General features: G+C 47.9%; 70 protein-coding genes and 2 other annotated features (1 of these 72 only partly in view). Of the genes, 2 read left to right on the top strand and 68 right to left on the bottom strand.

What is annotated here, in order from left to right:
- Window positions 1–230: 230 nt before the first annotated feature.
- The 34 genes from truA to rpsJ all read right to left on the bottom strand — a co-directional run bounded on the left by truA (window position 231) and on the right by rpsJ (window position 18,496).
- Entirely contained in the window at window positions 231–965 is a 735-nt protein-coding gene (gene truA / locus HP399_RS01550) for a tRNA pseudouridine(38-40) synthase TruA (RefSeq protein ID WP_173621079.1), read from the bottom strand.
- Entirely contained in the window at window positions 962–1,759 is a 798-nt protein-coding gene (locus HP399_RS01545; protein WP_173621078.1) for an energy-coupling factor transporter transmembrane component T family protein, read from the bottom strand. Before HP399_RS01545 ends, truA begins: the two co-directional genes overlap by 4 nt.
- A 2-nt stretch (window positions 1,760–1,761) precedes the next feature.
- On the bottom strand, window positions 1,762–2,634 hold the full coding sequence (locus HP399_RS01540) for an energy-coupling factor transporter ATPase (RefSeq protein ID WP_173621077.1): 873 nt from the start codon (window positions 2,632–2,634) through the stop codon (window positions 1,762–1,764).
- Window positions 2,610–3,461 (bottom strand): energy-coupling factor transporter ATPase, encoded by an 852-nt coding sequence (locus HP399_RS01535; RefSeq protein ID WP_173621076.1) that lies wholly within the window; start codon window positions 3,459–3,461, stop codon window positions 2,610–2,612. The genes HP399_RS01540 and HP399_RS01535 overlap by 25 nt, the downstream gene beginning before the upstream one ends.
- 168 nt (window positions 3,462–3,629) lie before the next feature.
- The gene (gene rplQ, locus HP399_RS01530) at window positions 3,630–3,989 is read right to left on the bottom strand and encodes a 50S ribosomal protein L17 (RefSeq protein ID WP_007716290.1); all 360 of its coding nucleotides are present in this window, start codon (window positions 3,987–3,989) and stop codon (window positions 3,630–3,632) included.
- Between the two features lie 56 nt (window positions 3,990–4,045).
- Window positions 4,046–4,990 (bottom strand): DNA-directed RNA polymerase subunit alpha, encoded by a 945-nt coding sequence (locus HP399_RS01525; protein WP_017247057.1) that lies wholly within the window; start codon window positions 4,988–4,990, stop codon window positions 4,046–4,048.
- A gap of 156 nt (window positions 4,991–5,146) precedes the next feature.
- A complete protein-coding gene (rpsK, locus tag HP399_RS01520; RefSeq protein ID WP_005828803.1) occupies window positions 5,147–5,548 on the bottom strand; it encodes a 30S ribosomal protein S11 in 402 nt (133 codons plus the stop codon).
- Window positions 5,549–5,564: 16 nt separating this feature from the next.
- Entirely contained in the window at window positions 5,565–5,933 is a 369-nt protein-coding gene (gene rpsM, locus HP399_RS01515) for a 30S ribosomal protein S13 (RefSeq protein WP_007716287.1), read from the bottom strand.
- 21 nt (window positions 5,934–5,954) lie between these two features.
- Window positions 5,955–6,068 carry a 50S ribosomal protein L36 gene (gene rpmJ, locus HP399_RS01510; RefSeq protein WP_003333770.1) on the bottom strand — a complete coding sequence of 38 codons (114 nt, stop codon included), beginning with the start codon at window positions 6,066–6,068 and terminating at the stop codon, window positions 5,955–5,957.
- Between the two features lie 34 nt (window positions 6,069–6,102).
- Entirely contained in the window at window positions 6,103–6,321 is a 219-nt protein-coding gene (infA, locus tag HP399_RS01505) for a translation initiation factor IF-1 (protein WP_003333772.1), read from the bottom strand.
- A 118-nt stretch (window positions 6,322–6,439) separates the two neighbouring features.
- Entirely contained in the window at window positions 6,440–7,186 is a 747-nt protein-coding gene (gene map / locus HP399_RS01500) for a type I methionyl aminopeptidase (RefSeq protein ID WP_173621075.1), read from the bottom strand.
- Between the two features lie 6 nt (window positions 7,187–7,192).
- Window positions 7,193–7,837, bottom strand: coding sequence for an adenylate kinase (locus HP399_RS01495; protein WP_007716278.1), 645 nt, complete (start codon window positions 7,835–7,837; stop codon window positions 7,193–7,195).
- Between the two features lie 60 nt (window positions 7,838–7,897).
- The gene (gene secY / locus HP399_RS01490) at window positions 7,898–9,193 is read right to left on the bottom strand and encodes a preprotein translocase subunit SecY (protein WP_173621074.1); all 1,296 of its coding nucleotides are present in this window, start codon (window positions 9,191–9,193) and stop codon (window positions 7,898–7,900) included.
- Window positions 9,193–9,633, bottom strand: a complete 441-nt coding sequence (rplO, locus tag HP399_RS01485) for a 50S ribosomal protein L15 (protein ID WP_007716272.1) — start codon at window positions 9,631–9,633, stop codon at window positions 9,193–9,195. The genes secY and rplO overlap by 1 nt, the downstream gene beginning before the upstream one ends.
- A gap of 33 nt (window positions 9,634–9,666) precedes the next feature.
- Window positions 9,667–9,852, bottom strand: a complete 186-nt coding sequence (gene rpmD / locus HP399_RS01480; RefSeq protein ID WP_007716270.1) for a 50S ribosomal protein L30 — start codon at window positions 9,850–9,852, stop codon at window positions 9,667–9,669.
- A gap of 16 nt (window positions 9,853–9,868) precedes the next feature.
- The gene (gene rpsE / locus HP399_RS01475; RefSeq protein ID WP_007716268.1) at window positions 9,869–10,366 is read right to left on the bottom strand and encodes a 30S ribosomal protein S5; all 498 of its coding nucleotides are present in this window, start codon (window positions 10,364–10,366) and stop codon (window positions 9,869–9,871) included.
- Between the two features lie 18 nt (window positions 10,367–10,384).
- Window positions 10,385–10,747, bottom strand: a complete 363-nt coding sequence (rplR, locus tag HP399_RS01470) for a 50S ribosomal protein L18 (protein ID WP_007716266.1) — start codon at window positions 10,745–10,747, stop codon at window positions 10,385–10,387.
- Between the two features lie 32 nt (window positions 10,748–10,779).
- Entirely contained in the window at window positions 10,780–11,316 is a 537-nt protein-coding gene (gene rplF / locus HP399_RS01465; protein WP_173621073.1) for a 50S ribosomal protein L6, read from the bottom strand.
- A gap of 35 nt (window positions 11,317–11,351) precedes the next feature.
- Window positions 11,352–11,750 carry a 30S ribosomal protein S8 gene (rpsH, locus tag HP399_RS01460; RefSeq protein ID WP_007716262.1) on the bottom strand — a complete coding sequence of 133 codons (399 nt, stop codon included), beginning with the start codon at window positions 11,748–11,750 and terminating at the stop codon, window positions 11,352–11,354.
- 27 nt (window positions 11,751–11,777) lie between these two features.
- Window positions 11,778–11,963 carry a type Z 30S ribosomal protein S14 gene (locus HP399_RS01455; protein WP_007716256.1) on the bottom strand — a complete coding sequence of 62 codons (186 nt, stop codon included), beginning with the start codon at window positions 11,961–11,963 and terminating at the stop codon, window positions 11,778–11,780.
- 24 nt (window positions 11,964–11,987) lie between these two features.
- Complete coding sequence (rplE, locus tag HP399_RS01450) at window positions 11,988–12,530, bottom strand: 50S ribosomal protein L5 (RefSeq protein WP_007716254.1); 543 nt, start codon at window positions 12,528–12,530, stop codon at window positions 11,988–11,990.
- 26 nt (window positions 12,531–12,556) lie between these two features.
- Window positions 12,557–12,871: a 50S ribosomal protein L24 gene (rplX, locus tag HP399_RS01445; protein WP_007716253.1), complete on the bottom strand. Its 315-nt coding sequence runs from the start codon at window positions 12,869–12,871 to the stop codon at window positions 12,557–12,559.
- A 49-nt stretch (window positions 12,872–12,920) separates the two neighbouring features.
- Complete coding sequence (rplN, locus tag HP399_RS01440) at window positions 12,921–13,289, bottom strand: 50S ribosomal protein L14 (protein WP_017247050.1); 369 nt, start codon at window positions 13,287–13,289, stop codon at window positions 12,921–12,923.
- A 42-nt stretch (window positions 13,290–13,331) separates the two neighbouring features.
- Complete coding sequence (gene rpsQ / locus HP399_RS01435) at window positions 13,332–13,598, bottom strand: 30S ribosomal protein S17 (protein WP_007716251.1); 267 nt, start codon at window positions 13,596–13,598, stop codon at window positions 13,332–13,334.
- A gap of 22 nt (window positions 13,599–13,620) precedes the next feature.
- On the bottom strand, window positions 13,621–13,818 hold the full coding sequence (rpmC, locus tag HP399_RS01430) for a 50S ribosomal protein L29 (protein ID WP_007716250.1): 198 nt from the start codon (window positions 13,816–13,818) through the stop codon (window positions 13,621–13,623).
- Window positions 13,808–14,242 carry a 50S ribosomal protein L16 gene (gene rplP / locus HP399_RS01425; RefSeq protein ID WP_007716249.1) on the bottom strand — a complete coding sequence of 145 codons (435 nt, stop codon included), beginning with the start codon at window positions 14,240–14,242 and terminating at the stop codon, window positions 13,808–13,810. Before rplP ends, rpmC begins: the two co-directional genes overlap by 11 nt.
- A 2-nt stretch (window positions 14,243–14,244) precedes the next feature.
- Window positions 14,245–14,907 (bottom strand): 30S ribosomal protein S3, encoded by a 663-nt coding sequence (gene rpsC / locus HP399_RS01420; protein WP_007716248.1) that lies wholly within the window; start codon window positions 14,905–14,907, stop codon window positions 14,245–14,247.
- 13 nt (window positions 14,908–14,920) lie between these two features.
- Window positions 14,921–15,253, bottom strand: a complete 333-nt coding sequence (gene rplV / locus HP399_RS01415) for a 50S ribosomal protein L22 (RefSeq protein WP_144618199.1) — start codon at window positions 15,251–15,253, stop codon at window positions 14,921–14,923.
- A 29-nt stretch (window positions 15,254–15,282) separates the two neighbouring features.
- Window positions 15,283–15,564 carry a 30S ribosomal protein S19 gene (gene rpsS, locus HP399_RS01410; protein ID WP_007716246.1) on the bottom strand — a complete coding sequence of 94 codons (282 nt, stop codon included), beginning with the start codon at window positions 15,562–15,564 and terminating at the stop codon, window positions 15,283–15,285.
- 49 nt (window positions 15,565–15,613) lie between these two features.
- Window positions 15,614–16,444, bottom strand: a complete 831-nt coding sequence (gene rplB, locus HP399_RS01405) for a 50S ribosomal protein L2 (protein WP_007716245.1) — start codon at window positions 16,442–16,444, stop codon at window positions 15,614–15,616.
- Window positions 16,445–16,476: 32 nt separating this feature from the next.
- The gene (gene rplW, locus HP399_RS01400; RefSeq protein ID WP_007716243.1) at window positions 16,477–16,767 is read right to left on the bottom strand and encodes a 50S ribosomal protein L23; all 291 of its coding nucleotides are present in this window, start codon (window positions 16,765–16,767) and stop codon (window positions 16,477–16,479) included.
- Window positions 16,767–17,390, bottom strand: a complete 624-nt coding sequence (rplD, locus tag HP399_RS01395) for a 50S ribosomal protein L4 (RefSeq protein ID WP_173621072.1) — start codon at window positions 17,388–17,390, stop codon at window positions 16,767–16,769. The genes rplW and rplD overlap by 1 nt, the downstream gene beginning before the upstream one ends.
- A gap of 20 nt (window positions 17,391–17,410) precedes the next feature.
- Window positions 17,411–18,040 (bottom strand): 50S ribosomal protein L3, encoded by a 630-nt coding sequence (gene rplC, locus HP399_RS01390; protein WP_064202927.1) that lies wholly within the window; start codon window positions 18,038–18,040, stop codon window positions 17,411–17,413.
- Window positions 18,041–18,187: 147 nt separating this feature from the next.
- Window positions 18,188–18,496: a 30S ribosomal protein S10 gene (gene rpsJ / locus HP399_RS01385; protein ID WP_007716236.1), complete on the bottom strand. Its 309-nt coding sequence runs from the start codon at window positions 18,494–18,496 to the stop codon at window positions 18,188–18,190.
- 356 nt (window positions 18,497–18,852) lie between these two features.
- On the opposite strand from rpsJ, the gene HP399_RS01380 reads away from it, so the two are divergent.
- Entirely contained in the window at window positions 18,853–19,239 is a 387-nt protein-coding gene (locus tag HP399_RS01380) for a globin domain-containing protein (protein WP_173621071.1), read from the top strand.
- Between the two features lie 26 nt (window positions 19,240–19,265).
- Here HP399_RS01380 and HP399_RS01375 read toward each other — a convergent pair whose 3' ends face one another.
- From HP399_RS01375 to HP399_RS01250, 26 genes are all read right to left on the bottom strand, one after another.
- The gene (locus tag HP399_RS01375; protein WP_173621070.1) at window positions 19,266–20,201 is read right to left on the bottom strand and encodes a DMT family transporter; all 936 of its coding nucleotides are present in this window, start codon (window positions 20,199–20,201) and stop codon (window positions 19,266–19,268) included.
- A 154-nt stretch (window positions 20,202–20,355) separates the two neighbouring features.
- Window positions 20,356–21,546: an elongation factor Tu gene (gene tuf / locus HP399_RS01370; protein ID WP_106841287.1), complete on the bottom strand. Its 1,191-nt coding sequence runs from the start codon at window positions 21,544–21,546 to the stop codon at window positions 20,356–20,358.
- A gap of 120 nt (window positions 21,547–21,666) precedes the next feature.
- Window positions 21,667–23,745: an elongation factor G gene (fusA, locus tag HP399_RS01365; RefSeq protein ID WP_007716231.1), complete on the bottom strand. Its 2,079-nt coding sequence runs from the start codon at window positions 23,743–23,745 to the stop codon at window positions 21,667–21,669.
- A 69-nt stretch (window positions 23,746–23,814) separates the two neighbouring features.
- On the bottom strand, window positions 23,815–24,285 hold the full coding sequence (rpsG, locus tag HP399_RS01360; protein ID WP_007716226.1) for a 30S ribosomal protein S7: 471 nt from the start codon (window positions 24,283–24,285) through the stop codon (window positions 23,815–23,817).
- A gap of 53 nt (window positions 24,286–24,338) precedes the next feature.
- On the bottom strand, window positions 24,339–24,782 hold the full coding sequence (gene rpsL, locus HP399_RS01355) for a 30S ribosomal protein S12 (RefSeq protein WP_005828873.1): 444 nt from the start codon (window positions 24,780–24,782) through the stop codon (window positions 24,339–24,341).
- 123 nt (window positions 24,783–24,905) lie between these two features.
- A complete protein-coding gene (locus HP399_RS01350; protein WP_007716222.1) occupies window positions 24,906–25,160 on the bottom strand; it encodes a 50S ribosomal protein L7ae-like protein in 255 nt (84 codons plus the stop codon).
- A gap of 137 nt (window positions 25,161–25,297) precedes the next feature.
- The gene (gene rpoC, locus HP399_RS01345; RefSeq protein ID WP_173621069.1) at window positions 25,298–28,924 is read right to left on the bottom strand and encodes a DNA-directed RNA polymerase subunit beta'; all 3,627 of its coding nucleotides are present in this window, start codon (window positions 28,922–28,924) and stop codon (window positions 25,298–25,300) included.
- 29 nt (window positions 28,925–28,953) lie between these two features.
- Entirely contained in the window at window positions 28,954–32,493 is a 3,540-nt protein-coding gene (rpoB, locus tag HP399_RS01340; protein WP_173621068.1) for a DNA-directed RNA polymerase subunit beta, read from the bottom strand.
- Between the two features lie 307 nt (window positions 32,494–32,800).
- Window positions 32,801–33,397, bottom strand: a complete 597-nt coding sequence (locus HP399_RS01335; protein WP_173621067.1) for a class I SAM-dependent methyltransferase — start codon at window positions 33,395–33,397, stop codon at window positions 32,801–32,803.
- Between the two features lie 99 nt (window positions 33,398–33,496).
- A complete protein-coding gene (gene rplL, locus HP399_RS01330) occupies window positions 33,497–33,859 on the bottom strand; it encodes a 50S ribosomal protein L7/L12 (RefSeq protein WP_106841291.1) in 363 nt (120 codons plus the stop codon).
- 55 nt (window positions 33,860–33,914) lie between these two features.
- Entirely contained in the window at window positions 33,915–34,430 is a 516-nt protein-coding gene (gene rplJ / locus HP399_RS01325) for a 50S ribosomal protein L10 (protein WP_144618209.1), read from the bottom strand.
- Between the two features lie 25 nt (window positions 34,431–34,455).
- Window positions 34,456–34,618: a sequence feature (ribosomal protein L10 leader region), on the bottom strand.
- Window positions 34,619–34,660: 42 nt separating this feature from the next.
- Window positions 34,661–35,344, bottom strand: coding sequence for a 50S ribosomal protein L1 (rplA, locus tag HP399_RS01320; RefSeq protein ID WP_173621066.1), 684 nt, complete (start codon window positions 35,342–35,344; stop codon window positions 34,661–34,663).
- 89 nt (window positions 35,345–35,433) lie between these two features.
- Entirely contained in the window at window positions 35,434–35,859 is a 426-nt protein-coding gene (gene rplK / locus HP399_RS01315; protein ID WP_007716214.1) for a 50S ribosomal protein L11, read from the bottom strand.
- A 183-nt stretch (window positions 35,860–36,042) separates the two neighbouring features.
- On the bottom strand, window positions 36,043–36,579 hold the full coding sequence (gene nusG, locus HP399_RS01310; RefSeq protein WP_012683971.1) for a transcription termination/antitermination protein NusG: 537 nt from the start codon (window positions 36,577–36,579) through the stop codon (window positions 36,043–36,045).
- 45 nt (window positions 36,580–36,624) lie between these two features.
- The gene (secE, locus tag HP399_RS01305) at window positions 36,625–36,873 is read right to left on the bottom strand and encodes a preprotein translocase subunit SecE (protein ID WP_007716212.1); all 249 of its coding nucleotides are present in this window, start codon (window positions 36,871–36,873) and stop codon (window positions 36,625–36,627) included.
- Window positions 36,873–37,022, bottom strand: a complete 150-nt coding sequence (gene rpmG, locus HP399_RS01300) for a 50S ribosomal protein L33 (RefSeq protein ID WP_003392018.1) — start codon at window positions 37,020–37,022, stop codon at window positions 36,873–36,875. The genes secE and rpmG overlap by 1 nt, the downstream gene beginning before the upstream one ends.
- Window positions 37,023–37,262: 240 nt before the next feature.
- Complete coding sequence (gene sigH / locus HP399_RS01295) at window positions 37,263–37,913, bottom strand: RNA polymerase sporulation sigma factor SigH (RefSeq protein ID WP_005828894.1); 651 nt, start codon at window positions 37,911–37,913, stop codon at window positions 37,263–37,265.
- 83 nt (window positions 37,914–37,996) lie between these two features.
- Window positions 37,997–38,521, bottom strand: coding sequence for an NYN domain-containing protein (locus tag HP399_RS01290; protein WP_173621065.1), 525 nt, complete (start codon window positions 38,519–38,521; stop codon window positions 37,997–37,999).
- Window position 38,522: 1 nt separating this feature from the next.
- Window positions 38,523–39,278 (bottom strand): 23S rRNA (guanosine(2251)-2'-O)-methyltransferase RlmB, encoded by a 756-nt coding sequence (rlmB, locus tag HP399_RS01285; protein ID WP_173621064.1) that lies wholly within the window; start codon window positions 39,276–39,278, stop codon window positions 38,523–38,525.
- A 1-nt stretch (window position 39,279) separates the two neighbouring features.
- Entirely contained in the window at window positions 39,280–39,684 is a 405-nt protein-coding gene (locus tag HP399_RS01280; protein ID WP_137031409.1) for a Mini-ribonuclease 3, read from the bottom strand.
- Between the two features lie 17 nt (window positions 39,685–39,701).
- The gene (gene cysS / locus HP399_RS01275) at window positions 39,702–41,108 is read right to left on the bottom strand and encodes a cysteine--tRNA ligase (protein ID WP_173621063.1); all 1,407 of its coding nucleotides are present in this window, start codon (window positions 41,106–41,108) and stop codon (window positions 39,702–39,704) included.
- Window positions 41,089–41,754, bottom strand: coding sequence for a serine O-acetyltransferase (gene cysE, locus HP399_RS01270; RefSeq protein WP_173621062.1), 666 nt, complete (start codon window positions 41,752–41,754; stop codon window positions 41,089–41,091). Before cysE ends, cysS begins: the two co-directional genes overlap by 20 nt.
- A 159-nt stretch (window positions 41,755–41,913) precedes the next feature.
- Window positions 41,914–42,176 (bottom strand) — a binding site (T-box leader).
- Between the two features lie 27 nt (window positions 42,177–42,203).
- Entirely contained in the window at window positions 42,204–43,670 is a 1,467-nt protein-coding gene (gene gltX, locus HP399_RS01265; RefSeq protein WP_173621061.1) for a glutamate--tRNA ligase, read from the bottom strand.
- Window positions 43,671–43,757: 87 nt separating this feature from the next.
- On the bottom strand, window positions 43,758–44,231 hold the full coding sequence (gene ispF / locus HP399_RS01260) for a 2-C-methyl-D-erythritol 2,4-cyclodiphosphate synthase (protein WP_048035642.1): 474 nt from the start codon (window positions 44,229–44,231) through the stop codon (window positions 43,758–43,760).
- A 3-nt stretch (window positions 44,232–44,234) separates the two neighbouring features.
- Window positions 44,235–44,921, bottom strand: a complete 687-nt coding sequence (gene ispD, locus HP399_RS01255) for a 2-C-methyl-D-erythritol 4-phosphate cytidylyltransferase (protein ID WP_173621060.1) — start codon at window positions 44,919–44,921, stop codon at window positions 44,235–44,237.
- Between the two features lie 26 nt (window positions 44,922–44,947).
- Window positions 44,948–46,036, bottom strand: a complete 1,089-nt coding sequence (locus tag HP399_RS01250; protein ID WP_173621059.1) for a PIN/TRAM domain-containing protein — start codon at window positions 46,034–46,036, stop codon at window positions 44,948–44,950.
- Window positions 46,037–46,323: 287 nt separating this feature from the next.
- Between HP399_RS01250 and HP399_RS01245 the strand changes: the two genes are divergently transcribed.
- Window positions 46,324–46,719: a nucleoside triphosphate pyrophosphohydrolase family protein gene (locus tag HP399_RS01245; RefSeq protein WP_007716195.1), complete on the top strand. Its 396-nt coding sequence runs from the start codon at window positions 46,324–46,326 to the stop codon at window positions 46,717–46,719.
- A 95-nt stretch (window positions 46,720–46,814) separates the two neighbouring features.
- Here the strand turns inward: HP399_RS01245 and pssA are convergent, their stop codons facing one another.
- The 8 genes from pssA to HP399_RS01205 all read right to left on the bottom strand — a co-directional run.
- Window positions 46,815–47,543, bottom strand: a complete 729-nt coding sequence (pssA, locus tag HP399_RS01240) for a CDP-diacylglycerol--serine O-phosphatidyltransferase (protein ID WP_017247027.1) — start codon at window positions 47,541–47,543, stop codon at window positions 46,815–46,817.
- A gap of 114 nt (window positions 47,544–47,657) precedes the next feature.
- On the bottom strand, window positions 47,658–48,734 hold the full coding sequence (gene disA / locus HP399_RS01235) for a DNA integrity scanning diadenylate cyclase DisA (RefSeq protein WP_048036021.1): 1,077 nt from the start codon (window positions 48,732–48,734) through the stop codon (window positions 47,658–47,660).
- A gap of 8 nt (window positions 48,735–48,742) precedes the next feature.
- Window positions 48,743–50,110: a DNA repair protein RadA gene (radA, locus tag HP399_RS01230; RefSeq protein ID WP_173621058.1), complete on the bottom strand. Its 1,368-nt coding sequence runs from the start codon at window positions 50,108–50,110 to the stop codon at window positions 48,743–48,745.
- A gap of 106 nt (window positions 50,111–50,216) precedes the next feature.
- Window positions 50,217–52,667, bottom strand: coding sequence for an ATP-dependent Clp protease ATP-binding subunit (locus tag HP399_RS01225; RefSeq protein ID WP_106841303.1), 2,451 nt, complete (start codon window positions 52,665–52,667; stop codon window positions 50,217–50,219).
- Between the two features lie 66 nt (window positions 52,668–52,733).
- Window positions 52,734–53,807: a protein-arginine kinase McsB gene (locus HP399_RS01220; protein WP_172143232.1), complete on the bottom strand. Its 1,074-nt coding sequence runs from the start codon at window positions 53,805–53,807 to the stop codon at window positions 52,734–52,736.
- A gap of 19 nt (window positions 53,808–53,826) precedes the next feature.
- Complete coding sequence (locus HP399_RS01215) at window positions 53,827–54,345, bottom strand: protein-arginine kinase activator protein McsA (RefSeq protein WP_007716182.1); 519 nt, start codon at window positions 54,343–54,345, stop codon at window positions 53,827–53,829.
- Between the two features lie 16 nt (window positions 54,346–54,361).
- The gene (locus HP399_RS01210; RefSeq protein ID WP_173621057.1) at window positions 54,362–54,826 is read right to left on the bottom strand and encodes a CtsR family transcriptional regulator; all 465 of its coding nucleotides are present in this window, start codon (window positions 54,824–54,826) and stop codon (window positions 54,362–54,364) included.
- A gap of 188 nt (window positions 54,827–55,014) precedes the next feature.
- Window positions 55,015–55,307 carry the end of an HAD hydrolase-like protein gene (locus HP399_RS01205; protein ID WP_173621056.1) on the bottom strand. The gene runs 394 nt beyond the window's last position, so only the last 293 of its 687 coding nucleotides appear in the window; the start codon falls outside the window, past its right edge; it ends in the stop codon at window positions 55,015–55,017.

The raw sequence follows: 55,307 nt of genomic DNA, 5'->3' as shown, positions 1-55,307 counted from the left end.
AATATCTTACCTAACACACTTATAACCAAAACAACCGAAACTTGCAATGGAAGATAATTGCTGTTACGGGTGAGCAACTCTTCCAGGTGTTCCATGTAATCACGATCTTGTCTTTCAATCCCGGGGCTAGAGTGGGGCTAGGCGGGGTTAAAATACCAAGGAATATCGTACTACATAGAAGCCCTATAGTCAAGTGCTGCTCGTTCGTCTAATAGTTGGAAATCAGAAAACTAGTAGACAACTTCCCACATGGTCAGACCCTTGGCTGGTGCTGTCTTACCTGCCTTTTCCCGATCGCATGCGGCGAGGATTTCCCTCAGTTCAGCAGGGTTTCTTTTTCCTTGCCCTACTTCAACCAAAGTCCCCACAATAATTCGAACCATGTTGTACAAAAAACCGTTGCCTTGGCATGTCACCCATACCTCGTCTCCGATTTTTTCCACGGTGAGCCCGTACACAGTCCGAACCTTGTCCTCGACGAAAGTCTTTGCCGAGCAAAAGGAAGTAAAATCATGTTCACCCACCAAATAATGAGCAGCCTGCTGCATCGCGTCCACATCTAACGGAAACCGGATATGGTCGGCGTAACGATGTCGAAATACATCTGCCACCTGATTATTGTCGATGCAATATCGATATTCTTTTACTTGCACGTCAAAACGCGCATGAAAAGAGGCATCGACCTCTTCGACTGTCCGAATGACAATAGAATCAGGCAACTGATTGTTCAACACAAACCGCCATTTATCCATCGGAATGTTACTCGACGTGTCAAAGTGAATCACTTGACCGCGCGCATGAACACCCGCATCTGTCCGGCCTGAACCGAAGACTTGGATATCCTCTCCGGTAACCCGATTCAAAGCGGCTTCAATTTCACCCTGGACCGTTACTTGATCTGGCTGTACCTGAAAACCGCTGAAGTCAGTCCCGTCATATGCTAATACACATCGCAGTCGCTTCATGTACGCCACCATCCAATCACAATTACCAAGATCACACTCACAACAGCTACGATTCCATCACGCCAAGTGAACGTCAGCTTATTCAGCCGTGTTCTACCCACTCCCCCGCGATAGCCACGCGCTTCCATCGCCAAAGCCAGCTCTTCAGCACGCCGAAACGCACTAACGAACAATGGAATAGCGATCGGAATCAGGTTCTTGGCTCTGCGTACGAGACTTCCACTGGTGAAATTGGCTCCTCTGGCGGTCTGCGCCTTGATGATCTTATCCGTTTCTTCCATCAGGGTCGGAATGAACCGGAGTGCAATTGACATCATCAGGGCTATATCATGAACCGGTATGCCGATCTTCCCTAGTGGTCCTAGTAAACGCTCCAAACCTTCCGTCAAATCGATTGGAGAGGTGGTCAGTGTTAGCAAGGAACTAATGAGAATCAAAAGTCCCAAGCGTAAAGAAATGAAGATCGCCTGGCGAACTCCTTGTTCTTCTACTGTAAACCATCCCCACTGAAAGTAGACCGTTCCGCCTTTCGTGATAAAAATATGCAAGACGACGGTAAATAAAATCAGGATCCAGACTGGCTTTAAGCTGTTTAATATATAGGACAATGAAAGCCTAGAAAGAAGTGCAGCATACAAGGTAAAACCAATGAGTATGGCGTACGTTATCGTATTGTTAGCCAAAAAAATCAAGGTAGCAAAAAGGATAATGAAGAGAAGCTTGCTTCGTGGATCTGCACGATGTAAAAAAGATTGCCCTGGTACGTATTGACCAATTGCGATATTCTGCAGCATGCCTAGCCCTCCTTTGGTACGGACAGTCGTTCCAGCAGATGGGCAATCAGCTCTTCCTCCCGATAAAGGGAGCTCGGCAGACTAGCCTTGTCCGGCAGCATTTGATTCATTTGCGATACGAGAGCCACCGTTTCCGGTACATCCAAAGACAGCTCTCGGAGACGATCCACTTGCATGAATACTTCCTCCGGCTTCCCTTGCAAAGCTACTTGTCCTTGTGCCATCACAAGCAAATAGTCTGCGTAGCGGGCTGCCTCTTCCATGCTGTGCGTTACCAATAGTGTCGTGAGGTTTTGTTCCCGATGAATCCGGTAGATCCCTTCCAGAATCGTTACTCGTCCCGCAGGATCAAGACCCGCAGTTGGTTCATCCAATACCAAAACCTTGGGCTGCATGGCAAGAACACCAGCCAAAGCAACACGTCGCATTTGCCCGCCACTCAAATGAAACGGCGAACGATCCTTGATCGTGGCATAATCCAAGCCGACAATTTCAAGGGACTCCTTTACGCGCGCTTCCACCATTTCCGTTGGCAAGTCAAAATTGAGCGGTCCAAAAGCAACATCCTTCGCAACCGTTTCTTCAAACAACTGATGTTCAGGATATTGAAAGACGAGCCCAATATCGCGCCTTTGAGCATGAGATAATCGCCGCTTTGGAGTAATGACCGCATCGCCCAGGGTAATCTGCCCTGTACTAGGCATCAGCAACCCGTTCAAGTGCTGAATCAGCGTTGACTTACCCGAGCCCGTGTGGCCAATAATTCCGACAAACGAACCGGATGGAATCGTCAGCGAAATATTGTGTAAGGCAACTCGTTCGAACGGTGTTCCCTTTGCGTAGATATGGCTTACTTGGTCAAAAGTAATTTGCATACGTGCTCCACCAGCTCCTCTTGATGCAGGACAAACGGTAAATCAATCCCGTTGGAATGAAGTGCGTGTCGCAGTCGAACGGCAAATGGCACATCCAGCCCCACCTGTTTCAATCGATCTACCTCATTAAACACTTCACTCGGCTTACCTTCCATCAGGACTTCACCGGCATTCATGACGATGACCTTATCCGAATAGATGGCTTCTTCCGGAAAATGGGTAATGTTAATGATCGTGAGTCCCTCGTCACGGTTCAGTTGACGAGCCAGATTCAGCACTTCCATTCTCCCTTGTGGATCAAGCATCGCTGTCGCTTCATCCAAGATGATGACAGAAGGACGCATCGCCATAATCCCCGCGATCGCCACTCGTTGCTTTTGACCTCCAGACAGACGATGTGGTTGTGCCTGTAAATAAGACTGCATCCCTACAGAAACGAGCGCCTCATCAATACGATCTCGCATCTCTTTGGGGTCCACACCCATGTTTTCTAGGCCAAAGGCGACATCATCTTCCACTGTAGCCCCAACAATCTGATTGTCCGGGTTCTGAAAGACCATGCCCACATGTCGTCGAATTTCCCAAAGCTGCTCCCCATCTTTCGTATCCATTCCACCGATAAGTACTGTGCCGCCTTCTGGAAGCAACAGGGCATTCATCAGCTTTGCCATCGTTGATTTGCCGGAACCGTTGTGACCCAGTACGGATACAAAGGAACCTTTTTGAATGGTAAGGTCAACACCTTGTAATACCGGAACCCGTTGGCCATCCTCACCATCGTAGATATAAGAAACATCTCGCAATGCCAGCAGGTTATCTTCATTCATAAGGCATTCACAACCTCCCCAGCCTTCACAGGGAACTGACTAGCAGGATTTCGATGAGAAAGGAAAAAAGGGTTGAATCAGAGTCCAGCCTATGACCAGATCTGCCCCCACCCTTTTCGCGGTAATCTACCAGGCTTAAAACCTGAGTAAACGACCAGCTTACATGTATTAAACGAATTCGATGTACGCCATTGGAGCAGCGTCGCCACGGCGAGGGCCGGTTTTCAGGATACGAGTGTATCCACCGTTGCGCTCTTTGAAGCGAGGTGCGATTTCATCGAACAGTTTTTGAACAGCATCGCGGCCTTCAGTATTCGCAACTTCTTTACGAACGAAAGCAGCAACTTGACGGCGAGCATGCAGATCGCCACGTTTCGCGAGCGTGATCATTTTTTCAGCGATTGGGCGCAGTTCTTTCGCCTTCATCTCTGTAGTTTCGATGCGCTCGTTGATGATCAGGTCTGTTACCAAGTCGCGGAACAGCGCTTTACGAGCTGAGCTACGACGACCCAATTTACGTTGTGCCATGTGGTTTACCTCCCTCTTAATCGAGAGAACAAAAGTTTGCTTCTTGGTTTGCGATTCTAGTCGTCGCTGCGCAGGGACAGGCCCAGCTCAGCTAACTTTTCTTGAACTTCTTCAAGAGATTTGCGCCCCAGATTGCGTACTTTCATCATGTCCTCTTCGGTCTTCTGCGTCAGCTCTTGCACGGTATTAATACCGGCACGCTTCAAGCAGTTGTAGGAACGAACAGAAAGGTCAAGCTCTTCGATAGTCATCTCCAAGACTTTCTCTTTCTTGTCCTCTTCCTTCTCTACCATGATTTCTGCATCCTTCGCCTCGTCAGTCAAACCGACAAACAGGTTCAGGTGCTCCGTCATGATTTTAGCGCCGAGACTTACGGCTTCTTCCGGACTGATGCTACCGTTAGTCCAAACCTCAAGTGTCAACTTATCATAGTTGGTCATTTGCCCTACACGGGTATTTTCCACTTGATAGTTAACGCGCTTGATCGGCGTGTAGATCGAATCAATCGGAATCACACCAATAGGCAGATCCTCAGATTTGTTTCCATCAGATTGAACATAACCACGACCACGTCCAGCTGTCATGCGGATATGCAGACGACCGCCATTGGCCAACGTTGCAATATGAAGATCAGGGTTTAAGACCTCCACATCACTGTCAGCACGGATATCTCCCGCTTTGACAACGCCTTCGCCTTCTGCATCGATCTCGATTACTTTTTCTTCATCGGAATGGATCTTCAGCGCCAAGCCTTTGATGTTCAGGATGATCTCGGTTACATCTTCAACGACGCCTTCAATCGTGGAGAATTCGTGAAGAACCCCATCGATTTGAACAGTACGAACTGCCGCGCCTGGCAAGGACGAAAGAAGAATTCGTCTCAGCGAGTTGCCAAGGGTAGTTCCGTATCCGCGCTCTAGAGGTTCTACAACAAACTTTCCATACGAGTTGTCGTCGCTAACTTCCACAACCTCGATTTTTGGTTTTTCTATTTCTATCATTAAACAAACCCTCCTTCAAAACGTCGAAATCCTTGGGTGGGCCGCATACGTGCCCACTCAGGAATTTCCCCGGCGGTTTACCGTTTGCGTGCATGACAAGCTATAAATCAGAATTTACCATTCTAGTATGGACATGTTCTGAACGATATAAACCAGTTACACGCGGCGACGTTTTGGTGGACGGCAACCGTTGTGCGGAATTGGCGTCACGTCTTTAATCATGTTCACTTCAAGACCAGTTGCTTGCAGGGAACGGATCGCAGCTTCACGACCAGCGCCTGGGCCTTTTACTGATACTTCAAGGGAACGCATACCGTGTTCCATAGCAACGCGTGCAGCCGCTTCAGCAGCCATTTGCGCAGCAAATGGCGTGCTTTTACGGGAGCCTTTGAAGCCGAGGGAACCAGCACTGGACCAAGAGATCGCGTTACCGTGTGGATCCGTGATAGTGACGATCGTATTGTTGAAAGTTGAGCGGATGTGTGCTACGCCGACTTCAACATTCTTACGGTCACGACGACGGGTACGAGTTGCTGTAGCTTGTTTTCTTTTCGCCATGTCAGATTACCCTCCTTTACTTCTTCTTGTTTGCTACTGTACGGCGTGGACCTTTACGCGTACGAGCATTTGTTTTAGAACGTTGACCGCGAACTGGAAGTCCACGACGATGACGGATGCCACGGAAGCAACCGATTTCCATCAGACGCTTGATGTTGAGGGAGATCTCACGACGGAGGTCACCTTCCACCTTCACAGTTTTGTCGATGTACTCACGAAGTTTGTTTACTTCGTCTTCTGTCAGATCGCGAACACGAGTGTTAGCGTCTACGCCAGTGGCGGACAGAACTTTTTGAGACGTGGGGCGGCCAATACCAAAAATGTAGGTAAGAGCAACTTCAACGCGTTTTTCGCGCGGCAAGTCTACGCCTGCAATACGTGCCATGTGTCAAAAGCACCTCCTTGTTTACCCTTGTTTTTGCTTATGCTTCGGATTTTCACAAATAACCATTACGTTACCTTTGCGACGGATAACCTTGCATTTCTCGCAGATCGGTTTAACCGAAGGTCTCACTTTCATGGTTCTTGCCTCCCTTTTCTAGGGGTTTTGCTTACTATTTATAGCGGTACGTAATACGTCCGCGGGTTAAGTCGTACGGCGACAGTTCAACAGTTACTTTATCCCCCGGCAGGATACGGATAAAGTGCATGCGGATTTTTCCAGAGACGTGAGCAAGGACTTTATGTCCATTCTCTAATTCTACTCGAAACATAGCATTTGGCAAAGGTTCGATTACCGTACCTTCCACCTCAATTACATCATCTTTTGCCATGGTAAACTCTCCTTTCTTCTGCTCTTCAGTCGGCCCATGAGTTTTGCGAAATGATCACACAACGAACTTATCGTCGACACGTTGGACGACAATCCCGAATCATTCGGAACTACCGTTTTTATATCCGTGTAAAAATCTCATAGCCATCTTCCGTAATCGCGATGGTGTGTTCAAAATGAGCACAAGTTTTCCGATCCACTGTTACTACCGTCCAATTGTCCTCCAATGTGCGGACATAACGTTCGCCGGCATTTACCATTGGCTCAATTGCCAACACCATGCCTGGTTTTAACCGCGGTCCTCGATCAGGAGGGCCGTAGTTAGGAACCTGCGGATCTTCGTGCAAGTTTTGCCCGATCCCATGCCCCACATACTCGCGAACGAGTGTGAAGTCGGCAGCTTCTGCATGAACCTGAATCGCATGAGAGATATCGGATAAGCGTCCACCCGGAATAGCTTTTTCAAGCCCCTTGTACAACGACTCTTCCGTTACTCTGAGCAGATTCTGGTTTTCTGTTGAAATCTTACCGACCGGATACGTCCAAGCGGAGTCGCCATGGTAACCCTGAAACTGGGCACCAATGTCGATACTGATAATGTCTCCTTCTTGCAACGCCCGTTTACCTGGGATCCCGTGTACGAGTTCTTCATTGACTGAAGCACAGATACTTCCTGGAAAGCCACCATAGCCTTTAAACGATGGAATTGCTCCCATGCTTCGAATAAAGGTCTCGGCAATTTCGTCTAGCTGCTTCGTCGTGACACCAGGCTTGATCGCCTTGGCCAGTTCTTGATGGGTGAGTGCGACGATACGACCAGCTTCGCGCATAACCTCAAGTTCTGCTTTCGACTTTAGGATAATCATTCGCAATTACCCTCGCAACAAAGACTTAATTTCCGCAAACACTACCTGGATATCTTGTTCTCCATCGATATCTCGCAGAAGTTCCTGTGCGGAGTAGTAGTCGATAAGTGGCTGTGTTTGAGCGATATTTACGTCAAGGCGTTGTGTTACCACTTCGATCTTGTCGTCATCACGCTGATACAGCTTACCACCATCTTTATCACATACGCCAGCCTCTTTTGGAGGATTGAACATCGTGTGATAGCTAGCACCGCAAACAGGGCAGATCCAGCGACCGGTCAGACGTTCAATCAATTGCTCGCGTTGAACGTTGATGTTAATTACATGGTCAATTTCGCGTCCCAGCTCTTTTACTGTAGCTGTCAACGCTTCCGCCTGAGGAACTGTGCGCGGAAAACCATCTAAGAGGAATCCCTTTTCGCAGTCATCCATCGAAAGGCGCTCCCGCACAATACCAATGACGACCTCGTCTGGGACGAGATGACCTTTATCCATGTAGGATTTAGCCTCTAGTCCGAGCGGCGTTTCGTTTTTGACCGCAGCTCGGAACATGTCGCCAGTCGAAATGTGCGGGATGTCAAACTCTTTTACGATACGTTCTGCCTGTGTCCCTTTACCGGCTCCAGGCAGCCCCATCAGAATTATATTCACGTCCATTCCCTCCGTCCCATCAAAAAAGCTACAGAAGCTTCTCTGTAAACATCTAAGTCATTACTTGATAAACCCTTGGTAGTGGCGTTTGATCATCTGACTTTCAATCTGCTTCATTGTATCCAAGCATACCCCAACCACGATCAACAGCGATGTACCGCCGATGTAAATGGATTGCGGCAAGTTTGCAATACTACCGAAGAAGAATGGCAAAATCGCAATCAGCATCAAGAACAAAGCGCCCGCCAATGTTAACCGGTTTAATGTACGAGTAATGAATACCTCAGTGTTTTTACCAGGTCGGATACCAGGAATGTAACCACCATTTTTTCTCATGTTTTCTGCCATTTGTACAGGGTTGATCTGTACGAATGTGTAGAAGTAGGTGAATCCGAGAATCAAGATAGCGTAAAGCGTCATTCCTAATGGTTGGTTGACTTGGAAGTTCTGATAAATCCAGTTAGCAAATCCTTGTCCGGATGCATCCACCCAGAACTGAGCAAGTGTTGACGGGAACATTACCAGCGATACCGCAAAGATAACAGGAATAACACCAGCAGAGTTGATTTTCAGCGGAATGTGGGTAGATTGACCACCGTACATTTTGCGTCCAACCACTCGTTTCGCATATTGCACTGGAATCTTACGAAGACCTTGCTGCATAAAGATAACCCCGACAATAATGGCGAGGACCACCAATAGGATAAGCAGAACTTTGACGATGCTGAAAAAGATATTTACAGATGGATCACCAAACATCGTGGTGTAAATCGTTGAAGCTGCATTAGGCAATCCAGCAACGATCCCGGCAACGATCAGGATCGAAATCCCGTTACCGATACCCTTCTCCGTAATCTGTTCCCCCATCCACATCATGAATGCGGTCCCAGCTGTCAAAGTCAACGCAATGAGTGCATAGCTACTAACCGACGTGTCGTTTAGCAATCCAGGCGCCATATTGTTGAATCCAATCGTCATCCCTACAGACTGAATCAAACCAAGGATGATGGTAGCGTAACGGGTAACGGTGGCAATCTTGCGACGGCCAACTTCCCCTTCACGAGCCCATTGCGTAAGCTTAGGCACAACATCCATGGACATCAGCTGCATGATAATCGATGCCGTAATGTACGGCATGATACCCATGGCAAAAATCGAGAAGTTTTGCAGTGCTCCACCCGAGAAGGTGTTCAACAAGCCCAGTAATTGGTTTGTGTTCTGCTGAAACAACTCGACGTTTACGTTAGGAACTGGCACGAAGCTTCCGATCCGGAAAACAACCAGCATCATGAGCGTAAAAAGGATCTTACTACGCAAGTCGCTAATCTTAAAAATGTTAGTTAAGGACGCTAACATTAGATCACCTCGGTTGTTCCACCGACTTGAGCGATCTTCTCAGCAGCAGCTCCGGAGAACTTGTGAGCTTTTACAGTCAGCTTCACAGTCAGTTCACCGTTAGCAAGAACCTTAACACCATCGCGCAGCGCACTGATAACACCAGTTTCTTTCAACAGTTCAGGTGTTACTACAGTGCCCTCTTCGAAACGGTTCAGCGCGTCCAAGCTAACAATCGCAAATTCTTTGCGGCTGATGTTAGTGAAACCACGCTTAGGCAGACGACGGTACAATGGGTTTTGACCACCCTCGAAACCAGGGCGAACACCGCCACCAGAACGAGCGTTTTGACCTTTGTGACCTTTACCAGCAGTTTTGCCAGTACCGCTACCAATACCGCGACCGATGCGCTTACGAGTGTGACGGGATCCTTCTGCAGGTTGCAGTTCATGCAATTTCATACGTTGCACCTCCTAACTAATTGAGATGATCAATTAAGCTTCTACTTCTTTCACTTCAACCAAGTGCTTCACTTTGAAAACCATTCCACGGATTGCAGCGTTATCTTCCTTCACTACAGTGGAGTTGATTTTGCGAAGACCCAGAGCTTTTACAGTGTCTTGTTGGTCAACAGTGCGACCAATCAAGCTGCGTTTGAGGGTGATTTGCAATTTTGCCATGTTCATTCCCTCCTTATTAACCCAACAACTCGTCAACAGTCTTACCGCGCAATTTCGCGACATCTTCCGCTGTTTTCAGACGGCCGAGGCCTTCCAGCGTAGCGTTGACCATGTTGATAGGATTGTTGGAACCAAGAGACTTACTCAAAATATCGCCTACACCAGCCAGTTCGAGTACGGCACGAACAGGTCCACCAGCGATAACACCTGTACCAGGGGCAGCAGGCTTGATGAGAACCTTACCTGCGCCGAATTGGCACAGTACTTGGTGCGGAACTGTTGTTCCTCTCATCGGTACACGGATCAATTTTTTCTTAGCATCGTCAATCGCTTTGCGAATGGCGTCTGGAACTTCTTGAGCTTTACCCATACCAGCACCTACGTGGCCGTTACGGTCTCCCACAACAACCAAGGCGCTGAAGCTCATACGACGTCCACCTTTAACCGTTTTTGCTACACGGTTAACTGCGACTACTTTTTCTTCGAGCTCTAATTTGCTAGGGTCGATACGCATTCCTTACCCTCCTTGTTGTTAGAATTGCAGACCAGCTTCACGAGCTGCTTCTGCCAGTGCTTTAATACGTCCATGATAGATGTAACCACCGCGGTCAAAAATCACTTCAGTCGCACCTTTTTCTTGTGCACGCTTAGCGATCAGTGTGCCAACAGCTGTAGCAGCTTCCACGTTAGCGCCATTATTCAGGCCCAGCTCTTTATCCAAAGAAGATGCAGATACCAATGTTGCGCCAGTTGCATCGTCGATCAATTGAGCGTAGATGTGCTTAGAAGAACGGAATACGTTCAGACGCGGGCGAATGGTTGAACCAATCACGCGTTTGCGGATTCGCAGGTGACGTTTTTTCCGAGCTTTGTTTTTATCAGCTTTCGTAAACATTAAGCGGCCTCCTTTCTCATGAAGCTAGAAGCTTATTTACCTTTTTTACCTTCTTTACGACGAACCACTTCGTTGTTGTAACGAATACCTTTACCTTTGTATGGCTCAGGTTTGCGCAGGGAACGAATCTCAGCAGCAATTTGGCCTACACGCTCTTTGTTGATACCTTTAACAATCAGAGTCGTTTGGTTAGGTACGTCGATTTCGATACCCTCTTCTGGATTAACTTCCACTGGGTGGGAGAAACCAAGAGAGAGAGTAACGCCGTTGCCAGTTTTGGCAGCACGGTAACCTACACCGACCAGTTCCAAGGTACGAGTGAAGCCTTCAGATACGCCAGTTACCATGTTGGATACCAGCGCACGAGTCGTACCATGCAGGGAACGGTGAAGTTTGTTATCGCTTGGACGCTCAACAACTACTTCGTTTTCAGCGATGTTGATTTTGATATCTTCATGGAAGCTACGAACGAGTTGACCCTTAGGGCCTTTTACCGTCAGCTCAGTACCGTTCAGAGTGAGGGTAACGCCTGCAGGGACCACGATCGGTTTTCTACCGACACGAGACATGTGGTGCACCTCCTGTGCTATTTACAATCTGTTAATTACCAAATGTATGCGAGAACCTCTCCACCAACGTGTGCTTGACGAGCTTGCTTGTCAGTCATTACACCAGTGGATGTAGAGATGATCGCGCAACCGAGACCACCCAAAACCTTAGGTACTTCATTGTTCTTTGCATAAACACGAAGTCCTGGCTTGGAGATACGTTTCAGACCTGTGATGACGCGCTCGTTGCTCGCACCATATTTCAGGAATACGCGGATGATTCCTTGTTTGTTGTCTTCAACAAACTCCGCATCGCGGATGAAGCCTTCTTCTTTCAGAATGCGCGCGATTTCCTTCTTGATGGTGGACGCCGGGATTTCCACTTTCTCGTGGCGAACCATGTTGGCGTTACGAATTCGTGTCAACATATCTGCGATTGGATCAGTCATAACCATGAGAGAAAACCTCCTTCCCGTTTCAAATTACCAGCTTGCTTTTTTCACGCCTGGAATTTGACCTTTATAAGCAAGTTCACGGAAGCAAATACGGCAGAGTTTGAATTTACGCAATACGGAGTGAGGACGTCCGCAACGCTCGCAACGAGTGTACGCGCGTACTGCAAACTTCGGCTCCCGCTGTTGCTTGATGATCATTGATTTCTTTGCCACATTCTTCCCTCCTTACGAGTGGGTTTATTTACGGAATGGCATACCCATTTGAGTCAGCAACTCACGAGCTTCCTCATCCGTTTTCGCGGAAGTAACAATAACGATGTCCATACCACGAACTTTATCAATTTTATCGTACTCGATCTCAGGGAAGATCAGTTGTTCCTTCAGACCAAGTGTGTAGTTACCGCGACCGTCAAAAGCCTTGGAAGAAATTCCACGGAAGTCACGAACACGCGGGAGAGATACGTTCATCAATTTGTCGAGGAAGTGGTACATACGCTCGCCGCGCAGAGTAACCTTCGCACCGATCGGCATACCTTCACGCAATTTGAAACCCGCGATGGATTTCTTAGCCTTTGTTACTACAGGCTTTTGACCAGCGATGATTTGCAGGTCTTCAATTGCAGTATCCAAGGACTTAGCGTTCGCTACCGCTTCGCCAACACCCATATTGATGATGATCTTTTCTACTTTCGGCACTTGCATGATGGAAGTGTAGTTAAACTTGCTCATCAAACCAGGCACGATTTCGCTCGTATACTTTTCTTTCAATCTTGTTGCCATCTAGGATATCCTCCTTTCCAACCTGACTACTTGTCGAGTACTTCGCCAGACTTTTTCGCGTACCGAACTTTCTTGCCGTTATCCAAAACTTTGTAACCGATGCGAGTAGCTTTTCCGGACTTCGGATCGATCAAAGACACGTTGGATACGTGAATAGCTGCTTCTTGAGTCACAATGCCACCTTGCGGGTTAGCTTGGGACGGACGGCTATGTTTCTTCACGAGGTTGATACCTTCAACCAGAACGCGTTCTTTCTTTGGATAAGCAGCGAGAACGCGACCTTTTTTGCCTTTATCTTTGCCCGCATTTACGATAACAGTGTCGCCTTTTTTAACGTGCATCGCTTGGTGCACCTCCTATCGAACAAACTGCCTGAGTTTTTCCGTTCAATTAGATAACCTCTGGAGCCAGAGAGATGATCTTCATGAAATCCTTGTCGCGGAGCTCACGAGCCACAGGTCCAAAGATACGAGTACCACGAGGGGATTGATCGTCTTTGATAACTACAGCTGCATTCTCATCGAACTTGATGTAAGAACCATCGTTACGACGAACGCCACTTGCTGTGCGTACTACAACCGCTTTAACTACTTGACCTTTCTTGACAACGCCGCCGGGTGTAGCGGATTTTACGGAGCACACGATAACATCCCCGATGTTCGCCGTTTTGCGACCGGAACCACCCAGAACCTTGATGCACATGAGTTCCTTAGCACCGGAGTTGTCAGCAACAGCCAATCTCGTTTGAGTTTGGATCATTTACTGTTCCTCCTTTCGGATTTATCTATCCGAAAATCTGACTTATACGATTACTGCCTCTTCAACGATACGTACCATACGGAAACGCTTGTCTTTAGACAATGGACGAGTTTCCATGATTTCTACGATGTCGCCAACTTTTGCTGCGTTGTTCTCATCGTGAGCCTTGAACTTTTTGGAGAATTTCATGCGTTTACCGTACAATGGGTGTGTCTTGTAAGTTTCAACAAGAACAACAATGGTTTTATCCATCTTGTCGGAAACGACGCGACCTACAACGGTTCGACGCATATTGCGATCTGCGGTCATCGTTCAAACCTCCTTCCTATAATTAGCCGATTCCCAATTCTCTCTGGCGCAGGACGGTTTTCGCACGAGCAATATCCTTACGCACTTGTTTGATACGAGATGTGGTTTCGAGTTGACCCGTTGCCAACTGGAAACGAAGGTTGAACAACTCTTCTTTCAAAGAAGTAACGTTTTGTTCGAGCTCGGCAGTGGTCAAATTACGGTACTCATTAGCCTTCATGTGCGTCACCACCCACTTCTTCACGCTTCACGAACTTGCACTTGATAGGCAGTTTGTGCATAGCCAGACGCATAGCTTCGCGAGCGACTTCTTCAGGAACACCAGCAAGTTCAAACATGATCTTGCCTGGCTTCACTACCGCTACCCATTTCTCAGGAGAACCTTTACCGGAACCCATCCGTACTTCGAGCGGTTTTTGTGTTACTGGTTTGTCTGGGAAAATTTTGATCCAAACTTTACCACCACGTTTAATGTAACGAGTCATCGCGATACGAGCTGCCTCGATCTGACGGTTAGTTACCCAAGATGGCTCCATTGCTTGCAATCCGTATTCACCGAACGCAACAGTAGTACCGCCTTTTGCGTTACCTGCCATTTTCCCGCGGTGTTGTTTACGGTGTTTCACGCGTTTTGGCGTCAACATGATTACTTGCCTCCTTCCTCAGTAGCGACGTTCTTTCTCGCTGGAAGGACTTCTCCACGATAGATCCACACTTTAACACCGATGCGACCATAAGTGGTATGTGCTTCAGCAGTACCGTAGTCGATGTCAGCGCGCAATGTGTGAAGCGGAACAGTACCTTCGCTGTAACCTTCAGAACGTGCGATGTCCGCGCCGCCAAGACGACCGCTTACCAAGGTTTTGATACCTTTAGCACCAGAGCGCAGCGAACGAGTAATCGATTGCTTTTGCGCACGGCGGAAAGAAATGCGGTTTTCCAATTGGCGTGCAATATTTTCAGCTACAAGAGTAGCATCCAGATCCGGACGTTTTACTTCGTTGATGTTGATATGAACGCGTTTGCCAGTCAGTTCGGTCAAAGTTTTGCGCAGAGTTTCAACCTCTGAACCACCTTTACCAATTACCATACCAGGCTTAGCGGTGTGAATCGTAACGTTCACGCGATTAGCTGCGCGTTCGATTTCGATCGTGGATACAGCAGCATCTTTCAGACGCCCTTTTACATACTTACGGATTTTCAAGTCTTCGTGCAACAGAGTTGCGAAGTCCTTGTCAGCGTACCATTTGGACTCCCAGTCACGAATGACACCGATCCGAAGACCTACCGGGCTTACCTTTTGACCCACACGTAATCCCTCCTTATTTCTCGTTTAGTACCACTGTGATGTGGCTCGTGCGTTTATGGATGCGGCTAGCGCGACCCATAGCGCGCGGACGGAAACGCTTCAACGTAGGACCTTGGTCTACGAAGATTTTGCCGACTACCAAGCCATTTGGATCCAGCTCATAGTTGTGCTCAGCGTTTGCAATAGCCGATTTCAGGAGCTTTTCAACAACCGGAGAAGCTGCTTTAGGCGTATGTTTCAAGATCGCCAAAGCTTCACCTACTTGCTTGCCTCTGATCAAGTCAACCACCAGGCGGACTTTACGAGACGCGATGCGAATATTGCGTGCAACTGCTTTTGCTTCCATCTTTGTACCTCCTCTCTGTCAAGAGAAAATTAGCGCTTCTTGGACTTCTTGTCGTTGTCGACGTGACCCTTGAAGGTACGAGTTGGTGCGAATTCACCCAATTTATGACCAACCATGTCTTCCGATACGTATACAGGTACATGTTTGCGGCCATCGTAAACTGCAAACGTGTGTCCTACGAAATCAGGGAAGATGGTGGAACGGCGAGACCATGTTTTGATCACGCGTTTCTCGTTCTTTTCATTTTGCTCGTCAACTTTTTTCATCAAGTGGTCATCCACGAAAGGACCCTTTTTTAAGCTACGTCCCATTAGTGAACCTCCCTTCGCCAAAGGCGTTCGGTTATAGTATCAGCCTACCTTACTTTTTACGGCGGCGGATGATGTACTGGTCGGACTTGTTCTTTTTCTTACGAGTCTTGAGACCCAGGGTTGGTTTACCCCAAGGAGTAACAGGAGCCTTACGACCGATTGGAGCGCGACCTTCACCACCACCGTGTGGGTGATCGTTAGGGTTCATTACGCTACCGCGAACTGTCGGGCGAATACCCAACCAGCGGGAACGTCCTGCTTTACCGATGTTCAGCAATTCGTGATCTTGGTTACCTACTTGACCGATAGTAGCGCGGCATACGTTATGAATGCGGCGAGTTTCACCGGAAGACAGGCGAACGATTACGAATTCACCATCACGACCAAGCAATTGAGCAGAAGTACCAGCAGCGCGAACCAATTGGCCACCTTTACCAGGTTTCAGCTCGATGTTGTGGATGGTAGTACCTACCGGGATTTTCTCCATTGGCAGTGCGTTACCGATTTTGATGTCGGCATCTGCTCCGGATACAATCTGGTCGCCCACTTTCAGGTTTTGTGGAGCGATAATGTAACGCTTTTCACCGTCTGCATAGTTGATCAGCGCGATGTTAGCGGAACGGTTTGGATCGTATTCAATGGTTGCTACGCGACCAATGATACCATCTTTGTTACGTTTGAAGTCGATAATACGGTATTTACGTTTGTGACCGCCACCTTGATGACGAACGGTAATTCTACCTTGGTTGTTGCGACCAGCTTTTTTGCTGAGAGGCGCCAACAAGGATTTTTCGGGAGTCGACGTGGTGATCTCCTCGAAAGTAGAAACCGTCATTTGGCGACGACCAGGAGAAGTCGGTTTAAACTTTTTGATACCCATGTTAATACCCTCCTTTTCGGTAGTCGTCGAGGTTATACTCCCTCGTAGAAGGCCAATTCTTTGCTGTCATCAGTCAGCTTAACGATTGCTTTCTTCCACTCGGATGTGTAACCGGAGTATTTTCCGTAGCGTTTTGGTTTAGCAGGTACACGAACTGTGTTAACTGCTTCTACTTTTACGCCAAATACTTTTTCAACTGCTTGTTTGATTTCTGTCTTGTTGGCTTTGAGAGGTACTTCGAATACGTACTTTTTCTCAGCCATCATATCAGTGGTGCGCTCGGTAATGACAGGGCGTTTAAGGACATCATGAAGGCTCTTCATTATGCGAGCACCTCCTCTACTTTCGCAATCGCTTCTTTCGTCACGATTACTTTGTCATGCGCTACCAGATCAAGAACGTTAATGCCTGCAGCATCTACGATTTTTGCACCTGGAATATTGCGGGAAGCAAGAGCTACGTTTTGGTCGTACTCGGAAGTAACGATCAGAACTTTGCGATCTGCTTTCAAGTTGTTCAGAACAACTGTCATTTCTTTTGTTTTAGGAGCTGCAATGTTCAGAGCTTCCAAAACCAACATTTCATTGCTTTGTACTTTTGCGGAGAGTGCGGATTTCAGTGCCAAACGACGAACTTTACGGTTCAGTTTGTAACCGTATTTGCGCGGAGTTGGACCGAATACAACGCCGCCACCTTTCCATTGCGGAGAGCGAATGGAACCTTGGCGTGCACGTCCTGTACCTTTTTGGCGCCATGGCTTGCGGCCACCACCACGTACTTCAGAACGGTTCTTCACATCATGTGTACCTTGGCGTTGGGATGCTTGTTGCATCACGATCGCATCGTACAGAACTGCGCTGTTAGGCTCAATCCCAAATACGCTGTCTGCCAGATCGATTTCGCCAACTTGAGAACCGCTTTGGTTATAAAGAGCTACTTTCGGCATGTCAGTTCCTCCTTTCCTTACTAGTTCTTCTTGACTGCCGTGGAAACCAGTACGCAGCCGTTTTTCGGACCAGGCACGGAGCCTTTCACGAGAATCAAGTTGCGTTCTGCGATAACTTTAACCACTTCCAGGTTTTGAATGGTAACGTTGTCTCCACCCATTTGACCTGGCAGGGTTTGGCCTTTAAATACACGACCTGGATCGACAGCACCCAAAGAACCTGGGCGGCGATGGTAGCGTGAACCGTGAGCCATAGGACCGCGGGATTGATTGTGACGTTTGATTGCACCTTGGAAACCTTTACCCTTGGTTACGCCGGCAACGTCAACGAATTCTCCCTCAGCAAAAATGTCAGCCTTCAACTCTTGACCAACCTCATAGTCAGCGAGGTTTACTCCGCGAATTTCGCGAACGAAGCGCTTAGGAGCAGTGTTAGCTTTTGCTGCATGGCCTTTTTCCGGCTTGTTAGCGCGCTGTTCTTTTTTGTCGTCGAAACCGATTTGAATTGCTTCATAACCGTCGTTCGCAACGTCTTTCTTCTGAAGAACTACGTTAGAACCTGCCTCGATAACCGTTACAGCAATCGCTGCTCCGTTTGGACCAAAAACTTGACTCATTCCAAGTTTTTTCCCTAAGATTCCTTTGGTCATTTGTGCCACCTCCTGTGCTTATTTCAGTAAAACGTTTTATGTTGTATCAAGTCCCCATCGATGCGCAGGGGTGCCATTTAAGGGTTTGTTGCTTGGTATAACACGCTTATCAAGACAACGTCTGCGCGTGTATCGCTTTTTGGGACCTTACAGTTTAATCTCGATGTCCACACCAGACGGCAGATCCAGACGCATCAGAGCATCTACTGTTTGTGGTGTAGGATTCAAGATATCGATCAAACGTTTATGTGTACGCATCTCGAATTGCTCACGAGAATCTTTGTACTTATGAACCGCACGCAGGATCGTGTAAATTGCTTTCTCCGTAGGAAGTGGAATTGGACCGGATACGTTAGCACCGGAACGCTTCGCAGTGTCCACGATTTTCTCTGCGGACTGATCCAGGATTTTGTGATCATACGCCTTCAAACGAATACGAATCTTTTGCTTTGCCATTGAAGTCCCTCCTTTTTCGCCCATTTTTTAAACAGACATTTCTCCGTGGAAATATCCTGCACCCCAGTCATGGCAAAGGGCCCGGGTGTGTCAGCAACCTCCCACATCATCGCAAGTCCATGACCAACATTCAATATTGTACTAAAAAGAATTGGGCAACGCAAGTTTTTTCTTGGGTTTCCTCATATTTTTTTGTACATGGTGTGCCTACTGATTAGCTCACCTTGAACATATTACAGATTTCCGGGAAGAAAGGCAAGCGGGATTACCTGCCAACTCCCTAAGTCATCTATCTATAATAGAAGGAAAACGTTATACTAATGGTTGTAATCGTTATGAAATGGAGGTTTTCCTCAATGTCTGATGTGAATCAAACCCCTTATGAAATCATTGGCGGTGCAGATACTTTGGCCCGTCTTGTCGATACTTTTTACGATCTGGTAAAGCAGCATCCCGACATTAACGACCTCTTCCCTGAAGATTTAACCCATGTGAAGGAACGGCAATATCAGTTTTTAACACAGTTTCTCGGTGGTCCAAGCCTGTATTCGGACGCCCATGGTCATCCGATGCTGCGAGCACGACACATGCCATTCCCGATTGGACCTATACAGGCAGAAGCTTGGCTCTCTTGTATGGATAAAGCCATGGACCTGACTGAACTGGAAGGCGAAATTCGAAAGCAAATCTTTGATCGCTTGCGCTTAACTGCTCATCATATGGTCAATAAGTGGGATCAATAAGAAAAAGCGTAGGGCAATTTACTGTCCTACGCTTTTGTCGTTATATCAGAGGTTGCTGCTGCACGTGTAGCTTTCGGTCTCACTAAGCTACGCGATCCCAAATAAACACCGCCTACGATCATGCACAGTGCTAGTAAGTGTACGAGTTGAAGGCTTTCTCCCAGGAATATCGCCGCAAATACCAAGCTGGCCATTGGCATTCCATTTAAGAAAACAGCTGTTCGACTCGCTCCGAGCTGACGTATCCCATAATTCCAGCCGATCGAACCGAGCGCAGTTGACAGCGCACCTGAAGCAAAAATCACAAGCCACTGGAAGGATGAAACATCCAAAGCTAGATAATAGGAAGCTGGTTGGACAGTCAAAGCTACTCCCCATAAGAAGATGACCCCAAACATTTGCGATAAAGCCGTAATTAAAAGCACCGGTACACCTCTTACGACCAATTTCCGAATGAGTAAACCACCCGTTACATACATAAGCATGGAGAAAAACATAATGGCATCTCCCCAGCCATTCATATGAAGGCCGCCGTGCTGAGAGATGACGACAATCAATACTCCTGCAAAACCCATTCCAATGCCAAGCCCTTTTTTCAACGACATGCCTTCCCCTAAGAAAAGCATCGCCAAGAGAGCAGTTGCCAAAGGATTTAATCCAAGTATAAGCGATGCATTTCCTGCCGTCGTGTATTGAACACCTGCTGCAAGCGTTATTTGATGAAGCGCGATAGAACTAGCACCGACTCCAGCTAACAAGAACCAATCTGTTTTGCTAAATCGCAAACTCTTTCTGTATATGAAGATGAGTGGCGATAAACATATCCCACCAACAGTCATGCGTATAGCGGCCACATATAATGGAGGGAACGTCGTTAAATATTTGACCATGACCACGTTCAAGCCCCACAGCGTGACAACACCTGCAAGCATAAGAAACAATAATCGCTCATTATTTTTCATCTATAGTATCCCCCATCCAATCCTGATGGTATTGTAGCATATTACTCTGAGCAGCTTATTGAATGATTTTGATGGGAGTTATTTAAAAATTCGATAAAAGCGCATTAAAAAACCCGACAACCAAAGTTGTCGGGTTTTTGCGTATCAGTAAATCCTAAGCGTCGATAGAAGCTACAACACCAGCGCCTACTGTACGGCCACCTTCGCGGATCGCGAAGCGAGTACCTTGTTCCATCGCTACTGGAGCGATCAGTTCAACAGTGAACTCAGTGTTGTCGCCAGGCATGATCATTTCAACGCCTTCTGGCAGTTGGATGATACCTGTTACGTCAGTTGTACGGAAGTAGAACTGTGGACGGTAGTTAGCAAAGAAAGGAGTGTGACGTCCGCCTTCTTCTTTGGACAGAACGTAAACTTCTGCTTTGAACTTAGTGTAAGGCTTAACGGAAGCTGGCTTCGCCAAGCATTGTCCACGCTCGATGTCATTACGGTCTACACCGCGCAGAAGAGCACCGATGTTGTCACCAGCTTGAGCGGAATCCAGCAATTTGCGGAACATCTCAACGCCAGTTACAGTAGTTGTTTTTGTTTCTTCAGCCAAACCGATGATCTCAACTTGGTCACCAACTTTTACTACACCGCGCTCTACGCGACCAGTAGCAACAGTACCACGACCAGTGATCGTGAACACGTCCTCTACAGGCATCAGGAACGGCTTGTCAGTTGCGCGCTCAGGAGTTGGGATGTAGGAATCTACAGCTTCCATCAGCTCAACAATTTTCTTAGCCCAGTCACCAGTTGGGTTATCCAAAGCTTCTTTAGCAGAACCTTTGATTACTGGAGTGTCGTCACCTGGGAACTCATATTGAGACAACAGGTCACGGATTTCCATTTCAACCAGTTCCAACAACTCTTCATCGTCTACCATGTCGCATTTGTTCATGAATACTACGATGTAAGGTACGCCTACTTGCTTGGAGAGCAGGATGTGCTCACGAGTTTGTGGCATAGGGCCATCAGCTGCGGATACAACCAGGATTGCGCCGTCCATTTGAGCAGCACCAGTAATCATGTTTTTCACGTAGTCAGCGTGACCAGGGCAGTCAACGTGAGCATAGTGACGGTTGTCAGTTTCGTACTCAACGTGTGCTGTGTTGATTGTGATACCGCGCTCTTTTTCTTCTGGAGCAGCGTCAATCGCAGCATAGTTCATTGCTTGTGCTTTACCGCTCTGTGCCAATACAGTTGTAATAGCAGCAGTCAGGGTAGTTTTACCATGGTCAACGTGACCGATAGTACCAATGTTAACGTGTGGTTTATTACGTTCAAATTTCGCTTTTGCCATGAGAGAAAAGCCTCCTTATAGATAAGGGTTTTATGGTTTGAAGAAAGGTTTACCTTACGAATGGTTGTCCCTTCAATATTGTAAACCTTTCTGATTGCAAGATAAAGCTGTAACCTGTAATTATTCGCCTTTAGATTTCTTGATGATCTCTTCAGCGATAAATTTAGGTACTTCTTCGTAGTGGTCGATCACCATGGAGTAAACGCCACGGCCTTGGGTACGGGAACGAAGAATTGTGGAGTAACCAAACATCTCGGACAGTGGTACCATTGCACGGATTACTTGTGCATTTGCACGAGCTTCCATACCTTCGATACGACCGCGGCGGGAGTTCAGGTCGCCCATAACGTCGCCCATGTACTCTTCTGGCATTGTAACTTCTACTTTCATGATTGGCTCGAGCAGTACAGCGCCACATTTTTTCGCAGCTTCTTTCAGAGCGAGAGAACCTGCTACTTTAAATGCCATCTCGTTGGAGTCAACATCATGGTAGCTACCGTCTACGACAGTTGCTTTGATATCAACCAGCGGGAAGCCGGCGATAACACCATTTTTCATGGACTCTTCGATACCCGCTTGAACAGCAGGGATGTATTCGCGTGGTACTACACCACCAACGATTTTGTTTTCGAATTGGAAGCCTTGACCAGCTTCGAGTGGAGAGAATTCCACCCAAACGTGACCGTATTGACCACGACCACCGGACTGACGAACGAATTTACCTTCCACTTTTGCTGCGTTACGGAATGTTTCACGGTAAGCAACTTGTGGAGCACCTACGTTCGACTCGACTTTAAATTCGCGTCTCAGACGGTCTACGATGATCTCCAGGTGAAGCTCACCCATACCGGAGATGATTGTTTGACCAGTCTCTTCATCTGTGCGAGTTCTGAACGTTGGATCCTCTTCAGCCAGCTTGGACAGGCCGATACCCATCTTGTCTTGGTCTGCTTTGGATTTTGGTTCGATCGCAACAGAGATAACTGGCTCTGGGAAGTCCATAGACTCGAGGATTACAGGAGCCTTTTCATCACACAGAGTATCACCAGTTGTTGTATCTTTCAAACCTACAGCTGCAGCAATGTCACCGGAGTAAACCGTTTGGATCTCTTCACGGTGGTTTGCGTGCATTTGCAGGATACGGCCTACGCGCTCACGTTTACCTTTGGTAGAGTTGAGAACATAAGAACCGGAACTCAGTACACCGGAGTATACGCGGAAGAAAGTCAGGCGGCCTACATACGGGTCAGTCATGATCTTGAACGCAAGAGCAGAGAACGGACCGTTGTCGTCAGCAGCACGATCAACTTCTTCTTCAGTATCTGGCAATGTACCTTTGATTGCAGGGATATCTACCGGAGACGGCAGGTAAGTAACTACGTTGTCCAGCATAGGCTGAACACCTTTGTTCTTGTAAGAAGAACCGCACATTACCGGCGTCAGTTTGCACTCGATAGTACCCTTACGCAGAGCAGCACGGATTTCGTCGTTGGTCAGCTCTTCGCCTTCCAAATACTTCATCATGAGCTCTTCGTCTTGTTCTGCAGCTGCCTCAACCATCGCCATGCGAAGTTCTTCGCAACGAGCGAGCAGTTCAGCAGGAATTTCAGCAGAGTCAGAAGTTTTACCCAAATCATCGGTATATACGATTGCCTTCATTTCGATCAGGTCAACCATACCTTTGAATTGATCTTCTGCACCGATTGGATATTGGATAGCTACTGGATTTGCACCCAGGCGAGATTTGATCTGACCCAAGCACATATCAAAGTTAGCACCCATGATATCCATTTTGTTGATGTAGCACATGCGTGGTACGCCATAGCGGTCAGCTTGGCGCCATACGGTTTCGGTCTGCGGCTCAACGCCACCTTTTGCGTCAAAAACGGTTACAGCACCGTCAAGAACGCGCAGGGAGCGCTCAACTTCTACAGTGAAGTCTACGTGGCCTGGCGTATCGATAATGTTGATTCGATGGCCATTCCATTGAGCAGTAGTAGCAGCCGAAGTGATCGTGATACCACGCTCTTGCTCTTGTTCCATCCAGTCCATGGTTGCTGCACCTTCGTGCACCTCACCAATTTTATGAACGCGACCAGTGTAGAACAGAATACGCTCAGTAGTCGTCGTCTTACCAGCATCGATGTGAGCCATGATACCGATATTACGCGTATTCGGCAAAGAGAACTCGCGAGCCATTAGGTATGCTCCTTCCATACTCGAGTTTGAGAATAAACGGGTATCCAATACGGACACCCGATTCAATTCCTACCAGCGATAGTGAGCAAACGCTTTGTTCGCTTCAGCCATCTTGTGCGTGTCTTCACGCTTTTTAACTGCTGCACCGGTGTTGTTAGCAGCGTCCATGATCTCGTTAGCAAGACGTTGTTCCATGGTTTTCTCTCCACGGTTACGGGAGTAGTTAACCATCCAACGCAGGCCAAGAGTGGTACGGCGCTCCGGTTTTACTTCGATTGGTACTTGGTAGTTAGCACCACCTACACGGCGAGCTTTAACTTCCAATACTGGCATTACGTTTTTCAGTGCTTCTTCAAACACTTCCATCGGGTTGCGACCTGTGCGCTCCTGGATGATGTCAAATGCGTTGTAGAGAATGTTCTGAGCTACACCACGCTTACCATCCAACATCAGGCGGTTAATCAAGCGAGTAACCAACTTGCTGTTGTGAATAGGATCAGGCAGCACGTCACGACGGGTTACAGGACCTTTACGAGGCATCGTATTCCCTCCTTCTTTTCGTTATAAAATCACGCCACTTCACAGGCGTTTTCTTATTTCTTTTTCGCTGCAGCTGCTGCTTGACCTGGCTTCGGACGCTTAGTACCGTACTTGGAACGACCTTGTTTACGGTTGTTCACACCAGCAGTGTCAAGTGCACCACGAACGATATGGTAGCGTACCCCTGGCAAGTCTTTTACACGACCGCCGCGCACCAGCACGACGCTATGCTCTTGCAGGTTGTGGCCAATACCACCGATGTAAGCTGTTACCTCGATTCCGTTAGTCAAACGCACACGAGCGTATTTACGCAACGCGGAGTTCGGTTTTTTCGGAGTCATGGTACCTACACGAGTGCAAACACCACGTTTTTGAGGAGAGCTTTGGTTAGTTTGGCTTTTCTTGAAGCTGTTGTACCCCTTTTGAAGAGCTGGGGACTTCGACTTCACAACCTTATCCTCGCGACCTTTACGCACCAATTGGTTAATTGTAGGCATGATGTTACCTCCCTTCTTAATACCCAATCTTCAAGACCACAGATCCAGGTGAGTCATTTTTAGGTCAAATAGAAAGTCCTTGTCCAGCATTACGCAACGTGTAAGCCGCAGACAAAAACATCGTTAACCACTTTTTTTAATCGCAGCAGTAGCCGCTCCCACTTCAATTCCGCACGCTTTGCCTAAGCGACGCATGGAATCTACATGAATGACTGGAACACCCTTCTCTTTGCAAAGGAGCTCGACTTTTTGGGTCAAACGCTTATCTGCATCAACAGCGATATACACCGCTTCTACCTGTTGGTTTTCAACAGCCTTGATCGTCTGCTTAATGCCGATAGTCAAGTCCTTGGCCCGCTCGACTTTTTCATAAGACATGATTCTCATATCCTCCAAAGTACAGATGTCAGGCACACTTGAATATAATATCAGGTGGGCTAGTTGTTGTCAACGCCCATCTCATATTTTTATTTAGGAAAGCGCCCACCAATCGGTGATGGGCGCTTTTCCCGTAATTACTCTACAGAAACCGCTTCTTGCTCGGCTTTTGCTGCTTCCAGCTCTGCTTCGTAATCTACTTGACTAGCAACTTTTACATTGCGGTAACGAGACATACCGGTACCTGCTGGAACCAACTTCCCGATAATAACGTTCTCTTTCAAACCTAGCAAGCGATCCACTTTTCCTTTGATCGCTGCGTCGGTGAGAACGCGGGTAGTTTCTTGGAAAGAAGCTGCCGACAAGAAGGAATCCGTCTCAAGAGATGCTTTTGTAATCCCGAGAAGAACCGGACGACCTACTGCTGGACTTCTGCCTTCCATGAGGGCCTGTGTGTTCGCTACTTCAAATTCTGGTACCTCAACATAGGAGCCTGGCAAGAGGTCTGTATCTCCGCTGTCGATAACGCGCAGTTTGCGCAGCATCTGACGAATCATAACCTCAACGTGCTTGTCGTTAATTTCTACCCCTTGCATACGGTAAACTTTTTGTACCTCTTGCAAGATGTAGTTGGAAACGCCGCGCATGCCTCGAACTTTGAGCATTTCTTTCGGGTCTACGGAACCTTCCGTGAGCTCATCACCAGCATTCAGCTTCACACCAACAGAAACCTTGATGCGAGAGCCATACGGTGCTGCATACACTTTGTTTTCCGCTTCTCCACGCACTTCGATTTCGCGACGATCTTTCCCTTCGCGAATGTCGACGACTTCACCATCGATCTCGGAGATGACTGCTTGCCCTTTTGGATTACGCGCTTCGAACAACTCCTGAATACGCGGCAAACCTTGGGTAATATCGTCTCCCGCAACCCCACCGGTATGGAAGGTACGCATGGTCAGCTGGGTACCCGGCTCACCAATGGACTGAGCAGCGATAATACCAACCGCTTCTCCCACTTCCACCTCGGCACCTGTCGCCAAGTTGCGTCCGTAGCACAGTTTGCAGACACCATGGCTGGTGCGGCAAGCAAGTACGTTACGGATATAGACGGAAGTAATACCTTCTTTTTCGATATACTCGGCAACCTCTTCAGAGATCTCCTCATTGCGGTGCACGATGATTTCTTTCGTCTCAGGGTGGCGCAAAGTCTCGAAGCAAGTACGTCCTGTCAGACGGTCAGACAGCTTCTCGATCTCTTCTTTACCATCCTTGATCGCTGTTACACGGATACCTTTATCTGTTCCACAATCGGTTTCGCGTACAATCACGTCTTGAGCTACGTCCACCAGACGACGAGTCAGGTAACCCGAGTCCGCTGTACGCAAGGCCGTATCGGCGAGACCTTTACGCGCACCGTGCGTGGAGATAAAGTACTCCAATACCGTCAGACCTTCACGGAAGTTGGATTTAATCGGCAACTCAATGATTCGACCAGATGGGTTGGCCATCAGACCGCGCATACCTGCCAGCTGAGTGATCTGGGATACGTTACCGCGGGCACCGGAGTTCGCCATCATGTAGATCGCATTGAACTTATCCATCGCCTTCATCAAAACTTCTGTTACTTCATCCTTCGCTTTGGACCAGATGGAGATTACACGGTCATAACGCTCGTCTTCGGTAATTAAACCGCGACGGAATTGCGTCATGACAGTTGCAACTTTCTCATCTGCAGCATCAAGGATGTCTTTTTTCTTTCCTGGTACTGCAATGTCCGCTACGGCAATCGTGATACCTGCTTTCGTCGAGTACGTGAAGCCCAGTTCCTTGATCTTGTCGAGGATCATGGACGTTTTCATCGTACCAAAGCGACGGAAGCACTCGGAAATAATGGTTCCTAGGAAGCCTTTTTTTACAGCACCTGGATCCGGGAGGTTCTTAATGAACTCAGAAACATTCGTACCTTTATCAAAGACAAAGCACTCATCTGGAACCATCGTTTGCAGGTTAGCTCTAGTCGGTGCATTGATAAACGGCATATCTGCAGGGAAGATTTCGTTGAAGATCACTTTCCCAACTGTCGTTACGATCAGTGCGTTCTCTTGACGCTCAGTAAAGCTGATTTTGTTCAGGCGTTTCGCTGGCAGAGCGATGCGCGTATGCAGGCTGATAAAGCCTTGCTGATAAGCGGCAATCGCATCGTGAGGATCGCGATAAATCGTACCCTCGCCTTTGTCACCTTCGCGTTCCAGTGTCAGGTAGTAGGAACCAAGCACCATATCCTGGGATGGTGTTACTACCGGTTTACCGTCTTTCGGGTTCAAGATATTCTGCGCTGCCAGCATGAGGATACGAGCTTCCGCCTGTGCTTCTGCAGACAACGGAACGTGAACCGCCATTTGGTCACCGTCAAAGTCCGCGTTGTACGCTGTACAAACGAGTGGATGCAGACGGATCGCACGGCCTTCAACCAGAACTGGTTCGAATGCCTGGATACCCAGACGGTGCAAGGTGGGGGCACGGTTCAACAGTACCGGGTGCTCACGAATAACGTCCTCGAGAACGTCCCATACCTCTGGCTGAACGCGCTCAACCTTGCGCTTTGCGCTCTTGATGTTGTGAGCGAGGCCTTTGGAAACCAGCTCTTTCATCACAAACGGTTTGAAGAGTTCCAGTGCCATTTCTTTAGGCAAACCGCACTGATACATCTTCAGGTTAGGTCCTACAACGATAACGGAACGGCCGGAGTAGTCAACACGCTTACCGAGCAGGTTTTGACGGAAACGACCTTGTTTACCTTTCAGCATGTGGCTGAGAGATTTCAAAGGACGGTTACCTGGTCCTGTTACCGGACGTCCACGACGACCGTTGTCGATGAGCGCGTCTACTGCTTCCTGCAGCATGCGTTTCTCGTTTTGTACGATAATGTCAGGAGCACCCAGTTCGAGCAGGCGCTTCAAACGGTTATTCCGGTTAATTACACGGCGGTACAGGTCATTCAGGTCGGAAGTGGCAAAACGTCCACCATCCAACTGAACCATTGGACGAAGCTCTGGCGGGATAACCGGCAGTACGTCGAGAACCATCCAATCCGGATGGTTACCGGAGTTGCGGAATGCCTCGAGTACTTCCAGACGCTTGATCGCACGGTTGCGACGCTGGCCTTGTGCCGTTTTCAAATCTTCTTTTAACGTTTCCACGTCTTTATCCAGATCGATTTCTGCAAGCAGGCGTTTGATCGCTTCTGCTCCCATCATCGCTTGGAAGGAGTGGCCGTATTTCTCACGATAGTTGCGATACTCTTTTTCGGAGAGCAATTGCTTTTTATCGAGAGGAGTGTCACCTGGATCAGTTACTACGTAAGAAGCAAAGTAGATTACTTCCTCCAGGGAACGAGGGGACATGTCGAGCACCAAGCCCATACGGCTTGGAATCCCTTTGAAGTACCAGATGTGAGAAACTGGGGCAGCCAGTTCAATGTGCCCCATACGCTCACGCCGTACTTTGGCGCGGGTCACTTCCACGCCACAACGGTCGCACACTACACCTTTATAACGAACGCGCTTGTACTTACCGCAATGACACTCCCAGTCCTTGGTTGGTCCAAAGATGCGTTCGCAGAACAAGCCGTCTTTTTCCGGTTTCAATGTGCGGTAGTTGATCGTCTCTGGCTTCTTCACTTCCCCGAAAGACCACGAACGGATCTTATCGGGGGAAGCCAAGCCGATCTTCATATATTCGAAGTTGTTCACGTCAATCACAGGGCGTTACCTCCCTTGGTACCGGAATCTTACTCTTCGTTCAAGCTTCCGCCTTCGAGTACGAGGTTCAGTTTTTCACCGTTGCCTTCATCCTCGTCTTCCATTTCACGCATTTCAATCTCCTTCTCATCACCGGACAGAATCTTCACGTCCATACCCAAGCTCTGGAGTTCCTTAATCAATACTTTGAAGGACTCAGGAACACCTGGTTCTGGAACGTTTTCACCCTTAACGATCGCTTCGTACGTTTTCACGCGGCCCACGACGTCATCCGACTTGACAGTGAGAATTTCTTGCAAGGTGTAGGCAGCACCGTATGCTTCCAGTGCCCAAACCTCCATCTCCCCGAAACGCTGTCCACCAAATTGAGCTTTACCACCCAATGGCTGTTGCGTAACAAGAGAGTAAGGACCAGTGGAACGAGCATGGATTTTGTCATCGACCAAGTGAGCCAGTTTCAGCATGTATACACAACCAACTGTTACACGGCGATCAAACGGTTCACCTGTACGACCATCAAACAAGATCGTTTTTCCGTCACGATCCAGGCCTGCTTCTTCCAACGTTTCGAATACTTCTGCCTGACGTGCACCGTCAAATACTGGCGTTGCTACGTGGATACCCAGAAGCTTCGCTGCCATACCCAAGTGAGTCTCCAATACCTGACCGATGTTCATACGCGAAGGTACGCCCAACGGGTTGAGTACGATCTCTACTGGAGAGCCATCTGGCAGGAACGGCATGTCTTCTTCCGCCATGATGCGGGCAATAACCCCTTTGTTACCATGTCGACCGGCCATTTTGTCACCCACGGAGATTTTCCGTTTTTGGGCGATGTAAACGCGAACGAGTTGGTTTACGCCTGGTGGCAATTCGTCGCCATTCTCACGCGTAAATACTTTTACGTCTACGATGATACCGGAACCGCCATGCGGTACGCGCAGGGATGTATCACGAACTTCACGAGCTTTTTCACCGAAGATGGCATGCAGGAGGCGTTCTTCTGCTGTCAGCTCAGTAACCCCTTTTGGAGTAACCTTACCAACGAGAATGTCGCCGTCCTGAATCTCCGCACCAACACGGATGATACCGCGTTCGTCCAGGTTTTTCAGAGCATCTTCCCCGACGTTTGGAATATCGCGAGTGATTTCCTCTGGACCCAGCTTGGTGTCGCGAGCTTCGGACTCATATTCTTCAATATGGATAGACGTATACACGTCATCTTTAACAAGTTTTTCACTCAGAAGAATCGCGTCTTCGTAGTTGTATCCTTCCCACGTCATAAACGCTACGATTACGTTACGACCGAGAGCCAATTCACCTTTTTCAGTGGATGGGCCGTCCCCAACGATATCGCCTTTTTCAATCCAGTCTCCAGTGCTTACGATTGGACGCTGGTTGATGCAGGTACCTTGGTTGGAACGAATAAACTTGTGCATTTTGTACTTATCGAGATCGCCGGCAACTTTTCTACCGTCGATTTCTTGGTAACGACGAATCCAGATTTCGCGAGCCGTTACGCGCTCTACTTGACCCGGATTTTTGGCTACGATCGCCACGCCGGAGTCTTGCGCTGCTTTATGTTCCATACCAGTACCGACAAACGGTGCTTGTGGAATCAAAAGCGGAACGGCCTGCCGCTGCATGTTTGAACCCATCAGTGCGCGGTTGGCGTCATCGTTCTCGAGGAACGGAATCAGCGCTGTCGCAACAGATACAACCTGCTTCGGCGATACGTCCATGAAGTCAACCTTGTCGCGCGGTACGCTCAAGATCTCACCTTTACGACGGCAGATAACCATGTCGTTTACGAAACGGCCATCTTGATCCAGTGGCTGATTCGCCTGTGCCACGTTGAACACGTCTTCCTCATCAGCAGTCAAGTAGCTGATATCAGTCAACACGAAGCCTGTTTCTGGATCTACTTTACGACGAGGTGTTTCAATGAATCCGTAATCGTTAATGCGTGCAAAGGACGACAAAGAGTTGATCAAACCAATGTTTGGTCCCTCTGGCGTCTCAATTGGACACATACGACCGTAGTGGGAATGGTGAACGTCGCGCACTTCGAAGCCCGCGCGCTCACGCGTCAAACCACCAGGTCCGAGTGCGGACAGACGGCGTTTGTGCGTCAGCTCAGCCAATGGGTTTGTTTGGTCCATAAACTGAGACAACTGCGAGCTACCAAAGAACTCCTTTAGTGATGCAATCACTGGACGGATGTTAATGAGAGCCTGCGGTGTAATTTGATTTTGATCTTGGATGGACATACGCTCACGAACCACACGCTCCATACGGGACAAACCGATACGGAATTGGTTCTGCAAGAGCTCACCCACGGAACGCAGACGACGGTTACCCAAGTGGTCGATATCGTCTGTGGAACCTACACTGTGCAGGAGGTTCATGAAATAGTTGATCGCCGAGACGATGTCCGCCGGCGTAATATGCTTGAAGGACTTATCTACATTTCCGTTTCCGATTACTTTGATGATCTTGCCATCTTCAATCGGAGAGAAAATATTGATAGATTGTAGATGGATTGCTTCATCTTCCAGAACGCCGCCATGCGTGCGAACGTCAATAAATCCGATGCTGCCTTCCAGAGCTGGCACAATGCGCTCCAATACACGACGGTCAATCATTTGACCGGCTTCGGCGAAAATTTCACCTGTAGTGGTATCGATCAATGTTTCAGCCAAACGTTGGTTGTACAGACGGTTTTTCAGATGAAGCTTCTTGTTCATTTTGTAACGACCAACAGAAGCCAGGTCATAGCGCTTAGGGTCGAAGAAACGAGAGATCAAGAGGCTCTTCGCATTTTCAACTGTTGGCGGCTCGCCCGGACGAAGACGCTCGTAGATTTCGATGAGCGCTTTTTCCGTAGAATCGGTATTGTCTTTTTCCAGCGTGTTCTTGATGTATTCATCTTCACCCAGCAAGTTGAGAATCTCAATGTCAGAACCAAAGCCCAACGCACGCAAAAGAACCGTTACCGGGATTTTTCGCGTACGGTCGATGCGGACATAAATTACGTCTTTCGCATCGGTCTCCAGCTCCAGCCAAGCACCCCGGTTCGGGATTACTGTAGCTGTAAACGTCTGCTTGCCGTTTTTGTCCACTTTGGTGTTGTAATATACACTGGGGGAACGAACAAGCTGGCTGACAATAACGCGCTCAGCACCATTAATAATGAAGGTTCCCGTTTCGGTCATGAGCGGGAAATCCCCCATGAAGACTTCTTGTTCCTTCACTTCTCCCGTCTCTTTGTTCAACAAACGTACCTTCACACGCAGAGGCGCCGCATAGGTGACGTCACGTTCTTTCGACTCGTCAACATCGTACTTCGGCTCTCCCAAGCTGTAGTCGATAAACTCCAGCACGAGATTACCTGTGAAGTCCTGGATTGGCGAAATGTCTTGGAACATCTCACGGAGCCCCTCATCAAGGAACCACTGGTAGGACTTTTGTTGAATCTCGATGAGATTTGGAAGGCCCAGCACTTCGTTAATACGTGAATACGTACGACGCTGGCGGTGTCGGCCACTTTGAATCACTTTACCTGCCAACTTATTCACCCCTCAGGTTGTGTTTTCACACATAGAAACTCGGCATTCGGCAACTTTAAAATCGCAGACGAATGCCTAAAAATAAAAATGGGTTAAAGTAGTTTCAACCATTTTTAACCCAGAGAAACTCTATTTTAAAAGAATTCCCATGTTTTCACGCAAACATTCCTATCTAAGGAAAAAAGTAGAAACGCTTGACAGACAGGGAATTGCTGAAAAATAGACATTTATCCCATATTGACATTTTATAATGCTACCACATTCAATTATTCACGTCAAGAAAACTTTTCTAATGATTTCTTCTTGCTTATTTGATTGCACGGAATATGTGGTAGCCCTTTTCCCGATCTACTTCTATCACTTCACGGTACATTTCCTGTAGTTTCTTCAATGCAGATGGGGCGCCTTGTTTCTTTTGAATGACAACCCACATTTCTCCACCATCAACCAACAGATCGTAACCTTCCACGAAAATGCGATGAACGATTTCCTTGCCCGCGCGAATCGGCGGATTGGTCAGAATGACGTCAAACTGCTCACTTTGCACGCCGCTATAAACATCACTCACTCGAACCTCGACATTTTTTATTCCATTTGCTTCTGCATTACGACGAGCCAGGTTCACCGCACGCTCGTTCACATCGATCATCGTTACCCGACCATGTTCAGCAAGTCTGGCAGCCGTCAAGCCCATCGGACCATACCCACAGCCCACATCGAGCACACGCGCATGACTGTCGATTTCCATGTTCTCGATGAGCAATACACTTCCAAAGTCAATCCGCTCTCGGGAAAAAACGCCTGCATCCGTAATGAAACGAAGCTCATTGCCACGGAGCATAAACGTAAATTGCTGTTCGTCATGTGCAGCACCCGGTCGATTGGTGTAGTAGTGGTCTGCCACGTGTGATTCACCCTTCCTCATCGTTTCAACATGCATTCATCAAAACCTTACAGAAAAACCCCCTGCCGCAGGCAAGGGGATTTCCTAAAGGAAGCTAACTTACTTTACTTCTACTTGTGCGCCAGCTTCTTCGAGTTTTGCTTTGAGAGCTTCTGCTTCGTCTTTGGAAACGCCCTCTTTGAGTGTTTTTGGAGCGTTGTCTACCAGGTCTTTTGCTTCTTTCAGACCCAAGCCAGTCAGCTCGCGAACAACTTTGATTACGTTGATTTTGGAAGCGCCGCCGCTTACCAGGTTAACAGTGAACTCAGTTTGCTCAGCAGCAGCTTCTGCTCCGCCACCAGCAACTACAGCTACAGGAGCAGCAGCAGTTACACCGAATTCTTCTTCAATTGCTTTTACCAGGTCGTTCAGTTCGAGAACGGACATGCCTTTAATGGCTTCCAAGATTTGCTCTTTACCCATTTTAAAATCCTCCATTCAAGGAATCGTATTTGTAAATCATTAGCTGATCAGGCGATTACGCGCCTTGACCTTCTTTTTGCTCGGCCACTGCTTTGACTGCCAGTGCAACGTTGCGCATTGGAGCTTGCAGGACGGAGAGAAGCATGGACAAGAGACCTTCGCGGTTTGGTAGGGACGCCAATTCTTTAATTTGATCAGCACCAACTACTTTACCTTCGATAACGCCACCCTTGATTTCCAGCTTGTCGTTTTTCTTCGCGAATTCAGCGATAACTTTCGCTGGAGCGATGATATCTTCATTGCAGAACGCCAGAGCGTTCGGCCCAGTCAGATATTGATCCAGTTCAGTCAGGCCTTCCTTCTCAGTAGCCAGACGAGTCAGGGAGTTTTTCAACACCTGGAACTCAACACCTGCTTCACGCAATTGTTTGCGGAGCTCGGTTACTTGTGCTACTGTCAGACCGCGGTAGTCAGCCACCACTGTGGTTTGGCTTTCGCGGAGTTTGGTTGCGATTTCGTTGATCGCTTGTACCTTTTCTTCACGAATAACGGTTGGACGAATTTCTGCCATTGTTTACACCTCCCGTGCTCTAATCCTAGAAAATGAAGAATGCCCTCGCAGACTCACGAGGGCATAATGCTATATCGTCAAAGGAAAACGGCGTTTCCTCATTCGTACATTACACGCCTCGGAGGGAAATTAAGCGTTACTCTCACAAGCACCGCGCCTTCTGTCTACGGCATATTCTTTTCATCAACAGGAACTATCTTAACAACTCCCACATCGGAAGTCAACTGTCATTATTTTACAGATACACGTACACCAGGGCCCATAGTGGAGCTCAGGGTTACATTTCTCATGTAAACACCTTTTGCTGCAGCTGGTTTCGCACGGTTTAGTGCGTCAGTCAGAGCAGCCAGGTTGTCAGCCAGCTTGTCAGCATCAAAAGACGCTTTACCGATAGGAGCGTGGATGTTACCTGCTTTGTCTACACGATACTCAATTTTACCTGCTTTGATTTCGTTAACCGCTTTTGTTACGTCAAAAGTAACAGTACCGGTCTTAGGGTTTGGCATCAGGCCTTTTGGACCGAGTACACGACCCAATTTACCTACTTCACCCATCATGTCAGGGGTAGCTACGATAACGTCAAAGTCGAACCAGCCACCTTGAATTTTCGCGATCATGTCTGCATCGCCTACGAAGTCTGCGCCAGCTGCTTCAGCATCTTTTGCTTTTTCGCCTTTAGCGAATACGAGAACACGTTGTACTTTACCAGTACCATGTGGCAATACAACAGCGCCACGGATTTGTTGGTCAGCACGTTTAGGGTCTACACCCAAACGGAAAGCTGCTTCAACAGTTTCATCGAACTTAGCAGTAGCTGCTTTTTTAACCAGCTCAATACCTTCTGCTACTTCGTATACTTTGTTTTTATCAACGAGCTTTACAGCATCTTGATATTTCTTACCTTTTTTCGCCATGATTAAATCTCCCTTCAATGTGGTCGTAGCGGTTGATCCTCCCACAGACAGGGGGGCACAACGTCTGTGCCCCCTTGCACTCAAGACAATTAGTCTTCGATTACGATACCCATAGAACGAGCTGTACCTTCTACCATGCGCATAGCCGCTTCTACGGATGCAGCATTCAGGTCAGGACGCTTCAGTTCTGCGATTTCACGAACTTTATCACGCTTCAGCGTAGCAACCTTTGTTTTGTTTGGTACGCCGGAACCGGACTCGATACCAGCAGCTTTCTTCAACAGAATTGCAGCTGGAGGAGTTTTTGTGATAAAAGTGAAAGAACGGTCTTCAAACACGGTGATTTCCACCGGAATGATCATACCTACTTCGCTTTCAGTGCGAGCATTGAATTCTTTACAGAATCCCATGATGTTTACACCAGCTTGACCGAGAGCCGGACCTACTGGAGGTGCAGGATTCGCTTTACCTGCTGGAATTTGTAATTTAATTACGCGGATAACCTTCTTAGCCACGTAAGACACCTCCTTACTTCACATGTGGTTATTACGGGGGAATGCCCCCTCCCACCGTTTTTTGAAAGTCTAGTAAAAGACTTTCGATCTATAGTGAGAGTGCAAGAAACCCCAATTAGTGTTGTGGGATTGTTAAAACAAAATGAAATGTACCACATAGCGCGATACTTTTCAAGTTGAATCCTAATCCAATTGTTGAACTTGTGTAAAGTCTAGCTCTACCGGTGTTTCGCGACCGAAGATGTCCACCAACACGCGAACCTTCTGCCTGTCCGGGTAAATCTCGATAATCTCCCCGGTGCGATTGGAAAACGGACCATCTGTGACGCGCACCATATCGCGGAGAGCAAAATCGACTCTGATCTTGGGAATTTCGATTCCCATTTGCTTGAGAATCGTATCGGCCTCTTCAGGACGCAGCGCTGTCGGTTTAGAGCCAGCACCCGTGGATCCGACAAAGCCGGTAACCCCAGGGGTGTTGCGCACGACATACCAAGAGTCGTCCGTCATCACCATTTCAACAAGGACGTATCCAGGAAACACTTTTTTCGTGACGGTGCGCTTCTTACCATCCTTGGTTTCCACCTCTTCTTCAGTGGGAACAAGAACGCGAAAGATCTTGTCTTCCATGCCCATCGACTCGAGTCGCTTCTCCAGATTGGTTTTCACCTTGTTTTCGTAACCTGAGTACGTATGAAGTACATACCATGCTTTTTCCATATCCAACAGGACGATAACCGTCCGTCCCTCCTAAGACTTGCATAATTACGTTCCTAGAATCAAATCGATCAAGCGCGAGATACCCAAATCAACGACGAAGAAGAATACTGCCAGGAGCATAACCGTAACAAGAACAACGAGCGTATAGGTCGTCAATTCTTTACGGTTAGGCCAACGGACTTTCTTTAGCTCGGACATTACGTCACTAAAAAAACCACCGGTACGGCGAAAACTGGCTCCGATTCGTGATAAAAAACCCACTTTGCCACCCCCTGACTTCGTCGCATCAACCATTACTTCGTCTCGCGATGAAGGGTTTGCTTCTTGTCACGGGAGCAATACTTTTTCAGTTCAACACGTTCAGTAGTGGTGCGCTTGTTCTTTGTGGAGATATAGTTACGCTCGCCACACTCGGTGCACGCCAACGTGATGTTTACTCGCATTTATTGCCACCTCCATCTCATTTCAAACCTGCTATTAGTTAAAAGTACCCCGATGATAAATAGTACGGGAAAACCGCTACTTTTTCCAGACCATTTCATTCACCTAAGTAACCATAGAACAGAGAGATAAGAGTCTATGGCTACCTAAATAAATTTATCATACCGAAATACCCATGTCAAACAAAATGACTTGACAACCTGAAGTCCTTTTGCTTCCAAAATAAAAAGAGAGATTCTCTCTTACAGATGAATCTCTCTTCCTTCTAAATAGCGCTCTAGCTTGCGCTTGACTCTTTGTAATGCATTATCGATAGACTTGACATGACGCTTCAGTTCAACAGCAATCTGCTGATAGGATCGTCCGTCCAAGTAAAGCATGAGAACCTGGCGCTCCAAGTCACTCAAGATTTCACTCATCTTGCCCTCGATGTCATCGAATTCTTCCCGATTGATAAACAATTCCTCTGGATCGGTCACCTTGGTTCCCGAGATCACATCGAGTAGTGTGCGGTCAGAATCTTCATCGTATATAGGCTTGTCCAATGAGACGTAAGAATTGAGCGGGATGTGCTTTTGGCGTGTCGCCGTCTTGATCGCGGTAATGATCTGACGGGTAATACACAGCTCGGCAAATGCCTTGAACGACGTGAGCTTGTCTCCTCGGAAGTCGCGAATAGACTTGTACAGTCCGATCATCCCTTCCTGCACGATGTCTTCGCGGTCAGCCCCAATAAGAAAATAGGATCTCGCTTTGGCACGGACGAAGTTCTTGTATTTGTTGATCAAATACTCCAAAGCTTCGGCGTCATTATCGCGAACCAGGTCGACTACTTCTTCGTCGGTCATTAGTTCATATTGGGCATGTTTTAACTCCTTGAGGTCAACACTCACAAATGATCCCTCCGCCAACCGGTTTCTCCAATAGATAGCGCTATTATACATGATGCCGTAAAAAAGCGTCAACCGAATCCAAGTTATTCCCTTCTCCATTTTTCGAATATTTTCGCTATTTCATCATTCAGCGAAATCCGCCTGGAGAAGCCGTCTTCTTGCGTTTTTTCGACTTGTTTCTTGATTTCTTTCCCCGCATTTTCCATATCGAGCAACAACTCCCGGGCAGATTTGCGCAAAGCTCCCTGCCCAAATATGACACGTTGCGACGTATAGTCAGAAGTTGCCACGTAAATTTGTCGATTTTTATTGTGAAATTGGGAGACTAACTGCTCGATTTTTTCGTCAGCCGTCTCCTTTTTCTTCGTAAAATAAACTTCAACTTGGAAGTCTTCCATTTGACGGCCAATGCCAGGAACGTTGTACGCATCAAAGACAATGATGACCTGCACACCAGTGTAGCTCTGGTACTCTGCCATTTTTGCGATTAATTGATCACGCGCCTCGTCCATCCGCTCTTGATCCTTCAGCAGGCGCAGATCGGGCCAGGCGCCGATGATATTGTATCCATCTACGATCAACAGCTGCTTGGCTTTTCGTTTTGCCATGTCATTTCACCCGAGTCGGAATTGGACTCCTGGAGCGATAGACTTCATACATCAACAAGGCAGCTGCTACAGAAGCGTTGAGTGAGGTAACATTGCCCGCCATCGGAAGGCTGTACAGAAAATCACAGTTTTCCCGCACGAGGCGACTCATACCTTTTCCTTCGCTGCCAATGACAATCGCAAGTGGCATCGTATAGTCACCCTGACGGAAATCTTGTTTGGCACTCGCGTCTGTTCCTGCGATCCAAACACCGCGTTCTTTGAGCTCTTCCATGGTACGAACCAAGTTCGTCACTCGCGCTACTGGCACGTAGTTGATCGCCCCTGCCGAAGCTTTTGCCACCGTTGCCGTAAGACTGACAGAACGGCGCTTTGGAATGATGACACCATGAGCACCGACTGCATCGGCTGTCCGCATGATGGAACCAAGGTTATGCGGATCTTCCAGCTCGTCCAGCAGCAAAATGAACGGCGCCTGGTTTTTTTCCTCTGCCAGCTTCAAAATATCGTCTACTTCTACATAATCGTAAGCAGCAACAGAAGCCACTACACCCTGATGGTTGTCCGTCGACACGAGCTGATCCAGCTTTTTGCGATTCGCCGTCGTCACAATGACACCCTGTTCTTTCGCCAAGGCATAGACAGGTCCCATCAGATTTTTATTCGTTCCCTCTGCAATCCAAATCTTATTAATCGTACGGCCTGATCGCAAAGCCTCGATGACGGGGTTTTTCCCCAGAATCCACTCTTCACTCATTTCATGATTCTCCTTCCACTATGGCAAAAGCCTGCTGCACAATTTCAGCGATCCGCTCTTCTTTTCCACTCAAGTACAGGTACCCGATCAATGCTTCAAAAGCCGTTGCATGACGGTAGTCGATAATATCGGCGTTCTTGGCACTGGAGCCGGATTTGGCATTCCGCCCCCGCTTCACTACACTCAATTCTTCCTCCGGCAATGTGGGCATTAACGTCAACAACACATTGGCCTGTGCTTTCGCTGAAACATAGCGGTTGGCCGCCTTGTGGAGCTGGTTTGGTTTAACCAGCCCCTTGGCGATCAAATGATACCTGACACAATGCGAATAGGTAGCATCCCCGAGGAAGGCAAGCACGAGTGGATTTGTCAGATTAGGATCTCGGGTTAGTTCTTCTTTTTGCATCTATTTTCTTCGGCCCCTTACTTTCGACGCCAGCGAACACCTTGTGGCGTGTCCTCCAGCACGATTCCTTTTGCTGCGAGCAGATCGCGGATTTCGTCAGAACGGGCAAAATCTCTTGCTTTGCGAGCTTCTGTGCGCTCTTCGATCAACGCATCAATCTCACTATCCAACAGCTCCTGCTCTTCTGCAATTTCAAGACCAAGAACCTCCGTCAACTCCACCAACAAATCCATGTACGCACGAACTTCGGTTTCGCCTACATTTTGATGACGCAAATACAGGTTGGCTTCCTTCACGACGTCAAAAATAACTGTAATGGCATTAGCTGTATTGATATCATCATCCATCTCAGCAATGAAACGCTCGCGAAGCTCTCCAATGATTCGTGCCTGCTCCTGTGCCTGATCATTCGGCTCTTCTGCGCGCACGGTATCCAGGCGATGGGACAGATTCGTATACGCAGTCTTGATTCTCTCCATACCATTTGCCGCCTGTTCGATCAACTCTTCGCTAAAATTGATCGGGTTGCGATAGTGCCCCTGAAGCATAAAGAAGCGAATTAATTGACCGCCGAATTTCTCCGAAAGATCGCGTGCAAGCAAGAAATTCCCGAGGGATTTGGACATTTTTTCGTTATCGATATTGAGCATCCCGTTGTGTAGCCAGTAGCGAGCAAAGACTTTACCCGTAAAGCACTCCGACTGAGCAATTTCGTTCTCATGGTGCGGGAACACAAGGTCTGTTCCGCCCGCATGGATATCGATTTCCTCACCCAAAAACTTCAGGGCCATTGCCGAGCACTCAATATGCCATCCTGGTCTTCCTTCGCCCCACGGACTGTCCCAGGTAACTTCTCCGGTCTTGGCCGCTTTCCAAAGCACGAAGTCCAAGGGATGTTCCTTTTTCTCGTTGATTTCTACACGAGCACCTGCCTGCAAATCATCCAACGGTTGATGCGATAGCTTTCCGTATTCCTGAAAACGTCCTGTGCGGAAATAGACGTCACCTTCACTCTCGTAGGCAAAGCCTTTTTCAATCAGCCCTTGCACGAATTCAATGATCTCCGGAATTGTCTGCATCACTCGCGGTTGAATATCCGGTGGCGATACGTTCAGTGATTTCAGATCAGCATTGTACGCATCTGTGTATCGATCAGCCACTTCTTTGACAGTGACACCTTCCTGATTCGCTACACGAATCAGTTTGTCTTCTACGTCCGTAATATTTTGCACGAACGTCACTTCGTATCCACGATATTTCAAGTAACGGCGCAGTGTATCAAATACAATGGCAGGGCGCGCATTTCCAATGTGGATGTAGTTGTACACAGTCGGGCCGCACACGTACATTTTTACCTTTCCTGGCTCCAATGTGTGAAACGGTTCCTTTCGCCGCGACATCGTGTTAGTCAGCTGAATGCCCATCGTTCTTTTTATCCTCCCTCAAAAGCTCCAATTCTTTACGTAATTGCTCAATTTCCTTTTGCATCATACGAATCGTATCCGCTACCGGGTCTGGCATGTTTACATGGTCCAAATCATTTTTGACCCGTTTGCCATCCTGGATGACGATGCGTCCCTTGATTCCTACTACGGTCGAGTTAGGCGGTACCTCCTGCAAGACAACGGCACCAGCCCCTATCTTTGAATTATCGCCAATTTTGAAGGAGCCCAACACCTTTGCTCCCGTCGCAATAATGACATCATTGCCGATCGTAGGGTGACGCTTTCCTTTTTCCTTACCTGTTCCCCCGAGTGTAACCCCTTGATAAATCGTTACATGGTCTCCGATTTCGCACGTCTCTCCGATCACAACACCCATGCCATGGTCAATGAACAGTCCGCGGCCAATTGTTGCGCCCGGGTGAATCTCAATTCCCGTGAAAAAACGGGATAGTTGAGAGACAATTCGGGCGAGTGTACACAGCTCAGCCTTCCAGAGCCTGTGGGCAATCCGGTGCCCCCATATCGCGTGCAAACCGGAATAGGTCATAACGACTTCCAGCGTACTTCGCGCAGCCGGGTCTCGTTCAAAAACAGCATGAATGTCATCTCTCATCTGTGCTAACATTTTTGGGTGGCACCTCCTGCCTGATTTACCTGCTCACGTTCAACCTCAATGTCAGGGTTCAAAAAGTTGTCTTTTCAGCATCGAGAAAGGAGCGAGAACCACTTTTTGAACTACCTTTTCAAAAAATAAAAAACGCCCCTATCCCCTCAAACACGAAGGGACAGAGACGGGTTTACCGTGGTTCCACTCTGCTTAGATCGTCATCACTGTCACTAAAAACTCACAACAGTCATGAGCAAATCTCGCTCATATCCCGATAACGGCGGGAAGCCGATGGCGCCTACTGATATCTTTTCAAAAAGATAGGTTCAGCTCATTGCTCACAGGGGCATTTCCATACAGGGCACACCAGATGGCTCTCACCTATCCATCCTCTCTGTAGATGTGCAGACTGTTGTACTTCTCCTGATCGTTGCATTCATTATTTATAAAAGAGAACCAGCCAACACTTACTGACCGTTTGTAATTACTTGCTCTGCACGTGCAATCACCTTGTCGCGTCCAAGCAGATACAACGTCTCCGCCAGATCGCGACCATGCGCTTGACCAGTTGCTCCTACGCGGACCGGCATGAACAATGCCTTGCCTTTGTGACCCGTTTCCTTTTGCACGTCTTTGAGTACCGCTTTAATAACATCCACATTATATGCATCCTGGGCAGAAAGGTGTTTCACAAAGGAAGCAAGTACTTCCGGCAATTGTGGTTCTTTCAGCACCAGAGTTGCTTCTTCATCGTACACCACTTCGTCGAGGAAGAAAAGAGCTGCCAACGGAACGATTTGCGCACAGTAGGACATTTGCTCTTGGTACAAGCCTACGATACTGCGAACCCATTCGCGCTTCTCAGCAGACAAATTCTCTTCGATGAAGCCAGCTTTTTGCAGATGCGGGATACACATATCTGTGATCATATCCAGCGGTTGGCGCTTCAAATAGAAGTTGTTCATCCAGTTCATCTTCGTTGCATCAAACACAGCTGGCGACTTATTCACGCGGTCCATTGAGAACAGCTTGATCAGATCTTCCATTAAGAAAATCTCTTCTTCGCCACCTGGAGACCATCCCAGAAGAACAAGGAAGTTCACGATTGCTTCTGGCAAGAAGCCGAGATCACGGTACTGTTCAATGAACTGGAGAATGCTCTCGTCGCGCTTGGACATCTTTTTGCCATCTTGGTTGAGGATCAGTGCCAAGTGAGCAAAGTCAGGCGCTTCCCAGCCAAACGCTTCATAAATCATCAATTGACGAGGCGAGTTGGACAGATGCTCTTCTCCACGAATGACGTGGCTAATTTTCATCAAATAGTCATCCACTACAACAGCGAAGTTGTATGTAGGAATTCCATCCGGACGGCAAATAACGAAATCGCCCATCTCGTTGGAGTCGAATGTTACCTGGCCACGAATCAGGTCGTTCACGACATACTCGCGATTATCCTGAACGAGGAAGTGAATGGATGGCACTCGCCCTTCTGTTTCGTATTGAGCACGCTGCTCGTCCGTTACATGGCGGTGCTTTTCCAGAATGCGTGGTGTTTCTCCACGAGCGAGCTGTTCTTCACGTTCTGCATCCAGCTCTTCTTTTGTCGCGTAGCAGTAGTACGCTTTGCCTTCTGCCAGCAGTTGATCGATATATTTCCGATAAATGTCCAGGCGCTCAGTTTGACGGTACGGTCCATATGGTCCACCAACGTCTGTACCTTCTTCCCAAGTTACGCCGAGCCATTTCAGGTTTTTCATTTGTTCTTCGTCCGCATTTTCCTTATTGCGCGTTTGGTCCGTATCTTCAATCCGAACGATGAACGAACCACCGTGATGTTTCGCAAAAAGATAATTGAAGAGCGCTGTTCGCGCACCGCCGATGTGTAAATGCCCCGTAGGACTCGGCGCATAACGAGTGCGAATTTCTTTCGCCATTGGTAGCACCATCCTTATGAATGTAAAAGGCTATAACCTTGACCTAAGTAAAAACGTATCTAAGGCTTTATGTTACACCTTGCCCTTCTACTTGACAAGCAAGCATACTGCCTGAGCAGCGATTCCTTCTCCTCTACCTGTAAAACCGAGTTTCTCCGATGTCGTCGCCTTCACATTCACTTGCGAGAGATCGTCTGCTTCCAGCACGCGTGCAATGACTTCACACATTTGTGGGATGTATGGCGCCATTTTCGGCGCTTGAGCAATGATCGTTGCATCCACGTTTCCTAAGCGGTAGCCGCGCTCCCGAACCAACTTCCATACATGCTCCAGCAGCTTTACGCTATCCGCATCCTTGAAAGCCGGGTCTGTATCTGGGAAATGACGGCCAATATCCCCTTCACCAATCGCTCCAAGAATCGCGTCACTAATCGCATGGAGGAGAACATCCGCGTCAGAATGCCCTAGCAAGCCTTTTTCATACGGAATGGTGACGCCTCCGATAATGCATGGACGCCCCTCTACTAATTGATGCACGTCAAAACCTTGTCCAATACGCATGAGCTACTCTCCCTTTCGTTTCCGCAATATCTCTTCACCAAACCACAGATCGTCTGGCGTAGTAATCTTAATGTTCTCATAGCTTCCGTGCAGAATCGATACCGGATGACCCAGCCACTCAACCAACATCGCATCATCCGTACCCAGCTTCCCCGCTGCCTCCGCTGCCTGATGTGCCTCTCGCAATAAAGACATACGAAAAGCTTGTGGGGTTTGAACCGCCCACAAGCTCTCCCGTGCCGGGGTTGACTCTACAAGTCCTTTTGCCCCCACCACTTTAATCGTATCTTTGACAGGTACTGCCATGATCGTTGCCTGATCTTGTTGCACCTGTTTGATCATGTCACTGATCTGTTTGCGAGTGACGAAAGGACGAGCAGCATCGTGAACCAGTACGTAATCGCAATTTGCGGATAGTGATGCCAAGCCATTTCTCACACTGTCTTGTCGCTCTGCTCCACCCAGAGTAACCACAACCGTCAGCTTTTCAGCCGAGATCAAGGACATTACTTCTGCGTGGTCTGCTTCACTCACCACTAGCACGACTTCATCAATGTCGGGATGAGTAGCAAAAAGACGTACCGTATGAGCCAAGATCGGCTCGCCCGCAAGCGGTAACCACAACTTGTTGCGTTGTCCACCCATTCGTTTACCCGAACCGGCTGCAACGATCACGACACCCGTACTCACTGATTCATCCCTCTCCTGTTGTCTTTCTATAACGCTCGTTCCAGCAACTTTGGTTTGGCGAAGATCATACGTCCTGCTGAAGTTTGCAGCACACTCGTTACGAGAACATCGACGTCGTTTCCAATGTATTCTCGTCCGCCCTCTACAACAATCATCGTGCCATCGTCCAGATAAGCGACACCCTGACCGTGCTCTTTCCCATCCTTGATGACTTGAACGTTCATCTCTTCTCCAGGTAAAACTACGGGCTTGACTGCATTCGCCAAATCATTGATGTTCAATACCGCAACACCTTGCAGCTCACATACCTTGTTCAGGTTAAAGTCGTTTGTTACGACCTTTCCGCCAATGAGCTTAGCGAGCTTGATCAGCTTGCTATCCACCTCGGATACTTCTTCAAAATCGCCTTCCCAAATCTGGACCTTTACCTTCATTTCTTTTTGAATCTTGTTCAAGATATCCAGACCACGACGACCGCGGTTTCTCTTCAGTACATCGGAGGAATCGGCGATATGCTGCAGCTCCTCTAGCACAAATCCCGGAATGACTAGTACCCCTTCCAGAAAGCCGGTACGGCAAATATCTGCGATGCGTCCGTCAATGATGACACTGGTATCGAGAATTTTATTTTCCAAGGTAGTGGCGGATGTTGCACTTTCCTTTTTCTTATCCTTACGTCCAATCGAAAATACCGACATAATCTCGTCCCGCTTGCGAAATCCTACCTGGAAGCCCAAATAACCAAGCAACCCGGAAACAATTAACGGCAAAAGATCTCCTACAAATGGAATCGGAATTTTACTGATGGGCAGGAATAATAAGAATGCAATAATAAGACCACTAATCAACCCCATCGCTCCGAACATCACATCGACAACCGGCATTTTGACGAGTGTCTCTTCACCCCATCGAACGATGCGCAGAACATAATCCACAACCCAATTCGCTAAAAAGAAAAACAAGATGGCACCTAGTACAGCTCCAATATATTGCGATCCGGCTACTACACCAAAGTTTAACAGTGGATCGAGCAACGAGAACAATTCGTCACCAAATCGATACCCTAATCCGCCACCAATCAAAACAAAAATGAATTTTCCTACTCGGCGTAACATGCCTTCACCTCCTTTTACTAATATAGACAGAAGCCTAAGAGTGAAACCCTATTTTTTTCCAAATCATTATAATGCTTCATTTTACTTTCCCTCACTATAGCAAAAAAGATTTTGCCGTGTCAAATAGCCAAAAATTTTAACATAGTTGTCATTTTCTCGTCAACCCGGGAACACTCGTTTCCTTCGATGATAAATTGACAGAGAGCTGGCTCCCTTCTTATAATGTCAGTATCGTAATGAGAGAAAATTATGACGATACCAACAGCCTAAAGCAGAGGTGAATCCAGATGGACAATCGAAACATAGACGACTTTCAAACGCAAGTATCCGAGCTTTTGATCAGACATCGTAGCGTACTGGACGTCATGTCCAAAGTTCAGGAAACGGCATCCCGCATTAACCGTTCACTGACAAAAGCCATCACCGAATGCGGCTGTGTCGAAGTGGTTGCCAAAAAACAGACGTACGATTCGAACAAGAATCTGGAGGACAACAAGTCCCATTTGGACACCCACTTTAACGGTCCGCTGTGCGAGCATTGTCGCGATGTAGTTACTGCTGAGCTTGGCAAAAACCTCTTTTACCTCACTGCCTTGTGCAATATTACTGACATTAAGCTAGAAGATGTGCTTCAGAAAGAATCCAACCGACTGAATACTTTGGGTGTCTTCAATCTGTCTTAAAAGTCCGCTACTCGTATTACGAATGAACCCTAAAAAAAGTTGCATACAAAAAAGAAAAACCCGCACATTGAAGTGTGGGTTTTTTTATGCCGTAACTATTCGAACGGAACGGATTCTTCCTCTTTGTTTTTACGCTTGCGTAATTTTTTGACAAGAAAGTCAACGTTTTTTTTTATTCCGTACAGTGCATAAAAAGCAAGTGGCAGGAAGACGATTTTTGGAAATTGCTGCGGATACTTAATCGCTACAACAACCACAATCGCGATGATAATGGGTGTGATCCAGTAAGCAGACTTTGGAATCCCCACTTTTTTAAAGTTAGGATACTTGACCTTTGATACCATCAAAAAGGCAAGCAGCAACATACTTACGGCAAGCAATACCGGAGTGAAAACTTGGTGATAAAGTGCGAGCGTAGCCAGTACGCCCCCCGCTGCCGTAATCGGCAAACCGATGAAATACCCCGGAACCCCGGCCTGTACGTTAAAACGCGCCAAACGCAGCGCACCACAGATCGGAAAAATGGCTGTAATGAGAATCCCAAGCAAATCAAAGTGTTGCAAGACGACAACATACATGATGAACGCTGGCGCAATCCCAAATGTAATGACGTCAGAAAGGGAATCCAATTCCTTCCCGAACTCACTTTGGGCATTTAGCATACGAGCTACACGTCCATCCAGCCCGTCTGCCAGCATACCAATGATCACAGTGATCGCTGCATATTCGACGTATTGATCGCCTCGAAACGCAAGAATAATTGCTAAAACTCCCAGAAACAAATTGCTTACGGTTAGTATGTTCGGTAACGATTTCACGAACATAGACTACCTCCTGATTTCTTTTGCGTAAGGAGCAGGTTATCCTGTCGACCTTGTTTTTATCCAAGTCCCCTAGGCAAATGTTGAATACAAATAATGCCTTTATCCTATTCTACTTTAAATGTGTCTGTCAATGAACACTTGTTCTTGAATTCGTTTCAGCCCCTCTTTAATGGCTCTCGCTCGGACCTCGCCAATGCCTTCTACTTCGTCTAATTCCTGGATCGTTGCCATCATAATTCGCGGCAGATGATGAAAATGCTCTACCAGATTTGAGATGATCGTAACGGGCAGCCGCCGGATCTTGTACAGGATCCGATATCCTCTAGGGGAAACGGATTCATCCAGCATACTGGCATTGGAGGAATATCCCAGCGTTCGCAAAAAGGAAGTGAGCTCCAGCATTTCCTCCGAGTTCAATTTTTTCATATCCCGAAGCACGAGATCAGGTGAATAGGATGGATCTCGGGAATAATCCCGAATAAGCATATGGGCCTCTTCCTCAATGTTTGAGACCAGTTCCTCCAACTGCATACTGACGAGCCTTCCTTCTACCCCTAGCTCACATATGTATTTGGAGACCTCTGTTTTAATACGTAAAACCATCTCAATCCGTTGCAAAACCGAGGCAACTTCATGTAACGTAACGAGCTCCTCGAATTCTAACGCACCGAGATTCGTCAGTGTTTGATCAAGCACGGCCTTGTATTTCTCTAGGGTAGATACAGCTTGATTCGCCTTGGCCAAAATGACGCTGATTTCGCTTAAGACATACCGGAAATTCCCCTGATACAGTGTGATCACATTGCGGCGCTGAGAGATCGCAATGACCAGATGATTCGTTTGAATGGCTGTCCGTTGCGCTGTACGATGCCGTGTCCCCGTCTCGCTCGTGGGGATTGAGGAGGGTGGGAAGATTTGCGTATTCGCGTACAGGATGCGTTTTGCGTCTTCACTTACTATAATCGCCCCATCCATCTTCGCTAATTCATACAAATGGGCAGGAGAAAAATCACAATTGATGGAAAAACCGCCATCGACAATCGACTTCATCTCTGGACCGCACCCAATGACGATCAAGCCCCCGGTTTTGGCCCGTAAAACATTTTCCAACCCTTCACGAAGCTGTGTGCCGGGTGCCACGAGACGAAGCACATCACCGAATTGCGGAGCTCTTTTGATGTTCCCCTGCATGCCCACTCCTACCTCCTTATCACCTCATTCAACGCATCGGCAATATTGCTCACACCAATTACTTGAATATCAGCTGGCGCATCCAGACCACGGATGTTTTTCTCCGGGATGATGACACGCTTAAACCCTAACTTATGTGCTTCTCGTACTCGTTGCTCGATACGGGAGACACCGCGCACCTCTCCAGTCAAACCAATCTCTCCGATAACGACATCATGCGGATTGGTAGCGTGGTCACGGAAACTGCTTGCAATGCTTACGGCAATCGCCAAATCAACCGCTGGCTCATCCAATCTGACCCCACCTGCTACGTTTACATAAGCATCCTGATTTTGCAGCATCATGCCCATGCGCTTTTCTAACACTGCCATGATCATCGCCACACGCTGATGATCGACCCCTGTTGCCGTTCTCCGAGGGGTTACAAAGCTGGTCGGGGCAACGAGAGCTTGCAGCTCAACCAAGACGGGACGTGTGCCCTCCATACTGGCTACGACTGTCGAACCCGCAACACCAAATGGACGCTCTGCCAAAAATATCTCAGATGGATTCGCCACTTCCTCCAAACCGCGATCCTTCATCTCGAAAATACCGATTTCATTTGTCGAACCAAAACGGTTTTTGACGGCGCGCAAAATTCGAAACGTATTGTGGCGCTCTCCTTCAAAATAAAGAACAGCATCTACCATGTGCTCAAGCATACGCGGACCGGCGATAGATCCTTCCTTGGTAACGTGACCGACAATGAAGGTACCAATTCCTTTCCCTTTTGCAATCCGCATCAATTGGGCAGTCGCCTCCCGCACTTGCGCGACACTTCCAGCAGCCGATTGGATCGTCGGGTGAAACACGGTCTGGATCGAGTCAATAATCAGCACATCCGGGTCTACTTGATTAATATGCTGTTCGATCAAATCCAAATCATTTTCTGCCAATACAAACATCGGTGGCGTTTGCAAATGGAGTCGATCCGCGCGAATTTTGATTTGCTTTGCCGACTCCTCTCCAGATACATAGAGAACCTTCGCCCCTTGATGAGCCAAGGCAAAAGATGTCTGCAAAAGCAATGTCGATTTCCCAATTCCGGGGTCTCCCCCAACCAAAATGAGTGAACCCGGAACAAGTCCTCCACCAAGTACACGATTCAATTCTCCGATTGTCGTATCCATGCGTGGCTCTTCTTCACTGGCTACCTGGGTCAATGGAATCGCAGATTGACGCTGGCCGCCGCTCATCCCTTCGTGACGATGTGCATTTTTTACCGTCACTTCTTCCACCAAGGTGTTCCAGCTGCTGCAGCCTGGGCATTTTCCCATCCATTTTGGTGATTCATAGCCACATTCTTGACACGCGTATTTCGTTTTATACTTTGACATAATCGCACCCTCACTTGGATTTCTTTCTCTACTTTTATCATAATTACGCACCCAAAAAAAGAATACCTCCCGAATCAGGAGGCATTCTATTACATTTCAACCTAGCTTATGATTTCGTTTTTTCGAGGCGCTTGACAACCAGCTTGCCTTCTTCGGCTTCGATATTGACGGTATCGCCTTTACTGATCGTGCCCTTGAGCAATTCCTCGGACAAATTATCCTCGATGTGGCGCTGGATAGCACGACGCAGAGGACGTGCACCATAAGCCGGATCAAACCCTTCTTTTGCCAATACTTTCTTAGCTTCTTCGGTCAGTTGGAAATCAATGTCTTGCTCTTTCAAACGTTTACGCAGCTCGTCTGTCATGAGAGATACGATTTGCTCGATGTGCTCTTGCTCCAAGGAGTGGAACACGATGACTTCGTCGATACGGTTCAAGAACTCAGGACGGAAGCTTTTCTTCAGCTCATCCATGACTTTGTCTTTCATATCCTGATACTTTCTTTCCGAATCGTTGGTTGTGAAGCCGAGCGTCGTATTTTTCTTGATCATGCTGGCTCCGACGTTGGAAGTCATAATGACAACCGTGTTGCGGAAATCGACGGTACGTCCCTTGGAGTCTGTCAGACGACCATCATCCAGTACTTGTAAGAGGATGTTAAATACGTCTGGGTGAGCCTTCTCGATTTCGTCCAGCAAAATGACGGAGTAAGGCTTGCGACGCACTTTTTCGGTCAGCTGACCGCCTTCGTCAAAGCCTACGTAGCCAGGAGGGGCACCTACCAGACGAGCGGTGGAATGCTTCTCCATGTACTCGGACATATCCACACGAATCATTGCATCCTCGTCACCGAAAAGCGTCTCTGCCACGGCACGAGCCAATTCAGTTTTACCCACACCAGTAGGTCCTAGGAAGATAAACGAGCCGATTGGACGTTTTGGGTCTTTCAGACCAGCACGGGCACGGCGAATCGCACGCGAGATGGATTTTACTGCTTCATCTTGACCAATGACGCGATCGTGCAAAATCTCTTCCATCTTCAGCAAGCGCTCTGTCTCTTCTTCCTTCAGCTTCAACACAGGAATACCCGTCCAACTCGCTACTACTTGTGCGATATCTTCTGGCGTAACCTCCATGTTCAGCTGACCTTGGCGCTCTTTCCAGTCTTTTTTCGTTTTATCCAGTTCCTCACGCAGTTTTTGCTCCTGATCGCGAAGTGCTGCTGCTTCCTCGAACTCTTGTGATTGCACGGCAGCGTCTTTTTCCTTGCGCACCTCTTCCAGACGTCCCTCCAGCTCTTTGAGGTTTGGTGGAACCGTAAAGGATTGCAAGCGAACTTTGGATGCCGCCTCGTCGACCAAGTCGATGGCCTTGTCAGGCAGGAAGCGTTCCGTAATATAGCGGTCAGACAGTTTTACTGCCTGCTCGATTGCTTCGTCGGTAATTTTGACACGATGGTGGGCTTCGTAACGATCACGAAGGCCATGCAGAATACGAATAGCATCCTCCGCTGTCGGTTCATCAACCTGAATCGGTTGGAAACGACGCTCCAGTGCCGCGTCTTTTTCGATGTACTTGCGATATTCATCCAGCGTTGTGGCACCTACGCACTGTAGCTCGCCACGTGCCAGAGCAGGCTTCAAAATGTTGGAGGCATCAATTGCGCCTTCTGCTCCACCTGCACCAATCAGGGTGTGCAGCTCATCAATAAATAGGATGATGTTTCCTGCTTGGCGAATTTCGTCCATGATTTTTTTCAGACGATCTTCGAACTCACCGCGATATTTGGTTCCCGCAACAACGGTTCCCATATCCAGTGTCATGACTCGTTTATCACGAAGGGTCTCCGGAATTTCGTTGTTCACGATTTTTTGGGCAAGACCTTCTGCGATAGCTGTTTTCCCGACACCAGGCTCCCCAATCAAAACAGGGTTGTTCTTGGTGCGTCTGCTAAGTACTTGGATCACACGCTCGATTTCCTTTTGGCGACCGATGACAGGGTCCAGCCCGCCATCACGAGCGATTGCAGTCAGATCCCTTGCCAAGCCGTCCAGTGTCGGCGTATTCGCCGCTGGATTCCCTCCAGACGGTTGATGAGATGCCATCATTTCTGAGCTACCAAGAAGCTGGAGTACCTGTTGACGTGCCTTGTTCAGGCTAACGCCTAAATTGTTCATGATTCTCGCAGCAATGCCTTCTCCTTCACGGATCAAGCCAAGTAGAATATGTTCAGTCCCGACATAGGTATGACCCAGCTTGCGGGCTTCGTCCATCGAAAGTTCAATAACCTTTTTGGCGCGAGGTGTATAGTTTGGTGTGTAATTACTACCGGACTGCTCTGTTCCTCGCCCGATTAACGACTCCACTTCACTCTGGATTTTATCGAGGCCAAGCCCAAGTGATTGCAGTGCCTTTGCCGCAATCCCTTCGCCTTCTCGAATAAGTCCCAGTAGCACATGCTCTGTCCCAATATCTTTGTGTCCGAGACGAACCGCCTCTTCCAGGGCAAGCGCCAGTACTTTTTGTGCTCGTTCTGTAAAACGTCCAAACATCATATCGTACACCTCCGTATAACCGTGTTTTTTCTCTATATGGTTAACAATTGCGTGATACCATTACGATTACTCTTGTGATTCTACTACGCGCAGGCGCTCTCGGATCAGCCTTGCCCTTCTTTCATCGCGTTGGTCCGGAGTGAGCTTTTGTCCAGCGTGGTGCTGTAAAAACCCTGGCTGTGTCGTGACCAACAGTTCGTTTAGGACGAGCGGAGATACATTCGGAATGATGCCTAGATCAATTCCCAGACGTACATCGGACAGACGTTGAGCCGCTTCCTTGGACTCTACCGTGCGAGCGTACATCAAGATGCCATACGACCGAAAAATCCGATCCTCCAAAGAAACCCGTGTATGCTCCAGCAAATAAGTACGTGCCACACGCTCTTGCTCAATAATCTGTCTGGCTACGCCGTAGAGATTGGAAAGGATATCCGATTCAGACATCCCCAGTGTGACCTGATTGGATAACTGAAAAAGATTCCCTAGAGCTTCGCTGCCCTCTCCGTAAATTCCTCTAACGACTAGACCAACTTGATTAATTGCCTGTAAAATTCTGCTGATCTGCTGCGTCATCACCAGAGCTGGCAAGTGCAGCATCACAGATGCACGAATTCCCGTACCCACATTGGTTGGGCAGCTTGTAAGATATCCTCGAGTTTCGTCGAAAGCGTAGTTCAAGCTTTTCTCAAAAATGTCGTCTATCTTCGTACCTATTTCCCATGCCTCGTTCAAACGAAACCCAGGTAATAGTACCTGTATTCGAATGTGGTCTTCTTCATTAACCATAATGCTGACAGACTCATCTTCACGAAGTAATACCGCACCTTTGCGAGATTCCTCTGCCAGGTGAGGGCTAATCAGATGCTTTTCTACGAGCACCCTTTTTTCTAACGGATTAATTTGGTCCATATGGATGACCTGAAGCTGATGCCTTTTGCGCATTGCCTCCGAATCGCTTACTTCCGTTACCTTTCTGACGACTTCCTCGCCCTGCGAGTCCGTTGCCAATAACGGAAAGGGGTGCTGGCGCAGGTTACGGGCGATACGCAGCCGTGTACTAATGACAATGTCGGAATCAGGACCTTCTCCTTTCATCCAATTGCTCCACGGGTTTTGCATAAACTGCTTTTGGGACATAACCAGCTAACCTCCCTTGCTACGATTGGGCCATTTTTTGTTCCAATGCTCGAATTCGATCGCGCATTTCTGCTGCCTTCTCGAACTCTTCACTGGCGACATGACTTTGCAGCGCTTGCTTTAGTTGCTCCAGCTCTTTACGGATCTTCAGTTTGCCACCGGTCCGCTCTGGTACTTTTCCACTATGCTGTGTGTTTCCATGAATTCGGCGGAAAAGGGGGTCCAGTCGATCACCCAAAAAGGTGTAGCAATCACTACAGCCAAATCGGCCGCTTTTACTAAATTGAGAATATGTGAGTCCACATGTTTCGCATTGAAGCGGCTTATTCGTTGCCGTTTCGCGTCCATTCTTTTGCATGGGATCAAATTTTAAAAGTCCTGACAGGAGATTGTTGATGCTGAAGTTGTGAAAGCCGGTAAAGACGTCCCCTTTTTCATGAGCACATTGCTCGCAAATATGGTATTCGGTTTTTTCGCCATTGACGATTTTCGTCAAATGCAGTGTCGCCGGTCGTTTTCCGCATTCCTCACAGTTCATAACATCATACCTCCTCTTACTTCAACAAGATTGCTGCGATCATCTGCTTTAAAATATTTGCCCGCAAACGATCCCGCAATTCAGCTTCTAGCGTCAATACGTTTCGCGAGGTAGCGATTTTCATCAAGGTGGCTTCTCTGATGTTGACTAATCCTTCCTCAAATAGTCTTTCTACGATCGCATTTCCCACGCTCTGACTGATGCTCTCACCAATTAGTTCTTCTGTTAGCAATTGCTGCAAGCGTGCTTTGCTGACAATCTGCACCTTGCGTATGCGAATATACCCGCCGCCCCCGCGCTTACTCTCTACAATGTATCCTTTTTGAACGGTAAAGCGCGTATTGATGACGTAATTGATCTGAGACGGCACACATTGAAAATGGTCGGCAAGCTCACTACGCTGAATCTCGATCGATCCATTGGGACTGTTTGTAATGATGCCTTTTAAGTGATGTTCAATGATGTCCGAGATGTTACGCAAGTCATCGCCTCCTATTCCTCTGTGTATGTTCTTATGAGGTTACCTATTGACTTTGACTATCTTTGACGTTAATTATAATGGGTTTAATGCGTGCCCGCAAGTGTCCCTTACACATTCTAGTGTGGGCAAAAGAGGGTCGCTTGAAACTTGGACATGATCAACAAAAAAACCACTCCCTGAGGAATGGTTTATGTTTGTTCTTGTGTATTGGTGTCGATTGCTGGCAAATGATTCAGTAGCTGAGAGAAGCTGGTGATGATGACATCTGCCCCATCAAGCTCGCCTGGTTTCGCAAAACCAAAGTCGCAACCAATGGTAAATAAACCGTTTGTCTTGCCTGCTTCCACGTCGGAGTGACGATCTCCTACCATGATGGCCTGCCCGATTTTGTAATCAGACAACAATTTTGCAACTAGGTCATTTTTGGAATGCGTGCGGAAACGGCCAGCTGAGTACAGATCGGTCATCAGCGGCTTTAACT

Source organism: Brevibacillus sp. DP1.3A, from assembly GCF_013284245.2.
In the GTDB taxonomy this organism is placed as follows: domain Bacteria; phylum Bacillota; class Bacilli; order Brevibacillales; family Brevibacillaceae; genus Brevibacillus.
The sequence above is the reverse complement of the archived record's forward strand: the minus strand, read 5'-3'. Positions and strand labels throughout refer to the sequence as shown.

Excerpts from the sequence above, each read along its gene's own strand:
- rpsJ (WP_007716236.1), bottom strand. The coding sequence starts at position 18,496 with ATGGCAAAGCAAAAGATTCGTATTCGTTTGAAGGCGTATGATCACAAA.
- tuf (WP_106841287.1), bottom strand. The coding sequence starts at position 21,546 with ATGGCAAAAGCGAAATTTGAACGTAATAAACCACACGTTAACATTGGT.
- rplR (WP_007716266.1), bottom strand. The coding sequence starts at position 10,747 with ATGTTTACGAAAGCTGATAAAAACAAAGCTCGGAAAAAACGTCACCTG.
- HP399_RS01350 (WP_007716222.1), bottom strand. The coding sequence starts at position 25,160 with ATGTCTTATGAAAAAGTCGAGCGGGCCAAGGACTTGACTATCGGCATT.
- rpmD (WP_007716270.1), bottom strand. The coding sequence starts at position 9,852 with ATGGCAAAATTGCAAATCACCCTCAAACGCAGCTTGATTGGTCGCACT.
- HP399_RS01220 (WP_172143232.1), bottom strand. The coding sequence starts at position 53,807 with ATGTCCCAAAAGCAGTTTATGCAAAACCCGTGGAGCAATTGGATGAAA.
- HP399_RS01225 (WP_106841303.1), bottom strand. The coding sequence starts at position 52,667 with ATGATGTTTGGACGTTTTACAGAACGAGCACAAAAAGTACTGGCGCTT.
- secY (WP_173621074.1), bottom strand. The coding sequence starts at position 9,193 with ATGTTAGCGTCCTTAACTAACATTTTTAAGATTAGCGACTTGCGTAGT.
- HP399_RS01545 (WP_173621078.1), bottom strand. The coding sequence starts at position 1,759 with ATGCTGCAGAATATCGCAATTGGTCAATACGTACCAGGGCAATCTTTT.
- rplB (WP_007716245.1), bottom strand. The coding sequence starts at position 16,444 with ATGGGTATCAAAAAGTTTAAACCGACTTCTCCTGGTCGTCGCCAAATG.
- rpmG (WP_003392018.1), bottom strand. The coding sequence starts at position 37,022 with ATGCGAGTAAACATCACGTTGGCGTGCACCGAGTGTGGCGAGCGTAAC.
- HP399_RS01540 (WP_173621077.1), bottom strand. The coding sequence starts at position 2,634 with ATGCAAATTACTTTTGACCAAGTAAGCCATATCTACGCAAAGGGAACA.
- cysS (WP_173621063.1), bottom strand. The coding sequence starts at position 41,108 with ATGGGCATTCAGCTGACTAACACGATGTCGCGGCGAAAGGAACCGTTT.
- rplL (WP_106841291.1), bottom strand. The coding sequence starts at position 33,859 with ATGGGTAAAGAGCAAATCTTGGAAGCCATTAAAGGCATGTCCGTTCTC.
- rplA (WP_173621066.1), bottom strand. The coding sequence starts at position 35,344 with ATGGCGAAAAAAGGTAAGAAATATCAAGATGCTGTAAAGCTCGTTGAT.
- rpsG (WP_007716226.1), bottom strand. The coding sequence starts at position 24,285 with ATGCCTCGTAAAGGTCCTGTAACCCGTCGTGACGTGCTGCCTGATCCT.
- rplX (WP_007716253.1), bottom strand. The coding sequence starts at position 12,871 with ATGCACGTTAAAAAAGGCGACACTGTTATCGTAAATGCGGGCAAAGAT.
- rplJ (WP_144618209.1), bottom strand. The coding sequence starts at position 34,430 with ATGGCAGAAATTCGTCCAACCGTTATTCGTGAAGAAAAGGTACAAGCG.
- infA (WP_003333772.1), bottom strand. The coding sequence starts at position 6,321 with ATGGCAAAAGATGATGTAATTGAGGTGGAAGGTACGGTAATCGAACCT.
- pssA (WP_017247027.1), bottom strand. The coding sequence starts at position 47,543 with ATGTTCGTGAAATCGTTACCGAACATACTAACCGTAAGCAATTTGTTT.
- rlmB (WP_173621064.1), bottom strand. The coding sequence starts at position 39,278 with ATGAGTGAAGAGTGGATTCTGGGGAAAAACCCCGTCATCGAGGCTTTG.
- HP399_RS01280 (WP_137031409.1), bottom strand. The coding sequence starts at position 39,684 with ATGCAAAAAGAAGAACTAACCCGAGATCCTAATCTGACAAATCCACTC.
- rplD (WP_173621072.1), bottom strand. The coding sequence starts at position 17,390 with ATGCCGAAAGTAGCTCTTTATAACCAAAGCGGTTCTCAAGTTGGCGAA.
- map (WP_173621075.1), bottom strand. The coding sequence starts at position 7,186 with ATGATTATCCTAAAGTCGAAAGCAGAACTTGAGGTTATGCGCGAAGCT.
- rplV (WP_144618199.1), bottom strand. The coding sequence starts at position 15,253 with ATGGAAGCAAAAGCAGTTGCACGCAATATTCGCATCGCGTCTCGTAAA.
- rplP (WP_007716249.1), bottom strand. The coding sequence starts at position 14,242 with ATGTTGACGCCAAAACGCGTGAAACACCGTAAACAACACCGCGGGAAA.
- HP399_RS01290 (WP_173621065.1), bottom strand. The coding sequence starts at position 38,521 with ATGGCAAAACGAAAAGCCAAGCAGCTGTTGATCGTAGATGGATACAAT.
- nusG (WP_012683971.1), bottom strand. The coding sequence starts at position 36,579 with ATGGAAAAAGCATGGTATGTACTTCATACGTACTCAGGTTACGAAAAC.
- rplC (WP_064202927.1), bottom strand. The coding sequence starts at position 18,040 with ATGACCAAAGGAATCTTAGGGAAAAAACTTGGAATGAGTCAAGTTTTT.
- truA (WP_173621079.1), bottom strand. The coding sequence starts at position 965 with ATGAAGCGACTGCGATGTGTATTAGCATATGACGGGACTGACTTCAGC.
- disA (WP_048036021.1), bottom strand. The coding sequence starts at position 48,734 with ATGCAGGGGAACATCAAAAGAGCTCCGCAATTCGGTGATGTGCTTCGT.
- rpmJ (WP_003333770.1), bottom strand. The coding sequence starts at position 6,068 with ATGAAAGTGAGACCTTCGGTTAAACCGATCTGCGAGAAATGCAAGGTT.
- rplQ (WP_007716290.1), bottom strand. The coding sequence starts at position 3,989 with ATGGCACAACGTAAATTGGGTCGTCGTAGCTCAGCTCGTAAAGCGCTG.
- rpsS (WP_007716246.1), bottom strand. The coding sequence starts at position 15,564 with ATGGGACGTAGCTTAAAAAAGGGTCCTTTCGTGGATGACCACTTGATG.
- rplE (WP_007716254.1), bottom strand. The coding sequence starts at position 12,530 with ATGGCAACAAGATTGAAAGAAAAGTATACGAGCGAAATCGTGCCTGGT.
- HP399_RS01375 (WP_173621070.1), bottom strand. The coding sequence starts at position 20,201 with ATGAAAAATAATGAGCGATTATTGTTTCTTATGCTTGCAGGTGTTGTC.
- HP399_RS01380 (WP_173621071.1), top strand. The coding sequence starts at position 18,853 with ATGTCTGATGTGAATCAAACCCCTTATGAAATCATTGGCGGTGCAGAT.
- radA (WP_173621058.1), bottom strand. The coding sequence starts at position 50,110 with ATGTCAAAGTATAAAACGAAATACGCGTGTCAAGAATGTGGCTATGAA.
- rplN (WP_017247050.1), bottom strand. The coding sequence starts at position 13,289 with ATGATCCAAACTCAAACGAGATTGGCTGTTGCTGACAACTCCGGTGCT.
- HP399_RS01250 (WP_173621059.1), bottom strand. The coding sequence starts at position 46,036 with ATGTTACGCCGAGTAGGAAAATTCATTTTTGTTTTGATTGGTGGCGGA.
- rpsM (WP_007716287.1), bottom strand. The coding sequence starts at position 5,933 with ATGGCACGTATTGCAGGCGTAGACTTGCCGCGCGAAAAACGCGTTGAA.
- rplO (WP_007716272.1), bottom strand. The coding sequence starts at position 9,633 with ATGAAATTGCATGAACTGCAACCTGCAGAAGGATCCCGTCACACTCGT.
- ispF (WP_048035642.1), bottom strand. The coding sequence starts at position 44,231 with ATGCGTATTGGACAAGGTTTTGACGTGCATCAATTAGTAGAGGGGCGT.
- HP399_RS01215 (WP_007716182.1), bottom strand. The coding sequence starts at position 54,345 with ATGAACTGTGAGGAATGCGGAAAACGACCGGCGACACTGCATTTGACG.
- rpsL (WP_005828873.1), bottom strand. The coding sequence starts at position 24,782 with ATGCCTACAATTAACCAATTGGTGCGTAAAGGTCGCGAGGATAAGGTT.
- HP399_RS01525 (WP_017247057.1), bottom strand. The coding sequence starts at position 4,990 with ATGATAGAAATAGAAAAACCAAAAATCGAGGTTGTGGAAGTTAGCGAC.
- HP399_RS01535 (WP_173621076.1), bottom strand. The coding sequence starts at position 3,461 with ATGAATGAAGATAACCTGCTGGCATTGCGAGATGTTTCTTATATCTAC.
- secE (WP_007716212.1), bottom strand. The coding sequence starts at position 36,873 with ATGGTTGATGCGACGAAGTCAGGGGGTGGCAAAGTGGGTTTTTTATCA.
- cysE (WP_173621062.1), bottom strand. The coding sequence starts at position 41,754 with ATGTTAGCACAGATGAGAGATGACATTCATGCTGTTTTTGAACGAGAC.
- rpsQ (WP_007716251.1), bottom strand. The coding sequence starts at position 13,598 with ATGACCGCAGATCGCAATATGCGTCGAACCGTTGTAGGTCGCGTCGTT.
- fusA (WP_007716231.1), bottom strand. The coding sequence starts at position 23,745 with ATGGCTCGCGAGTTCTCTTTGCCGAATACGCGTAATATCGGTATCATG.
- rpsH (WP_007716262.1), bottom strand. The coding sequence starts at position 11,750 with ATGGTTATGACTGATCCAATCGCAGATATGTTGACACGAATTCGTAAC.
- rplF (WP_173621073.1), bottom strand. The coding sequence starts at position 11,316 with ATGTCTCGTGTCGGTAGAAAACCGATCGTGGTCCCTGCAGGCGTTACC.
- gltX (WP_173621061.1), bottom strand. The coding sequence starts at position 43,670 with ATGGCGAAAGAAATTCGCACTCGTTATGCGCCGAGTCCTACGGGGCAT.
- rpsK (WP_005828803.1), bottom strand. The coding sequence starts at position 5,548 with ATGGCGAAAAGAAAACAAGCTACAGCAACTCGTACCCGTCGTCGTGAC.
- HP399_RS01245 (WP_007716195.1), top strand. The coding sequence starts at position 46,324 with ATGGACAATCGAAACATAGACGACTTTCAAACGCAAGTATCCGAGCTT.
- rpsE (WP_007716268.1), bottom strand. The coding sequence starts at position 10,366 with ATGCGTATCGACCCTAGCAAATTAGAGCTCGAAGAAAAAGTAGTCGCA.
- rplW (WP_007716243.1), bottom strand. The coding sequence starts at position 16,767 with ATGAAGAGCCTTCATGATGTCCTTAAACGCCCTGTCATTACCGAGCGC.
- rpmC (WP_007716250.1), bottom strand. The coding sequence starts at position 13,818 with ATGAAGGCTAATGAGTACCGTAATTTGACCACTGCCGAGCTCGAACAA.